At 66.7% G+C, this 55,643-nt stretch carries 54 protein-coding genes (2 of these 54 only partly in view); 26 read left to right on the top strand and 28 right to left on the bottom strand.

All coding sequences use genetic code 11. From position 1 onward, the window contains the following. From ppnN to grxD, 4 genes are all read right to left on the bottom strand, one after another. On the bottom strand, nt 1–76 hold the 5' end (the start) of the coding sequence (ppnN, locus tag ACUZUJ_RS07235) for a nucleotide 5'-monophosphate nucleosidase PpnN (RefSeq protein ID WP_014036604.1). It extends 1,313 nt beyond the left edge of the window; the window shows 76 of its 1,389 coding nt (coding positions 1–76); the start codon lies at nt 74–76; its stop codon lies beyond the left edge, outside the window. 253 nt (nt 77–329) lie between these two features. Then, nucleotides 330–3,530 (bottom strand): TonB-dependent receptor, encoded by a 3,201-nt coding sequence (locus ACUZUJ_RS07230; protein WP_049446001.1) that lies wholly within the window; start codon nt 3,528–3,530, stop codon nt 330–332. A 250-nt stretch (nt 3,531–3,780) separates the two neighbouring features. Beyond that, nucleotides 3,781–4,557, bottom strand: a complete 777-nt coding sequence (locus tag ACUZUJ_RS07225) for an SDR family NAD(P)-dependent oxidoreductase (protein WP_049445999.1) — start codon at nt 4,555–4,557, stop codon at nt 3,781–3,783. Continuing rightward, nucleotides 4,554–4,874, bottom strand: coding sequence for a Grx4 family monothiol glutaredoxin (grxD, locus tag ACUZUJ_RS07220; protein WP_005415957.1), 321 nt, complete (start codon nt 4,872–4,874; stop codon nt 4,554–4,556). The genes ACUZUJ_RS07225 and grxD overlap by 4 nt, the downstream gene beginning before the upstream one ends. A 120-nt stretch (nt 4,875–4,994) precedes the next feature. Here grxD and ACUZUJ_RS07215 point away from each other — a divergent pair, with 120 nt between their 5' ends. Further along, a complete protein-coding gene (locus ACUZUJ_RS07215; RefSeq protein WP_014036601.1) occupies nt 4,995–5,573 on the top strand; it encodes a superoxide dismutase in 579 nt (192 codons plus the stop codon). 113 nt (nt 5,574–5,686) lie between these two features. On the opposite strand, the gene ACUZUJ_RS07210 is transcribed toward ACUZUJ_RS07215, so the two are convergent. The 3 genes from ACUZUJ_RS07210 to purE form a co-directional block, all read right to left on the bottom strand. Next, complete coding sequence (locus ACUZUJ_RS07210) at nt 5,687–6,028, bottom strand: carboxymuconolactone decarboxylase family protein (protein WP_008268125.1); 342 nt, start codon at nt 6,026–6,028, stop codon at nt 5,687–5,689. 125 nt (nt 6,029–6,153) lie between these two features. After that, nucleotides 6,154–7,302 carry a 5-(carboxyamino)imidazole ribonucleotide synthase gene (locus ACUZUJ_RS07205; RefSeq protein ID WP_119007605.1) on the bottom strand — a complete coding sequence of 383 codons (1,149 nt, stop codon included), beginning with the start codon at nt 7,300–7,302 and terminating at the stop codon, nt 6,154–6,156. Then, the gene (purE, locus tag ACUZUJ_RS07200; RefSeq protein WP_005412808.1) at nt 7,299–7,802 is read right to left on the bottom strand and encodes a 5-(carboxyamino)imidazole ribonucleotide mutase; all 504 of its coding nucleotides are present in this window, start codon (nt 7,800–7,802) and stop codon (nt 7,299–7,301) included. Before purE ends, ACUZUJ_RS07205 begins: the two co-directional genes overlap by 4 nt. A gap of 58 nt (nt 7,803–7,860) precedes the next feature. Between purE and ACUZUJ_RS07195 the strand changes: the two genes are divergently transcribed. The 4 genes from ACUZUJ_RS07195 to ACUZUJ_RS07180 all read left to right on the top strand — a co-directional run bounded on the left by ACUZUJ_RS07195 (nt 7,861) and on the right by ACUZUJ_RS07180 (nt 10,513). Further along, on the top strand, nt 7,861–8,130 hold the full coding sequence (locus ACUZUJ_RS07195; RefSeq protein ID WP_005408847.1) for a Trm112 family protein: 270 nt from the start codon (nt 7,861–7,863) through the stop codon (nt 8,128–8,130). Further along, nucleotides 8,127–8,978 (top strand): carboxylating nicotinate-nucleotide diphosphorylase, encoded by an 852-nt coding sequence (nadC, locus tag ACUZUJ_RS07190; protein ID WP_119007604.1) that lies wholly within the window; start codon nt 8,127–8,129, stop codon nt 8,976–8,978. Before ACUZUJ_RS07195 ends, nadC begins: the two co-directional genes overlap by 4 nt. A 115-nt stretch (nt 8,979–9,093) precedes the next feature. Then, nucleotides 9,094–10,095: a DUF2272 domain-containing protein gene (locus ACUZUJ_RS07185; protein WP_101765226.1), complete on the top strand. Its 1,002-nt coding sequence runs from the start codon at nt 9,094–9,096 to the stop codon at nt 10,093–10,095. A gap of 67 nt (nt 10,096–10,162) precedes the next feature. Further along, the gene (locus ACUZUJ_RS07180) at nt 10,163–10,513 is read left to right on the top strand and encodes a DUF3301 domain-containing protein (RefSeq protein WP_049423257.1); all 351 of its coding nucleotides are present in this window, start codon (nt 10,163–10,165) and stop codon (nt 10,511–10,513) included. A gap of 85 nt (nt 10,514–10,598) precedes the next feature. Here ACUZUJ_RS07180 and ACUZUJ_RS07175 read toward each other — a convergent pair whose 3' ends face one another. The 7 genes from ACUZUJ_RS07175 to ACUZUJ_RS07145 all read right to left on the bottom strand — a co-directional run bounded on the left by ACUZUJ_RS07175 (nt 10,599) and on the right by ACUZUJ_RS07145 (nt 16,678). Further along, nucleotides 10,599–11,051: a ClpXP protease specificity-enhancing factor gene (locus ACUZUJ_RS07175; RefSeq protein WP_005412806.1), complete on the bottom strand. Its 453-nt coding sequence runs from the start codon at nt 11,049–11,051 to the stop codon at nt 10,599–10,601. Nucleotides 11,052–11,135: 84 nt separating this feature from the next. Then, the gene (locus ACUZUJ_RS07170) at nt 11,136–11,771 is read right to left on the bottom strand and encodes a glutathione S-transferase N-terminal domain-containing protein (protein ID WP_005408842.1); all 636 of its coding nucleotides are present in this window, start codon (nt 11,769–11,771) and stop codon (nt 11,136–11,138) included. 134 nt (nt 11,772–11,905) lie between these two features. Further along, on the bottom strand, nt 11,906–12,655 hold the full coding sequence (locus ACUZUJ_RS07165; protein ID WP_014036596.1) for a cytochrome c1: 750 nt from the start codon (nt 12,653–12,655) through the stop codon (nt 11,906–11,908). Beyond that, the gene (locus tag ACUZUJ_RS07160) at nt 12,648–13,907 is read right to left on the bottom strand and encodes a cytochrome b (RefSeq protein ID WP_005415946.1); all 1,260 of its coding nucleotides are present in this window, start codon (nt 13,905–13,907) and stop codon (nt 12,648–12,650) included. Before ACUZUJ_RS07160 ends, ACUZUJ_RS07165 begins: the two co-directional genes overlap by 8 nt. Next, nucleotides 13,907–14,527, bottom strand: a complete 621-nt coding sequence (gene petA / locus ACUZUJ_RS07155; protein ID WP_004151998.1) for a ubiquinol-cytochrome c reductase iron-sulfur subunit — start codon at nt 14,525–14,527, stop codon at nt 13,907–13,909. Before petA ends, ACUZUJ_RS07160 begins: the two co-directional genes overlap by 1 nt. A 212-nt stretch (nt 14,528–14,739) precedes the next feature. Then, complete coding sequence (locus ACUZUJ_RS07150; RefSeq protein ID WP_458220135.1) at nt 14,740–15,663, bottom strand: lytic transglycosylase domain-containing protein; 924 nt, start codon at nt 15,661–15,663, stop codon at nt 14,740–14,742. Nucleotides 15,664–15,709: 46 nt separating this feature from the next. Beyond that, complete coding sequence (locus tag ACUZUJ_RS07145; protein WP_049446105.1) at nt 15,710–16,678, bottom strand: helix-turn-helix transcriptional regulator; 969 nt, start codon at nt 16,676–16,678, stop codon at nt 15,710–15,712. 80 nt (nt 16,679–16,758) lie between these two features. On the opposite strand from ACUZUJ_RS07145, the gene ACUZUJ_RS07140 reads away from it, so the two are divergent. Next, nucleotides 16,759–17,379 (top strand): glutathione S-transferase family protein, encoded by a 621-nt coding sequence (locus ACUZUJ_RS07140; protein ID WP_458220134.1) that lies wholly within the window; start codon nt 16,759–16,761, stop codon nt 17,377–17,379. A gap of 106 nt (nt 17,380–17,485) precedes the next feature. Beyond that, nucleotides 17,486–18,904 carry a tRNA (N6-isopentenyl adenosine(37)-C2)-methylthiotransferase MiaB gene (gene miaB, locus ACUZUJ_RS07135; protein WP_049446107.1) on the top strand — a complete coding sequence of 473 codons (1,419 nt, stop codon included), beginning with the start codon at nt 17,486–17,488 and terminating at the stop codon, nt 18,902–18,904. A 42-nt stretch (nt 18,905–18,946) separates the two neighbouring features. On the opposite strand, the gene ACUZUJ_RS07130 is transcribed toward miaB, so the two are convergent. From ACUZUJ_RS07130 to ACUZUJ_RS07120, 3 genes are all read right to left on the bottom strand, one after another. Beyond that, nucleotides 18,947–20,059: an ABC transporter permease gene (locus tag ACUZUJ_RS07130; RefSeq protein ID WP_049446108.1), complete on the bottom strand. Its 1,113-nt coding sequence runs from the start codon at nt 20,057–20,059 to the stop codon at nt 18,947–18,949. After that, nucleotides 20,056–20,934: an ABC transporter ATP-binding protein gene (locus ACUZUJ_RS07125; protein WP_049446110.1), complete on the bottom strand. Its 879-nt coding sequence runs from the start codon at nt 20,932–20,934 to the stop codon at nt 20,056–20,058. The genes ACUZUJ_RS07130 and ACUZUJ_RS07125 overlap by 4 nt, the downstream gene beginning before the upstream one ends. 65 nt (nt 20,935–20,999) lie before the next feature. Beyond that, nucleotides 21,000–21,956, bottom strand: coding sequence for an HlyD family secretion protein (locus tag ACUZUJ_RS07120; protein ID WP_049446112.1), 957 nt, complete (start codon nt 21,954–21,956; stop codon nt 21,000–21,002). 483 nt (nt 21,957–22,439) lie between these two features. Between ACUZUJ_RS07120 and ACUZUJ_RS07115 the strand changes: the two genes are divergently transcribed. From ACUZUJ_RS07115 to ACUZUJ_RS07085, 7 genes are all read left to right on the top strand, one after another. After that, nucleotides 22,440–23,426, top strand: a complete 987-nt coding sequence (locus tag ACUZUJ_RS07115; RefSeq protein WP_510468076.1) for a PhoH family protein — start codon at nt 22,440–22,442, stop codon at nt 23,424–23,426. Then, nucleotides 23,423–23,908 carry an rRNA maturation RNase YbeY gene (ybeY, locus tag ACUZUJ_RS07110; protein WP_458220133.1) on the top strand — a complete coding sequence of 162 codons (486 nt, stop codon included), beginning with the start codon at nt 23,423–23,425 and terminating at the stop codon, nt 23,906–23,908. The genes ACUZUJ_RS07115 and ybeY overlap by 4 nt, the downstream gene beginning before the upstream one ends. A gap of 77 nt (nt 23,909–23,985) precedes the next feature. Then, entirely contained in the window at nt 23,986–24,561 is a 576-nt protein-coding gene (locus tag ACUZUJ_RS07105; RefSeq protein ID WP_510468075.1) for a hypothetical protein, read from the top strand. Nucleotides 24,562–24,638: 77 nt separating this feature from the next. Next, nucleotides 24,639–25,205, top strand: coding sequence for a hypothetical protein (locus ACUZUJ_RS07100; protein ID WP_119007600.1), 567 nt, complete (start codon nt 24,639–24,641; stop codon nt 25,203–25,205). A 64-nt stretch (nt 25,206–25,269) separates the two neighbouring features. Next, nucleotides 25,270–26,151: a CorC family transporter gene (locus tag ACUZUJ_RS07095; RefSeq protein ID WP_458220132.1), complete on the top strand. Its 882-nt coding sequence runs from the start codon at nt 25,270–25,272 to the stop codon at nt 26,149–26,151. Continuing rightward, on the top strand, nt 26,148–27,416 hold the full coding sequence (locus tag ACUZUJ_RS07090) for a lipoprotein N-acyltransferase Lnb domain-containing protein (RefSeq protein ID WP_458220131.1): 1,269 nt from the start codon (nt 26,148–26,150) through the stop codon (nt 27,414–27,416). Before ACUZUJ_RS07095 ends, ACUZUJ_RS07090 begins: the two co-directional genes overlap by 4 nt. 6 nt (nt 27,417–27,422) lie before the next feature. Beyond that, on the top strand, nt 27,423–28,445 hold the full coding sequence (locus ACUZUJ_RS07085) for a magnesium and cobalt transport protein CorA (protein WP_510468074.1): 1,023 nt from the start codon (nt 27,423–27,425) through the stop codon (nt 28,443–28,445). Between the two features lie 140 nt (nt 28,446–28,585). On the opposite strand, the gene ACUZUJ_RS07080 is transcribed toward ACUZUJ_RS07085, so the two are convergent. The 7 genes from ACUZUJ_RS07080 to ACUZUJ_RS07050 all read right to left on the bottom strand — a co-directional run bounded on the left by ACUZUJ_RS07080 (nt 28,586) and on the right by ACUZUJ_RS07050 (nt 36,484). Further along, complete coding sequence (locus tag ACUZUJ_RS07080) at nt 28,586–29,950, bottom strand: NAD-dependent succinate-semialdehyde dehydrogenase (RefSeq protein WP_458220130.1); 1,365 nt, start codon at nt 29,948–29,950, stop codon at nt 28,586–28,588. 83 nt (nt 29,951–30,033) lie between these two features. Next, a complete protein-coding gene (locus ACUZUJ_RS07075; RefSeq protein ID WP_005408823.1) occupies nt 30,034–30,876 on the bottom strand; it encodes an ABC transporter permease subunit in 843 nt (280 codons plus the stop codon). Next, a complete protein-coding gene (locus ACUZUJ_RS07070) occupies nt 30,873–31,805 on the bottom strand; it encodes an ABC transporter permease subunit (protein ID WP_134951114.1) in 933 nt (310 codons plus the stop codon). The genes ACUZUJ_RS07075 and ACUZUJ_RS07070 overlap by 4 nt, the downstream gene beginning before the upstream one ends. Continuing rightward, nucleotides 31,802–32,938, bottom strand: coding sequence for an ABC transporter ATP-binding protein (locus ACUZUJ_RS07065; protein ID WP_049446127.1), 1,137 nt, complete (start codon nt 32,936–32,938; stop codon nt 31,802–31,804). Before ACUZUJ_RS07065 ends, ACUZUJ_RS07070 begins: the two co-directional genes overlap by 4 nt. 189 nt (nt 32,939–33,127) lie before the next feature. Then, a complete protein-coding gene (locus tag ACUZUJ_RS07060) occupies nt 33,128–34,237 on the bottom strand; it encodes a polyamine ABC transporter substrate-binding protein (RefSeq protein WP_014036578.1) in 1,110 nt (369 codons plus the stop codon). A 91-nt stretch (nt 34,238–34,328) separates the two neighbouring features. Beyond that, nucleotides 34,329–35,726, bottom strand: coding sequence for a glutamine synthetase family protein (locus ACUZUJ_RS07055; protein WP_014036577.1), 1,398 nt, complete (start codon nt 35,724–35,726; stop codon nt 34,329–34,331). After that, nucleotides 35,723–36,484, bottom strand: a complete 762-nt coding sequence (locus tag ACUZUJ_RS07050) for a gamma-glutamyl-gamma-aminobutyrate hydrolase family protein (protein WP_049446129.1) — start codon at nt 36,482–36,484, stop codon at nt 35,723–35,725. Before ACUZUJ_RS07050 ends, ACUZUJ_RS07055 begins: the two co-directional genes overlap by 4 nt. Before the next feature lie 161 nt (nt 36,485–36,645). Here ACUZUJ_RS07050 and ACUZUJ_RS07045 point away from each other — a divergent pair, with 161 nt between their 5' ends. The 3 genes from ACUZUJ_RS07045 to ACUZUJ_RS07035 all read left to right on the top strand — a co-directional run bounded on the left by ACUZUJ_RS07045 (nt 36,646) and on the right by ACUZUJ_RS07035 (nt 41,405). Further along, nucleotides 36,646–37,923, top strand: a complete 1,278-nt coding sequence (locus ACUZUJ_RS07045) for an NAD(P)/FAD-dependent oxidoreductase (RefSeq protein WP_458220129.1) — start codon at nt 36,646–36,648, stop codon at nt 37,921–37,923. An 82-nt stretch (nt 37,924–38,005) separates the two neighbouring features. Continuing rightward, nucleotides 38,006–39,610: an MASE1 domain-containing protein gene (locus ACUZUJ_RS07040; RefSeq protein WP_458220128.1), complete on the top strand. Its 1,605-nt coding sequence runs from the start codon at nt 38,006–38,008 to the stop codon at nt 39,608–39,610. A gap of 205 nt (nt 39,611–39,815) precedes the next feature. After that, nucleotides 39,816–41,405 (top strand): MASE1 domain-containing protein, encoded by a 1,590-nt coding sequence (locus ACUZUJ_RS07035; RefSeq protein WP_053085943.1) that lies wholly within the window; start codon nt 39,816–39,818, stop codon nt 41,403–41,405. Between the two features lie 99 nt (nt 41,406–41,504). On the opposite strand, the gene ACUZUJ_RS07030 is transcribed toward ACUZUJ_RS07035, so the two are convergent. After that, nucleotides 41,505–41,984 (bottom strand): hypothetical protein, encoded by a 480-nt coding sequence (locus tag ACUZUJ_RS07030; protein ID WP_049446137.1) that lies wholly within the window; start codon nt 41,982–41,984, stop codon nt 41,505–41,507. A gap of 261 nt (nt 41,985–42,245) precedes the next feature. Here ACUZUJ_RS07030 and ACUZUJ_RS07025 point away from each other — a divergent pair, with 261 nt between their 5' ends. The 3 genes from ACUZUJ_RS07025 to ACUZUJ_RS07015 all read left to right on the top strand — a co-directional run bounded on the left by ACUZUJ_RS07025 (nt 42,246) and on the right by ACUZUJ_RS07015 (nt 45,810). Beyond that, nucleotides 42,246–43,814: an MASE1 domain-containing protein gene (locus ACUZUJ_RS07025; protein ID WP_101766388.1), complete on the top strand. Its 1,569-nt coding sequence runs from the start codon at nt 42,246–42,248 to the stop codon at nt 43,812–43,814. Between the two features lie 105 nt (nt 43,815–43,919). Further along, nucleotides 43,920–45,263, top strand: coding sequence for a diguanylate cyclase (locus ACUZUJ_RS07020; RefSeq protein ID WP_458220127.1), 1,344 nt, complete (start codon nt 43,920–43,922; stop codon nt 45,261–45,263). Nucleotides 45,264–45,348: 85 nt separating this feature from the next. Continuing rightward, nucleotides 45,349–45,810, top strand: a complete 462-nt coding sequence (locus ACUZUJ_RS07015; RefSeq protein WP_049446143.1) for a bacteriohemerythrin — start codon at nt 45,349–45,351, stop codon at nt 45,808–45,810. On the opposite strand, the gene ACUZUJ_RS07010 is transcribed toward ACUZUJ_RS07015, so the two are convergent. Both ACUZUJ_RS07010 and ACUZUJ_RS07005 read right to left on the bottom strand, forming a co-directional pair. Further along, a complete protein-coding gene (locus ACUZUJ_RS07010; RefSeq protein WP_049446145.1) occupies nt 45,791–47,092 on the bottom strand; it encodes an MFS transporter in 1,302 nt (433 codons plus the stop codon). The genes ACUZUJ_RS07015 and ACUZUJ_RS07010 overlap by 20 nt on opposite strands. Nucleotides 47,093–47,226: 134 nt before the next feature. Then, nucleotides 47,227–48,723: an aldehyde dehydrogenase gene (locus ACUZUJ_RS07005; RefSeq protein ID WP_458220126.1), complete on the bottom strand. Its 1,497-nt coding sequence runs from the start codon at nt 48,721–48,723 to the stop codon at nt 47,227–47,229. 104 nt (nt 48,724–48,827) lie between these two features. Here ACUZUJ_RS07005 and aptA point away from each other — a divergent pair, with 104 nt between their 5' ends. The 6 genes from aptA (at nt 48,828) to ACUZUJ_RS06975 (ending at nt 55,048) form a co-directional block, all read left to right on the top strand. Continuing rightward, nucleotides 48,828–50,180, top strand: coding sequence for an omega-aminotransferase AptA (aptA, locus tag ACUZUJ_RS07000; protein ID WP_101765212.1), 1,353 nt, complete (start codon nt 48,828–48,830; stop codon nt 50,178–50,180). Nucleotides 50,181–50,243: 63 nt separating this feature from the next. Next, nucleotides 50,244–51,122 (top strand): ParB N-terminal domain-containing protein, encoded by an 879-nt coding sequence (locus ACUZUJ_RS06995; RefSeq protein ID WP_458220125.1) that lies wholly within the window; start codon nt 50,244–50,246, stop codon nt 51,120–51,122. 118 nt (nt 51,123–51,240) lie between these two features. Then, nucleotides 51,241–52,527: a DUF445 domain-containing protein gene (locus ACUZUJ_RS06990; RefSeq protein ID WP_049446155.1), complete on the top strand. Its 1,287-nt coding sequence runs from the start codon at nt 51,241–51,243 to the stop codon at nt 52,525–52,527. 246 nt (nt 52,528–52,773) lie between these two features. Beyond that, nucleotides 52,774–53,088: a DUF3649 domain-containing protein gene (locus ACUZUJ_RS06985; RefSeq protein ID WP_049446157.1), complete on the top strand. Its 315-nt coding sequence runs from the start codon at nt 52,774–52,776 to the stop codon at nt 53,086–53,088. Beyond that, nucleotides 53,085–54,722 (top strand): PepSY-associated TM helix domain-containing protein, encoded by a 1,638-nt coding sequence (locus tag ACUZUJ_RS06980; RefSeq protein ID WP_101765211.1) that lies wholly within the window; start codon nt 53,085–53,087, stop codon nt 54,720–54,722. The genes ACUZUJ_RS06985 and ACUZUJ_RS06980 overlap by 4 nt, the downstream gene beginning before the upstream one ends. Then, entirely contained in the window at nt 54,719–55,048 is a 330-nt protein-coding gene (locus ACUZUJ_RS06975) for a DUF3325 domain-containing protein (RefSeq protein WP_101765210.1), read from the top strand. Before ACUZUJ_RS06980 ends, ACUZUJ_RS06975 begins: the two co-directional genes overlap by 4 nt. A gap of 61 nt (nt 55,049–55,109) precedes the next feature. Here ACUZUJ_RS06975 and rlmKL read toward each other — a convergent pair whose 3' ends face one another. Beyond that, nucleotides 55,110–55,643, bottom strand: partial view of a bifunctional 23S rRNA (guanine(2069)-N(7))-methyltransferase RlmK/23S rRNA (guanine(2445)-N(2))-methyltransferase RlmL gene (gene rlmKL / locus ACUZUJ_RS06970; RefSeq protein WP_049446164.1) — the end only. It continues 1,605 nt past the right edge of the window; 534 of the gene's 2,139 nt are visible here — the last part of the coding sequence; its start codon lies beyond the right edge, outside the window; it ends in the stop codon at nt 55,110–55,112.

Raw genomic sequence — 55,643 nt, 5'->3', positions numbered from 1 at the left:
CATCCAGCCCACCGCGCGGGTAGATCCGCGCATCCTGCACCGGCAGTGCACGGGCCGATTTTTCGTTCGTGGTCATGTCCAATTTTTCGCTTCCTTCAAGGTTTCCGACTGTACTGCCGCCCCCTTAAAAAGCAAAACGGCCGGGAAGCCCGACCGTTGGATATGTGCTTCCCGCGTTCGCCTTTCCGGGACCGCATCGGCGGCGTTGGCGCCGCGCACATTTCTGGATGCTACGCCCTTGCCTTGCACCCTGCAAGGACTTTCGCCTGAACGGGAAACGGCCGGGTTTCCCCGGCCGTTTCCGTTTACAGCACAGCTACGTCAGTGCATCAGAACTGGTAGCGGAAGCCCAGCTGCATCGACCACTGCGACACACCGACGTCGAAGCCGTCAGCATCCGAGTTGGCGACGCTCGGCAGGTCCGCGCCACGGTAGTTGTAGACGTACTTGCCGTTGTACAGGCCCTGCAGGCTGGCAACACGAGCGTTGGCGTAGAAGCCGTAGTCGTAGATGTTGCCCCACTTCTTGTTGAGCATGTTGCCGACGTTCTGGATGTCCAGCCAGATCTCCGACTTGTGGCCCTTCATGAAGCCCGGCAGCTGCTGGCTGATGCGGATGTCGAAGGTGTTGATCCAGCCGGTACGGAACTGGTTGGCCGGAGCCACCTGGCCTTCGTACTTGGCCAGCTGCGGGTTGGCCGCCAGCCAGTCGAAGAACGACTTCTCCATCGCCGCATCGGCGGTGAACTTGCCGGCGTTGGACAGGGTGCCGAACAGGACCTCGCCGCGACGCGGCACGTAGAACAGGTCGTTGCCCGAACGGCCGTCGCCGTTGGCGTCGTTCACATAGATGTAGCTGTACGGACGGCCGCTGCGGCCTTCGTACACCAGACCCACCTTGGTCTCGTAGTCGCCGAAGAACTTGTGCTTCCAGTTCAGCGAGCCCGACAGGCGGTCGCGGATCTGGTAGCGCGAGGTGTTCAGCATTTCCTCGTTGGCATTGAAGGCGTACTGGTAGCCCCAGCCCGAGCTGGCGGTGGAGCTGGTCAGGCTGCCCACTTCCTTGGCATCGGTGTAGGTGTAGCCCAGGTTCCAGGACCAGTCGCTGCTGGCGCTCCACGGCTTGCTCAGCGAGACGGTGAACTGCGAGGTACGACCCTGGTCGGTGTTGTCGATCAGGTAGACGTTGTTGAAGCCCTGTGCGGCATAACCATTGCGCGCATCGTTGGTGCCCCACGCCCTGCCGTCAGCCGAAGGCACGTAGTAGTTCACGCGACCATCGGCACCGACCTGACGGCCCTTGCCCAGGTTCAGGTGCTGGTAGTACAGGCCATCCTTGACCTTGGTCACCAGCAGCTCGGCCGAGGCGACCATGCCGTACCACGGCAGCTCGTGATCGAAGGCCAGGTTGGCCTTGTACAGCGACGGCAGCTTGAAGTCGCGACCGACGAAGTTGACGTTCTGCAGCGCACTGCCCGGGGTGGTCGGGACCGGCTGGTTGTCCTTGTCCGGATTGAACTTCTGACCGTTGTAGCGGCTGATGTTGTACGAGTCGTAGTTGAAGCCGGTGGTGGAGTAGCTGTTGCTGATCCACACCTGCGGCGCATCACCCTGGAACAGGCCGATGCCGCCGCGCAGCTGGGTCGGGCGCTCGGTGTCGAAGGTGTAGTTGAAGCCGAAGCGCGGCTGGATCAGGAACTTGCTCGGGAACACCGCACTGTTGTCATAACCGAAGACAGTCTGCGCCTTCTGGTTGTACGCCGGCGCCGGGCTCACCTTCGGACGGTCGCCGCGCAGGCCCATGGTCAGGGTCAGGTTGCTGTTGACGTACCAGGTGTCCTGCACGAACAGGGCAAGATTGCTGTACTTGTAGTCAGCCGCGATCGAGTTCGCGCTCTTTTCCTTGTTCAGCTGGTAGGTCTGCCACTGACCCTTGGCAAAATTGTCCAGGCCGTAGAAGGTGTAAGCACCCCACGAGCCAGCGCCGTAGTAGTTGTAGACATCGTTGGTGTCGTACGAACCACCGAACTTCAGGTCGTGGTTACCCAGGGTCAGCGTACCGGCGGCGTAGTAGTTCCACGCCTTGGTTTCCAGCACGTTGTTCTGCGAGTTGGTCTCGGTACCCAGGAACAGCGAGTCGCCTTCCGGCGTGGTCACATCGCCGCCGCGCGGGAAGTAGATGCGGATGCTCGGGGCATTGGTCGGCACCTGGCGGACGGCCGAGTACTCGCGGTACGAAGCCTTCAGCTCGGTCGAGAAGGTGTCGGACCAGTCGCTGAAGACCTGGGCGACGTAGCTCTCGTTGGTCTTGACGTGCTGGTACCAGTACGAGCTCAGCGACGCCTGCGAGGTCGAACCCATGCCGTTGATGCGCAGCTTGCTCTGCTCGAGCTTGCTGTAACGGATGTTGGCGCGGTGGTTCTCGTTGATGTTCCAGTCGAGCTTCAGTGCGTACTCTTCCAGATCGGTGTTGCCGTTGCTTTCGATACCGCCGGCATCGAAGCCATAGCCCTTGGCGATTTCCTGGGCACGGGTCACGTCAGCCATGCTGTAGTCAGCATTGGCCTTGCCCAGCGCAGTGCTGGACAGGTCGGCGCCCGGCGCGGACTGCTTGAACTTCTCGTAGTTGGCGAAGAAGAACAGCTTGTCCTTGACGATCGGGCCGCCCAGGGTCATGCCGTAGGTCTTTTCGTCGTTGAAACCGTTGAACTTCTTGCCTTCCGGGTTCTTGCCGAACCAGTCACCGTCACGGTAGGTGCCGTAGACCGAACCGTGGAATTCATTGGTACCGGACTTGGTCACCGCATTGACGGTGGCACCCGCAGCGCCAGCGATGCTGACGTCGTAGTTGGACAGGTTGATGTCCAGCGCTTCGATGGCTTCCATGGCGACCGGCTGGCGGCGGGTCGGCATGTTGTTGCCTTCCAGGCCGAAGGTGTCGCTGGCCGAGACGCCGTCGATGTTGATCGAGTTGTAGCGCGGGTTCTGGCCACCGGCCGAGATCGAGCCCGATGCGCGGTCGATGAAGGTCACGCGCGGGTCCAGGCGCATCAGATCCTGGATGTTGCCGCCGATGGACGGCGCAATCTCGATCTGCTCCTGGCTGATGTTGGTGCCCGAGCCCATCTTGGTGGCGCTGAACACTTCCGAGCCGCCGCCGACGGCGGTGACCTGCACGGTGTCCAGGTTGGTGGCCTTGGCCATGTCGCCGGTCAGGATGGCATTGATGGTGCCGGTCTGGTTCACGCCCAGGTAGACGCCATCTTCGGTCTTGGTGCCTTCACCCGGCTTGGTGATGGTGATGGTGTACGGACCACCCACGCGCAGGCCGCGCGCGTTGTAGCGACCCGCCGCGTCGGTCGTGGCGCGCGACACGGTGCCCGACTCGGTGTGGGTGATGGTGACTTCAGCACCGGCGACGGGCTGGCCGCCGCTGGTCACGACCTGGCCGCCGACACCGGCAGTGGTGGTCTGGGCGAAGGCGGGAGCGGCAGCAAGTGCAGCCACGAGACCAAGGGTAAGCTTGGACATCCGGAGTGGGTGGGTCATTTTTCGGTAGCCTCGATGCGAGTTGGCGATGGCGGAAAAAAAGCGCATCCAATCAGCCCTGCGGGTGGCTGGTCGGAGAGTTATCTGGGGTTCCCTACCGCTTGGCTGAAGGCAGCCATAACGGTTAACACTAGATTAACACGCTACGCCATCAATGTGACGGTTGTGCGACAAACGGCACCGGATCGCAACGCAATCGTGACGGGATCTTCATTCCGCCTTACGGTCGTCTTCACGCGTCGCCAGAGGCTCCGCTGGCATCGAGGATGCGGCCCCGCCAGGCGCTGCCGGCCGGGGAAAGCAGGGTCACCGCCGCGGCCGCCGCGGCTTCCGGAGCACGGGCAGCCGGGTCCTGATCGACGGAATAGGCGCGGGCCCGCAGCGCCGTGCGCAGCGGCCCCGGGTACAGACCGCTGACCCGCACCGGGCTGCGGCCCAACTCATCGTGCAGGCTGCCGATCAGGCCGCGCAGGCCATGCTGGGCCACGCCATAACCACCCCAATAGGCCTGCCCTACCCGCTCGGGCGCATCCACTGCGAATACCAGGGCGGCATCCTCGCGCTGCCGCAGCAGCGGCAGGCAAGCCTGGGCCAGCCAGGCCGGGGCGGTCAGGGTGACATGGACCGCGCGGGCGAAACTGGCCGGGTCGGCCAGCTCGAACGGGGTCAGGCCGGGGAAATGCGCGGCGCAGGCCAGCAGGCCATCCAGCCGCCCCAGCTCGCGCTGCAGGGCCTGGGCCAGTTCGGCATAGTCATCGGGGCCGGCGCCTTCCAGGTCCAGCGGGTACAGCAAGGGTTCCGGGCCGACCGCCTGGACCTGGGCATAGACCCGATCCAGCCGGCGCGGCTTGCGCCCCAGCAGGACCACGGTAGCCCCGGCCGCTGCAGCGGCAACCGCCGCGGCACTGCCCAGCCCGCCGCCGGCACCGGCAACCAGCACCACGCGGTCCTGCAACGGGCGGCCATCGAGCGCCCCGTCAGTCGGTGACGTCGACGGCCAGGCACTCATCCCTGGGTCGCCTCTTCGACGATGCGCTTGAGCTCGCCGGATTCAAACAGTTCCATGACGATGTCGCAGCCGCCGATCAACTCGCCGTTGATGAACAGCTGCGGGAAGGTCGGCAGGTTGGAGAAGCGCGGCAGGTTGGCGCGGATCTCCGGTTCTTCGAGCACGTTGACGGTGCGCAGGGTGACGGCGCCGGCGGCCATCAACGCCTGTACGGCGCGGCTGGAAAAGCCGCACATCGGGTACTGCGGGGTGCCCTTCATGAACAGCACGAGCGGGTAACGATCGACCTCGGCCTGGATTTGCTGCATTACCGCCACAACCACACTCCTTGCTTCGCCGGACAAACCGACCGTGATGGTCGGCTAGACTGCCCACGGTAGCCGCCATTGTAAGCGGATGGAACAGGCTGCCGCCGTCCCCTGGCCACGAACCTGTCCATGCCCGTCGAATTGCCCGCCCTGCCCTACCTCTCCGGCTCCCTGCAGCCCCATCTGTCCGCGCAGACCGTGGAGCTGCATCACGGTCGCCACCACCGCGCCTATGTCGACGCGGTCAACGCCGGCACCCTCGGCACCGAGTGGGAGGACGCGTCACTGGAAGAGATCGTGCGCCATGCCCAGGGCTCGCTGTTCGATGCAGCCGCCCAGGCCTGGAACCACGGTTTCTACTGGCAGTGCCTGCGCCCGCGCGGCGGCGGCGAACCGCAGGGCCGGCTGGGCGAGCTGGTGAAGCGCCAGTTCGGTGACGCGCAGCGCCTGCGCGAGGAGTTCAACCGCACCGCGCTGGGCCTGTTCGGCTCGGGCTGGGTGTGGCTGGTGCAGCACCCAGGTGGCCAGCTGGGCATCCAGGCCACCCGCAACGCGGGCACGCCCCTGACCGGTGACAGCACCCCGCTACTGTGCTGCGACGTATGGGAGCACGCTTACTACACCGACTACCAGAATGATCGCGCACGCTACCTGGACGCGTTCTGGCAGATGGTCAACTGGGAATTCGCCGAGAGCCAGCTGCGCTGAAGCGGCGACTCGACCACGGGTAGTGCCGGCCGCTGGCCGGCATCCCCATACGCGCACGGACATACCCGATCTGCCGGCCAGCGGCCGGCACTACCGGGAAACAGAACAGAGCTTCACGCGCTCTCGTGTGCGGCCACGGCGTCCATCACCCGTGCCGAATACACCAGCGCGGCGCCGGCATTGAGCGACACCGCCACACCGAGCGCCTCGGCGATTTCCTCGCGGCTGGCGCCATGCTTCAGCGCCGCGTCCACGTGCACGGTGATGCAACCGTCACAGCGGGTGGTCACCGCCACCGCCAGCGCGATCAGCTCACGGGTCTTGGCGTCAAGGTGGTTGGTCTGGGCACCGGCATTGGACAGGGTGGCGTAGCCCTTGACCGTGTCGGGCGAGAGCTTGCCGATCTCGCCGATGCGGCCCTTCAGTTCCTTGCGGTAGGCATTCCAGTCGAGCATGGTCGTGACTCCTGTGAAAGGAGCTCCACGCTACCACCGGCAATGTTGCGCCGATGGCTGCACCGATGCGTCACACCGTTGCAGCCATACAGGGGTGTGCCGGCCGCACGCCGGCACGCCCGCGTTCAGCGGTTGCGCAGCGCGTGCACCGCCGGTGCCACCTGGGCCTGGCGGTCCAGTTCCAGGCCCACCTGGTCCAACGCGTCGGCCAGTGCTGCGGCATCGTCATCGCGCAATGTGGCATGGCCGACCTTGCGGCCTTCGCGCGACTCCTTGCCATAGTCATGCCAGTGGCCACTGGCCTGGGCCAGCACCGGCAACGGGTCGGGCATCCGGCCCAGCCAGTTCAGCATGCAGGCATGGCCGAGCATGCGGGTGCTGCCCAGAGGCAGGCCCAGCACGGCGCGCAGGTGGTTCTCGAACTGCGAGGTCTCGCTGCCTTCGATGGTCCAGTGGCCGGAGTTGTGCACGCGCGGCGCCATCTCGTTGGCCAGCAGCTCACCATCACGGCAGAACAGTTCCAGCGCGAACACGCCGACGTACTGCAGGTGTTCGGCGACGCGACGGGCATAGCCGATCGCTGCCTGCCGCTCGGCGTCGGACAGCACGGCCGGGGCCACACTGGCCGACAGCACACCGTCGACATGCCAGTTGCCGGTGACCGGCCACGCCTCGAAGCTGCCATCGCGGCCGCGCACGGCGACCACGCTGACCTCGCGCTGGAAGGCCACGAAGCCTTCCAGGATCAGGCCGGTGCGCTCGACCTGCGCACCCAGCGCGTCCCACGCAGCATCGATGTCGGTTTCGCTGCGCAGGCGGAACTGCCCCTTGCCGTCGTAGCCCAGGCGGCGGGTCTTGAGGATGCACGGCAGGCCGAATTCGGCGGCCTTCGCCGCCAGCTCGTCACGGCTGCGGATGTCAGCGAAGGCCGGCAGCGGAATGCCCAGCTGCTGGAACAGGGTTTTCTCACTCAAGCGGTCCTGGGCCACGGCCAGTGCGGCCGGCGGCGGATAGACCGGCACGCGGTCGGCCAGGAACTGTGCACTGTCGGCAGGCACGTTCTCGAAATCGAAGGTGACCACATCGACCTTGGCGGCGAAGTCCGCCAGCGCCTGGCGGTCATCGAAGGCACCGACGGTGAGCGGCGCCAGCGGGCCGCTGCAGGCGTCGGCGGCCGGGTCGTACAGCTCGAAGCGCAGTCCCAGCGGCGCACCGGCCAGGACCATCATGCGGGCGAGCTGGCCGCCGCCCAGGATGCCGACGGTCAGGCTCATTGGCGCGGATCGTCGTGGGCCATCACGTCTTCGGTCTGGCGTGCGCGGAACGCGTCGAGCGCCTGGCCGATCGCCGGCTGGTCACTGGCCAGCATCGCGGCGGCGAACAGCGCAGCGTTGGAGGCGCCGGCATTGCCGATGGCGAAGGTGGCGACCGGAATGCCGGCCGGCATCTGCACGATCGACAGCAGCGAATCCATGCCGTTGAGGGCCTTGGACTGCACCGGCACACCCAATACCGGCACGGCGGTCTTGGCGGCGATCATGCCCGGCAGGTGGGCGGCCCCGCCGGCACCGGCGATGATCGCGCGCAGGCCTCGCGGGCCCGCCTGCTCGGCGTAACTGAACAACACATCCGGCGTCCGATGCGCGGACACCACCTTCACTTCGAACGGAACACCCAGGGCTTCAAGCTTCTGGGCGGCGTGCTGCATGGTTTCCCAGTCGGAACGGGAACCCATGACGATGCCGACAAGCGGCGCGATCGGGTTGGGGGTCATTGGCCGTCACCTGCCTTAAAGACGTATTCTAGCCGTCTTCCACGCAAGACGAAGAACCATGGATCGCAAGCTGCTCGACCTGCTGGTGTCGCCGGACACCCGCCAGCCCCTGTCCCTGCTGGATGGCAAGGGCCTGGAAGCCCTCAACAAGGCCATTTCCGCCGGCGCGGTGAACAAGGCCGATGGCAACCCGCTGGCGCAGCCGCTGCGCGAAGCGCTGGTCACCCGCGACCGCAAGCAGGTATTCCGCGTCGACGACGGCATCCCGGTGCTGCTGGCCGAAGAAGCCATCCCGACCGCCCAGATCGCCGACTTCCCGGCCGCATGAGCATGCTGCCGACGCCGGATGCGGCCGTTGTCGCCGCCGATGTCGCGCGTGCACTGGCCGAGGACCTGGGCAGCGGTGATGTCACCGCCGCCCTGCTGCCCGACCAGGCCGACAGCGCTTACCTGCTGTGCAAGCAGGACGGAGTGATTGCCGGCCGCCCCTGGTTCGACGCCACCCACCGCGCGCTCGACCCGGACGTGCGCATCGACTGGCAGGTTGCCGAAGGCGACGCGGTCACCGCAGGCACCGTGCTGGCCCTGCTGCACGGGCGCAGCCGCAGCCTGGTCAGCGCCGAGCGCACTTCGCTGAACTTCCTGCAGACGCTGTCCGGCACCGCCACGACCACCGCACGCTACGTGGCGGCCGTGGCCGGCACTGGCACGCGCATCCTCGACACCCGCAAGACCCTGCCCGGCCTGCGCCTGGCGCAGAAGTACGCGGTGCGCTGCGGCGGTGGCGAGAACCATCGTTTCGGCCTGTACGACACGGTGATGCTGAAGGAAAACCACATCCGCGCAGCCGGTTCGCTGGCCGCCGCCGTGGCGGGCGCACGCCGGCAGTGGCCCGCGCTGCCGCTGGTGGTCGAAGTGGAGGACCTGGCGCAGCTGCGCCAGGCGCTCGAAGCCGGTTGCGAACGCATCCTGCTGGACGACTTCAGCCCCGACCTGCGCCGCGAGGCAGTGCGCATCACGGCCGGCCGCATTCCGCTGGAAGTGTCCGGCAGCGTCGGCCTGGGCGGTCTGCGCTCGATCGCCGAGGATGGCGTCGACTGCATTTCCATCGGTGGCCTGACCAAGCACGTGCAGGCCATCGATCTGTCGTTGAAGCTCGGCCCGCCGCCGGGCTGAGGCCTGGCCCGGGGTCAGATCCCTTCTCAATGGGAAAAGGGATCTGACCCCGTTCTCACACCCGGCGTTCACGACAGCGCTGCGACGCTGCAGGCATCCCCCACAGGAGCCGCGCATGCGCCGGATGCTCTTGCCTGCCTGTCTGCTGCTGGCTGCGGCACCGCTGTCCGCAGCGGCCGCCGAAGCCTGCGATGTGCCGCCCCGCTTCGGCCTGAGCCCGTTGGCGGTGGCCATCCGCAATACCGCCTGCAATGAACACCGGCTCTGGTTCCGGCCCTTCATCGATCGCGATGGCCGCGCCGCCAGTCTCAGCGTCACCGAAGCCGAAAGCGATCACTTGGCCGACAACGGGCTGATCGCCTGGCAGCGCGTGGCCGGCTACTGGCGCAACAGCGGCACGCTCAACGCAATGGGCAGCATCGCCGGCGCCAGCAGCTGTCTGGCACCGCTGGGCACGCGCTACACCGACAGCGACTGCCGCGCCTTCCTGATCGACAACCCGTGGTCGGCCGCGTTCATTTCCTGGGTGATGGTGCAGTCCGGCGTTCCCGGCTTCAACACGTCGCCACGCCACATCGACTACATCCGCGCCGCGTACCAGGGCGGACCCTCGGGCGTGCCGTACCGGCTGGTCGACCCGGCCACGGCCAAACCCGCGCCTGGCGATCTGCTGTGCTTCCTGCGTGACCGCAGCAGCACGCTCAGTTACAGCGGACTTGTGCAGGCGCTGGGCAATGGCTCGGTTGGCCACTGGAAATCGCATTGCGAAGTGGTGGTGGCCGCCAACCTCGGCGGCGACCAGACCCTGTACCTGGTCGGTGGCAACGTGATGAACACCGTGGCGATGCGGCTGCTGCCGCTGGAGCGCACCGGACTGATCAAGCTGCCGCCGGCGCGCGAACGCAACAGCACCGGCATCGACCCCAGCTGCACGCCGGGCCGCGAGGACGAATGCAGTTTCAACCGCCAGGACTGGGCAGCGCTGCTGCAGCTGACTGCCACATCGCCCGTAGTGATGCCCTCGCCCACTGCCACACCGGCACAGACCGCTCCGGCGCCGCAACCGGTCGTCGTGCCCGCGCAGCCGGTGTCTGGCGAACCACAACCGCAGCGGTGAATGCAGCGCTTGATCCAGCGCGCGTTCGCCGCCATCTTTGCGGGATCGACCTCTGACGGCTGACGCCATGCCCACCCTGCTGCTGTTGCTGATTGCCGGCGGAATCATCTACTTCTTCTGGAACGCCGCACGCTCGGCCGCCGAGCGCGCGGTCGAGCTGGGCCGCAATGCCTGCCGCGCCGCCGATGTGCAGTGGCTGGACCAGGCGGTGCACGCCACCGGCCTGCGACTGTCGCGTGGCGAGGATGGACGGCTCGGTTTCGAGCGCACCTTCAAGTTCGAATATTCCTACGATGGCATCGATCGCCACGTGGGCCGCATGGTGCTGCGCGGCGACCAGCTGATCTCGTTCACCGGCCCCGGTGCCGCGCGGATCAGCCAGATCCGGCCGGATGCGGAGGATGCCGAGGACGTATAAGGGCTTTGAGTGCCGACCAACGGTCGGCACCCACCGGTAAATCCTGCAAAGAAAAACGCCGCCCATCGGGGCGGCGTCGGAATGGTTACTTGACCACGCGCAGGTTCGGGCGGCCCTTCGGCGGCGGACTGGCCGGCGGCGTATCGTCCGGCGGCGTGCCTTCCTCGTGCAGCAGCTCATCGCTGGTCGGTGCGGTTTCGTTGCCCGGAATGTCATCCGGCAGCGCCATGCCCTGCCCGGTCTCGCGGGCATAGACCGCCAGCACGGCACTGATCGGCACCTGCACCGGGTAGCTGGTGCCGGAGAAGCGGGCCGAGAAGCTCACCATTTCGTTGTCGATCATCAACCGCACGACGGCACGTTCGGCGATGTTGAGCACGACCCGGCCATCCTTGACCGCCGAAGGCGGGACCTGCACGCCGGGGACGCCGGCGTCGACCAGGATGTGCGGGGTCAGCTGGTTGTCGTTGATCCATTCCACCAGCGCCCGCAGCAGGTACGGGCGGTGGCTGGTCATGTGGAAGAAGTCTTCGGTCATGCGTGAAGTGTACGCGCCCGGCGCCCCGCCGGGGCGGATCGCCTGCACGCCGGTCGGCGTGCAGACGGGTTACGCAAGGTCGGATCAGACCGGCAGATCGCGCAGCTTCTTTTCCTGGTCGGTCAGGCTGCGGACGAAACCCGGGTGGCGGAAGATGCGGTTGCCATAGTCCTCGATCGCCTTGCCATCCTTCGGCAGCGGCACGTCCAGCGACTGCAGTCGCCAGATGATCGGCGCCATCGCGCAGTCGGCCAGGCTCATTTCCGGATTGAGGAAGAACTTGCTGGCCTTGAACAGCGGCAGCGAGGCGGTCAGCAGTTCCTTCAGGCGCTTGCGGCCGGCCTCGGCCTGGGTCTTGTTGCCCAGCTGGATGGCCTGCACCTGCGGTACCCAGTCGTGCTCGATGCGCAGCATGGCCAGGCGGATGCGCGCACGCGAGAGCGGATCGACCGGCATCAGCGGCGGATGCGGGTAGCGTTCGTCCAGGTATTCGCTGACTACCGACGCGGCGTACAGCACCAGCTCGCGCTCGACCAGGGTCGGAACCGAGTGGTAAGGATTGAGGTCGATCAGGTCTTCAGGCGGGTTCTGCGGATCGACCGGAACGAAGTCGAAGGTGACCCCCTTGGCCGCCAGCACCAGGCGTACCCGGTGGCACAGTACGTCGTCGTTCGAGGAAAACAGCGTCAGTGTATTGCGCATGCGTACGCTCGCCGCCATCAAAGGCTCTCCCACGACAGGAGACCGCCTGCCGCATCGGCGCCGCCGGCACCGTGCCAGCGGTCGACTCCTCCCCGAGTGTGCAACCGACCATCACAAAAGCCAATAGGCCCGTGCGATGGCCGGCGGCAGAATCAGTGAACGTCCTTCCAGTATTCCTTCTTCAACAGGTACAGCAGGAAGGTCAACAGGGCCAGGAACAGGATCACCCAGACGCCCAGCTGCTGGCGCTTGAGTGCGGACGGTTCGCCGGCGTATTCGAGGAAGTTGGTGATGTCCCGCACGGCCTGGTCGTACTGGCCGGCATCCACCGAACCGGGCGTTTCGATGCGCAGGCCGGTCACCGGCGGGTCCATGCCGGGGGCCTCGGGCTTGCCATGCACGGCATGCTGCAGGCCCTGCATCTCCCACAACGGGTTGGGCATGGAGGCATTGGCGAACAGCGCGTTGTTCCAGCCCAGGGGCCGGCTGCTGTCCAGGTAGAACGACTTGAGATAGGTGTAGACCCAGTCGCTGCCGCGTACCCGCGCGATCAGGCTGAGGTCCGGCGGCATCTTGCCGAACCACTTCTCGGCGTTCTCCTTGGGCATCGCCACCGGGATCGGGTCGCCGATCGCCGAGCCGGTGAAGTTGAGGTTGTTCATCACCTCTTCTTCGGTCAGGCCCAGGTCCTGCGCCATCCGCGAATAGCGCAGGTACTTCAGCGCATGGCAGCCGGAGCAATAGTTCATGTACAGCTGCGCGCCGCGCTGCAGCGAGGCGCGGTCACCGAGGTCGTTGCCGGCCTGCAGCAGCTTGGTGCCGCCCTCGGCGGCGGAGGCCAGGAAACTGCCCAGCATCAGGGTGGCCGCCAGGGCCAGCCGGACCATCCAGCGCTCAGTCATGCGTGGTCACCCTCTCCGGTACCGGCTTGGTCTTGTCCAACCTTGTCCATAGCGGCATGGTGATGAAGAACGCGAAGTACAGGAAGGTCAGCACCCGCCCGATGTAGGTCTCGTGCACGTCGGTGCCCGGGCCGGAACCGATCACGCCCAGCCACACGAAGCACACCGCCAGCACGCCCAGCATCACCTTCGAGATCCAGCCGCGGTAGCGCACCGACTTCACCCGCGCCTTGTCCAGCCACGGCACCAGGAACAGGATCGCGATGGCCGAGAACATCACCAGCACGCCGCCCAGCTTGTTCGGCACCACGCGCAACATCGCGTAGTAAGGCGTGTAATACCAGACCGGCTTGATGTGCTCCGGCGTCACCAGGCGGTTGGCCTCGGTGAAGTTGTCATGCTCCAGGAACAGGCCGCCGAAACCGGGCGCGAAGAAGATGATGAAGGCGGCGATGATCAGCAGGAAGCCGGCGCCGACGCCATCCTTGAGCGTGTAGTACGGGTGGAACGGAATGCCGTCGGCCGGTGCGTTCGGCGACCAGCGGTTGCCCTTCGGCCCCTTCTTGATCTCCACGCCATCCGGGTTGTTCGACCCCACTTCGTGCAGCGCGCCCAGGTGCAGCACCACCAGCAACAGCAGCACCAGCGGCAGTGCGATGACGTGCAGCGCGAAGAAGCGGTTGAGCGTGGCGTCACTGGGCAGGTAGTCGCCCATGATCCATTCGGTCAGGCCGTTGCCGATCACGGGTATCGCGCCGAACAGCGAGATGATCACCTTGGCGCCCCAGAACGACATCTGGCCCCACGGCAGCACGTAGCCCATGAAGGCTTCGGCCATCAGCACCAGGTAGATCAGCATGCCCAGGATCCACACCAGCTCGCGCGGCTTCTGGTAGCTGCCGTACAGCAGGCCGCGGAACATGTGCAGGTAGACCACGATGAAGAACAGCGAGGCACCGGTGGAGTGCATGTAGCGGATCAGCCAGCCCCACTCCACATCACGCATGATGTATTCGATGGAGCCGAACGCCTCGGCGGCGTTGGTCTTGTAGTGCATCGTCAGGAAGATGCCGGTGACGATCTGGTTGACCAGCACCAGCAGCGCCAGCGAACCGAAGTAGTACCAGATGTTGAAGTTCTTCGGCGCGTAGTACTCGGTGACGTGCTTGCGGTAGACCGGCATCAGGCCCGGCGCGCGGGCGTTGACCCAGTCGGCCACGCCGCTGGCGGTACGAGCGAGGATATTGGCCATCAGGCTGCCCCCTGCGGATCGACACCGATGATGATGGTGTTGTCGTCCTGGTAGTGGTGCGCGGGCACCTTCAGGTTGATCGGCGCCGGCACGTCCTTGAAGACGCGGCCGGACATGTCGAAGCGCGACTTGTGGCAGGGGCAGAAGTAGCCGCCCTTCCACTGCGGGTCATAGGGTTCGGGCCGGATCTCGGCGACCATTTCCGGCGAGCAGCCCAGGTGCGTGCACAGGCCGACCAGCACCGAGATGTCCGGTTTGATCGAGCGCAGCTCGGGGTTCTGCTTCAGCACGTAGTCCGGCTGCTGGTCCTTCTCTCCGGACTCGGGGTCCTTGAGGCGGCCATCCAGCCCGTGCAGCGCATCGAGGATCGCCTTGGACCGCTTGACGATCCAGATCGGCTGGCCACGCCACTCCACGATCAGGCGTTGGCCTTCCTGCAGGGCGCTGATGTCGGCCACCACCGGTGCGCCGGCAAGCTTGGCACGGGCACTGGGGTTCCAGGATTTGATGAAAGGAACTGCGGTGAATCCGACGCCGACGGCGCCCACCACGGCTGTGGTGGCAGAAAGAAAACGCCGACGTCCGGTGTTGACTGGATCGTGTACCCCATCGTTGGCCATCCGGCACTCCGATATTGATTAGGTAGCTTTAAGGCTGCCAGCGGATCCGGTGGGGGCCAGAGCCGCATTGAATCATGGGCGAGTGTAGCGGAACCGTCGCGCGCCACACAACGCATTGCAACAACTTTAGATTGCGGGGTTGCCGGCCAGCGGCCGGCACTACCTTTCAAATGAGTGCCGACCAACGGTCGGCACCCACCCGTTAGCGGCACCTACTGGTGACTCAGGGCGGTGCGGTAACGCTCGGCCAGCTGCCCGACCCGGCGCACGTAGTACTGGGTCTCGCTGTAGGGCGGCACGCCACCGTGGCGGTCGACCGCGCCTTCGCCGGCGTTGTAGCCGGCGGCAGCCAGGGTCAGGTCGCCATTGAAGCGTTTCAGCAACCACGCAAGATACTGCACGCCACCGCGGATGTTCTGCCCGGCATCGTAGGAGTCGCTGACCCCGAAACGGGCCGCGGTCGGCGGCATCAGCTGCATCAGCCCCTGCGCGCCGGCGCGGCTGAGCGCGGTCGGGTTGTACGCCGACTCGGCGTGGATGATGGCGCGCACCACGGCTTCGTCGACGCCGAACTCGCGCGCGGCCGAGGAGATCTCGGTCTGGAACGCGGCGGTGTTCAAGCGCACCGAACCAAAGTCCACGCGCGGGTTGACGCCACAGGCGTAGCAGCGCTCCATGAAACTGTAGCGGATGGTGCGCACCGGGCCGAGGTTGGCCACCTGGGTCGGCCGCGCACTGGTGTAGTGGCGCACGCCATCCTTCATGAAGGAATAGACCTGGCCGCTGACCATGCGCCCGCTGCGCGAGGCGACCGGGGTCGCGGGTACGGCGGCTGGCGCAGCCGTCGGCGGGGGCACAGCCGCCGGTGCCGCAGCGCTGGCTGCCACCGCCACCGGGTTGCGCTCGATGCTGGCCACGGTGGTCGGCGCCGGCTTCGGCGCGGCCACCACCGGGCGCGGTGCCGGGCGGAGGTCGCGGCTGTAGCTGATGGCGCTGCAGCGGGCCCCGGCCACGCGCTTGCTGACGTAGCTGGTGACGCCGTCGGCGCCCTGGCACTTGAACAGGGTGCCCGCGCTGGCCGGCGCAGCGGTCAGCGCAGCGATGATGATCGCCGTTGTCCCCAGTATCCCCTTCATGCCGGCGAGTGTCCCAGCTTCGCCGGGGCTTGCCAAGCGACGCGGCTCAGCCTGTGACCGGCGGCACAGCCAGCACCTGCCCCAATCCGGCCAGGCGCTGTGCCAGTTCATCGCGCAGGCCCGGCGGCGTGGTCCACAACGCCACCGGCACCCGGTCCAGGCTGAGGATCTGCGCCAGCATCATGCCGCGGCTCTCGGCGCCCATGCGCAGCAGGCAATGGTCGGGCCCATCGGCCTCCAGCACACCACACCAGGGCGGGATGCGGCCTTCCAGTTCGGCACGGCTGCCGGCCAGGCGGACGATGGCCTGCAGCGCGAACGGGGCCTGGCTGACCGCCTGTCGCACCATCACATCCGGCGGTGCGGGCGTACGGCGGTGCATGCCCGGCTCGGCGCATTCGCGCACCGCGCCCATCCGGTCCACGCGCAGGGTGCGCCAGTCCTGCCGGCCCAGATCCCAGGCCAGCAGGTACCAGCGCCGCCCGTAATTGACCAGATGCTGCGCCTCGACCTCGCGCTGGGTCACCGCTTCCTGGGCACTGCGGTATTCGAAGGCCAGCCGTGACGCCTGCCGGCAGTGCTGGGCCAGCCGTCCGAGCAGGCGTGCGTCGGTGGACGGAAGGTCGGACAGGGTGGCCGTCGCCGCGTGCACCTCGCCGGCCTGCTGGCGGCGACGGGTCGGCACCAGCGGGTCGAGCTTGGACAACAGGCCGCGTGCGGTGTCGTCGATGCCGGCGACGGTCGCCGAGGCCGCGCGCAGGGCAATGGCCAGGGTGGTCGCCTCCTCCTCGTCCAGCAGCATCGGCAACACCGGCGCCCCTGCCCCCAGCTGGTAGCCGCCGCCAACCCCGGACGAGGCCTGGACCGGATAGCCCAGTTCGCGCAGGCGCTCGATATCACGGCGGATGCTGCGCCGGTCCACGCCCATGCGCTCGGCGAGCTCGGCCCCGGACCACTGGCGGCGGGCCTGCAGCAGGGCGATCAGGCGCAGCAGTCGATGAGCGGTATGGCGCATGAAGAATCGAGGACAGAAGTCGTCCGCAATAGTGCCTCAGGATGGCTTCCAGTTCACCACCCACCGCAAGGAGCAATGCCATGACCTCACGCCAGATCACCCTGTACCACGCCGCCCGTTCGCGCTCGAGCGGCGCCGTGGCCCTGCTCGAGGCGCTGGGTGCGGACTACCGCATGCAGGTGCTGGACCTGAAGGCCGGCGCCAACCTGGCCCCGGCCTATCTGGCCATCAACCCGATGGGCAAGGTGCCGGCCATCGTCCACAACGGTGCGCTGGTGACCGAACAGGTGGCGATCTACCTATACCTGGCCGACCTGTATCCAGAGGCCGGTCTGGCACCGCCGATCGGCGATGCCCTGCGCGGCCCCTACCTGCGCTGGATGGCCTTCTACGGCGCCTGTTTCGAGCCGGCGATGATCGACAAGGCGATGCACCGCGAGCCGCCGCCGCGCCTGATGTCGCCGTACAACGACGCCGAGACCGTGCTGCAGGTGATCGAGGCCCAGCTGGCGCAGGGCCCCTACCTGCTCGGCGAAACGATGAGCGCCGCCGACGTGCTGTGGGGCAATGCGCTGGCCTGGACAACGGCCTTCGACCTGGTGCAGCCTGCGCCGGCCACGGCTGATTACATTGCACGGATGAGCGCGATGACCGCCTTCGACCGTTCGCGGCAGATCGATGCGGAGCTGGCGGCGGCGTAATCGCGTCGCGCCACCGCCGGGGCCGACCAACCACCGGCGGACGGCGGAAGGGCCGGGATGCGGGTAGAATTGCCCGCTTTCCCGCCACCCGAATGGATTAAGCGCCATGACCGGGACGCCAGACGTCTTTCCGCCCGCCACGCCGGGCGGTACCCCGCTCGTTGCCCTGCCCGCCGGTCCGCGCAAGCCCGACCAGGTGAAAGGCAAGCTGTACATCAAGACCCACGGTTGCCAGATGAACGAGTACGACTCGGCCAAGATGGCCGACGTGCTTGCCGCCAGCGATGGCCTGGAACTGACCGACAGCCCGGACGACGCCGACGTCATCCTGGTCAATACCTGCTCCATCCGCGAGAAGGCGCAGGAGAAGGTGTTCAGCCAGCTGGGCGTGTGGAAGGGCCTGAAGAACAAGGGCCGCGAGGTCATCATCGGCGTCGGCGGCTGCGTTGCCTCGCAGGAAGGTGAAGCGATCATCAAGCGCGCGCCGTTCGTGGACCTGGTATTCGGCCCGCAGACCCTGCACCGCCTGCCGGAGCTGATCCGTGCACGCCGCGAGCAGAAGCGCCCGCAGGTGGACATCAGCTTCCCCGAGATCGAGAAGTTCGACCGCCTGCCCGAGCCGCGTGCCGAAGGCGCTTCGGCGTTCGTGTCGATCATGGAAGGCTGTTCCAAGTACTGCTCGTTCTGCGTGGTGCCCTACACCCGCGGCACCGAAGTCAGCCGCCCGTTCGAGGACGTGGTGGTGGAAGTGGCGCAGCTGGCCGCGCAGGGCGTGCGCGAGATCAACCTGCTCGGCCAGAACGTCAACGCCTATCGCGGGCCATATGGTGACGGCGAGTTTGCCGACCTCGGCCTGCTGATCCGCACCATCGCCGAGATCGATGGCGTCGGCCGCATCCGCTTCACCACCTCGCATCCGCTGGAGTTCAGCGATTCGCTGATCGACGCGTTCCGCGACGTGCCGCAGCTGGCCAACTTCCTGCACCTGCCGGTACAGGCTGGCAGCGACCGCGTGCTGTCGGCGATGAAGCGCGGCTACACCGCGCTGGAATTCAAGTCGAAGATCCGCAAGCTGCGCGCGGTGCGACCGGACATTTCGATCAGCTCGGACTTCATCGTCGGCTTCCCCGGCGAGACCGATGCCGATTTCGAGAAGACCATGAAGCTGATCGAGGACATCGGCTTCGACCACAGCTTCTCCTTCATCTATTCGCGTCGCCCGGGTACGCCGGCTGCGGACCTGGAGGACACGATCAGCGATGCGGAGAAGCACGCGCGCCTGTCGCGCCTGCAGGAGCGCATCAATGCATTCGCCGCCGGCATTTCCGAGAAGATGGTCGGCACCGTGCAGACCGTGCTGGTGGAAGGCCCCTCGCGGAAGAACCCGAACGAGCTGACCGGCAAGACCGAGAACATGCGTTCGGTGAACTTCCCGGCGCCGGCGCGGTTGATCGGCCAGTTCGTGGATGTGGTGATCACCGAAGCGCTGACCAATTCGCTGCGCGCACGGGTGGTGGCGGAATAAATCTTCGGGTCGGAGCCCCTGCGGGGATCCGACCCCCTGCCTTCAATCCAGCCGCTTGCGGAAGCGCAGGATCGCCAGGGTCATCATCACCACGATGAAGGCCAGCAGCGCCAGCGCGTCGTGCCACAGCTCCCACAGTGAGGCGCCGCGCAGCATGATGCCGCGCACCAGGCGCAGGAAATGGGTCAGCGGCAGCACCTCGGCCAGCCACTGCACCGGCCGCGGCATGCCGGCGAACGGGAACATGAAGCCCGACAGCAGGATCGACGGCAGGAACAGGAACAGCGTCATCTGCATCGCCTGGAACTGCGAGCGCGCGCGCGTGGAGATCAGCAGGCCCAGCGCCAGGTTGGCCAGCACCAGCAGCACCGCGGCCAGGTAGATGTCCAGCAGGCTGCCGCGAATGGGTACCTGGAACAGCCAGGTGCCCAGCACCAGTACCAGCGTGGTCTGCAGCAGACCGATGGCCGCATAGGGCAGCACCTTGCCGACCATCAGTTCGCTGCGCGAGACCGGCGTGGCGATCAGCAGCTCCATGTTGCCGCGCTCGCGTTCGCGCACCACCGCTACCGCCGTGAACATCACCAGGGTCATGGTCAGGATCACCCCGATCAGGCCCGGCACGATGTTCACCGCCGAGCGCCGTTGCGGGTTGTAGAAGCTGATCACGCTGACCGGACCACTGGCGATGCTGCCTTCGCGCAGCGGACGCGTGTTGCTGGTCGGACGCGTATCCAGCGGCACCTGTGCCAGCTGGATCGCCGCGCTCTGCACCACGGTGTCGCTGCCATCGACCAGCACCTGCACCGCTTCGCGACCGTCGAAGCGGCGACGCTCGAAGTCGGCCGGCACCACGATGCCGACACTGATCTCGCCACGACGCAGCGCCTGCATCAGCTGGTCCGGCGTGTAGGCTTCGCTGCGCGGCGTGATCACGCCGGTGGCCACCATGTCCTGCACCAGCGCACGTGACGCCGCACTGTTGGCCTGGTCGGCGACACCGGCGTCGAGATGGCGCAGGTTGAGATTGATCGCGTAGCCGAACAGCAGCAGTTGCATCACCGGAATGCCGACGATCATCGCCAGCGTGATGCGGTCGCGGCGCAGCTGCCGCAGCTCCTTGAGCATGATCGCCCACAGCCGGCGCAGGTTCATGCCGCCGGCTCCCGGCCACGGCCACGGGTGGCGGCCACGAATACGTCTTCCAGGTTCGGTGCGACGGCGTCGATCCTGGCCTGCGGATCGGCACTGGCCAGCGCTTGCCGCAATGCGGGCGTGTCGGCAGCCCCCTCGCTGCACAGCACGCGCAGCTGGGTGCCGATCTGCGCCACGCTCAGCACCCCGGGCAGTTCGGCCAGCGCGCGGCTGGCCTGGCGCGGCTGCGAGGATGTCACCTGCAGCGTGCGCCCCTGCAACCGCGCGCACAGCTCGGCCGGCGTGCCATCGGCCACCAGCGCGCCACGATCGAGGATCGCCAACCGGTGGCAGCGCTCGGCTTCGTCCATGTAGTGGGTCGATACCAGCACCGTGGTTCCGGCGTCGGCCAGCTCGAACAGGGCCTCCCAGAAATCGCGGCGCGATTCGGGATCGACCGCGCTGGTCGGCTCGTCCAGGAACAGCAGTTCGGGCGAATGCACCACGGCACCAGCCAGGGCCAGGCGCTGCTTCTGCCCACCACTGAGCGTACCGGCCAGCTGCGGCTGCCGGTCCTGCAGCCGGTACTGCTGCAGCAATGCGTCCACCCGTTGCCCGGCCTGCGCACGCGGCAGGTCCTGGATGGCGGCGAGAAACTCCAGGTTTTCGCGCACCGACAGGTCTTCATACAAGGAGAAACGCTGGGTCATGTAGCCGATGCGCCGGCGCAATGCCTCTGCCTGCTCGGGCACGGCCAGGCCCAGCACCTCGATCTGCCCCGCGCTGGGCTCCAGCAGGCCGCACAGCATGCGGATGGTGGTCGACTTGCCGGACCCGTTCGGGCCGAGGAAGCCGTACACCTGCCCGCGCGGCACGGTCAGGTCGACGTTGTCCACGGCCAGAAGATCGCCGAAGCGACGCGTCAGCCCGCGTGCGTGGACCGCGATGTCCTCGCCGGTATTCAGAAGCGCACCTGCACCGGCAGCCCGGCCGGAAGCCTCTGCATGTCGGCGGCCGCGTCCACTTCGATCTCGGCCAGATAGCTCAGCCGTTCGACGTCATCCCCGGTCAGTGCGTAGTACGGGGTGAACGAGGGCTCGCTGCGGATCGAGCGCACGCGCCCCTTCAGCACGGTGCTGCCGCCTTCCAGCTGTATCTGCGCGGCCTGCCCGACCTTGACCTGCAGGCGCAGCGGCTGCGGCAGGTAGACACGCGCGTAGGGGCGTTCGCCGACCAGCATCACTGCCAGCGGCGCCCCGATCGGTGCCTGGTCACCCTGCCGGTAGGGCAAGGCATCGACCACGCCATCGCGCGGTGCGCGCAGCTGCAGCTTCTGCAGGTTGACGCCCTGCACTACCTGCTGCGCCTGTGCAGCGTCGGCGGCTGCCTGGCCCTGGGCGATGTCCTGCACGCGGCTGCCGTGCACCAGTTCCAGCCAGGCCTGCTCGGCGGCACGCACGCTGGCCTCGGCATTGCCGGCAGCCGCCCGTGCACGGTCCAGCTCGGCGGCGGCGATCAGGCGCTGGCGTGCCAGCGGCTGCACCCTGCGGTAGTAGGCACTGGCTTCGGCAGACTGCGCGCGCAACGCGGCCAGCTGCGCCTGGGCCTGCGCAATCTGTTCCTGGCGCGGGCCGATCTTCAGTTCTTCCAGCTGGGCCTGCGCGCGTACCGTGTCGGCCTGCGCTGCGGCGAACTGAGCGTCGCCGCGGGCAGGGTCGAGCTGCATCAGCACCGCCCCGGCCTTGACCTGCTGGCCCTCGCGCACGTCCACGGTGGCGATCACTTCGGCCGCCGGTGCCGGCACCGTGATCCGATCCCACTCCAGCGTGCCGAGTGCTGCAGGCGGTGCCTGCCCACACCCTGCCAGCAAGCCGATGCCCGCCAGTCCGATTCCACGCATCCCGTTGCCGATGCCCATGCCATCCCCTCCTGCCACGGCGCCACGGTGCCATGCGCCCCGTGCACCCTCAATGATTCCGATCAGCCCTGACGGTTTTTTCACCATCCGTTGGCAAGCCTTTTGTTGCAAGGCTCCGCACCACCTATCCACAGGTTGGTTCGGCATCATTCCACAACCGCTGTGGAAATCCGGCAGGACGTGGCGCTGTTGCCCGCACGGCAATGACACCTGCACTGCCATCACGATGAACGTCCCCCTGCAGGCCCCCCTGTGACAGTGCAGCTGCGGCGACAGGCAACCATGACGCTTTTTTCACCAGGACCTCATGAGCCTTGTGGCACAAGCATTGCCAAGGTCTATCCACAGGTTTCCGCGTACCCCGTCCACATCGGGTGTGGAAAACGCTGTATCGACCGTCTGCTGGCCGTGTGCGCCACGCGCGCGCTACCCTTATCCTCCCTGAATACACTGCGGTGGAAGGCTTCCGCCCCACCCCAAGCAATGAAAAGCATCGAGCATCGAGACTTCACCCTGTCGCCGGAAGACAACGAGCGGCTGGCCAACCTGTGCGGCCCCTTCGACGGCCACCTGCGCCAGATCGAGCTGAAGCTCGGTGTGGAGATCGCCAACCGTGGCTTCGTGTTCCGCATCAGCGGACCCAACGAAGCCATCATCGAGGCGCAGAAACTGGTTGAAGCGCTGTACGCCGAAGCCGGCGAGACCGTCTTCGACAACCATGCCATCCACCTGCGCCTGGCGCAGGCCAATGTCGAGCAGATCGCCGAGCGCTCCTACGAAGCGCAGGACGTGGCGATCAAGGTCAAGCGCGGCACGGTACGTGGCCGCGGCGCCAACCAGGGCCGCTACCTGCACCAGATCGCCACCCATGACATCAACTTCGGCATCGGCCCGGCCGGTACCGGCAAGACCTTCCTGGCCGTGGCCAGCGCGGTCGAAGCCCTGAACGAATCACGGGTGCAACGCCTGATCCTGGTGCGCCCGGCAGTGGAGGCCGGCGAGAAGCTGGGCTTCCTGCCCGGTGACCTGAGCCAGAAGGTCGACCCCTACCTGCGACCGCTGTACGACGCCCTTTACGAGATGATGGGCGTGGAGAAGGTGGTCAAGCTGCTGGAAAAGAACGTCATCGAAATCGCACCGCTGGCCTACATGCGTGGCCGCACGCTCAACGATGCCTTCGTGATCCTGGACGAAGCACAGAACACCACCATCGAGCAGATGAAGATGTTCCTGACCCGCCTCGGCTACGGCTCCACCGCCGTGGTCACCGGTGACCTGACCCAGACCGACCTGCCCAAGCACGTGAAGTCCGGCCTGCGCGATGCCATCGACGTGCTGCGCGAGGTCGAGGGCGTCAGCTTCACCTTCTTCGAATCCCGCGACGTGGTCCGTCATCCGCTGGTGGCGCGCATCGTCAGCGCCTACAACCGCCGCGACCTGCATCAGATCCAACCTGGAGCAACTCCATGACCCGTGGTCCCGTGCGACTGGACGTCGCCGTCAGTTATGCCTTGCCGCGCACCGGCCTGCCGGCGGCGGTGAGTTTCCGCAAGTGGGTGGCCGCTGCGCTGAAAGGCCGCATCCGCGAGGCCGACCTGGCCATCCGCGTGGTCGATGTCAAGGAAGGGCAGTCGCTGAACCGCCATTACCGCGGCAAGGACTACGCCACCAACGTGCTCAGCTTCCCGGCCGAAGTGCCCGAAGGCCTGCCCAAGGGCGTGAAGTTCCCGCTGCTGGGCGACCTGGTGATCTGCGCACCGGTGGTGGCCCGTGAGGCCGATGAACAGGGCAAGGCGCTCAACGCCCACTACGCGCACCTGACCGTGCACGGCGTGCTGCACCTGCTCGGCTGGGACCACGAGGACGACAAGGAAGCCGACGCGATGGAACAGCTGGAGCGCGAGATCCTGGCCGAGCTCGGCATCGCCGATCCCTACGCCGGCGAGCGCTGAGGCCCACGCACACCGGGTTCTTCACGGAGGACGACCCCATCGCGCTACTGCCCGCACTCATCGCCGCTCTCCTGCAGGTGACCACTGCCCCGGGCATCGACCCCGACCGGGAACAACCGTCGCCGTTCCCGGCCAGCGACAGCGCCGCCGACATTGCCGCCAAGGTCGCGGAGATGCAGGCCTTCTTTGATGTCAGCCAACAGACGGCGCGCCAAGCGGTCGCCGGGGCGCAGCAGTACGCATTGATGGAACGTTTGAAAGCGCGCCACGCGGCACGCCTCGCCGGAATCTGGGTGGACAACGCGGCAGGTTGGAATGTCGTCGTTCGACTGACTGGCCCAGCACCCGCGGCCGATGAGACACATCCAGGGGCGGATGGCCCGCAACGCGTGCGCTACATCACCGGCGCTGCGCTGACGGAGGCCGAAATGCAGCACCGCCTTCATGCACAGCAAGGCTGGTTCGTGCCACAGCTGCCCGAGCTGATCGGCTATGGCCTGGACGTCATGACCGGTGAACTGGAGCTGGAACTCCGGGATACCGCAGGCGCACGCGCAACAGTGGCGGCCGTGCGCGACCACCTGCAGGCGCAACTGGGCTACCCGGTCAGGCTGCGCTGGCACCCAGCGGCATCGCACCTGCAATCCCGCTGACTGCATGGAGGCGCTCGCGATGGCTGACCGGGACCGGTACGATCACGGGCCTGCCTTCCGTTGCGGATCCCGTGCCCGTGCTGCGTATTGCCCTGCCCCTGCTGTTCGCCGCGTCCGCCCCGGCCGCTGCCCTGGACCTGCCGGCCCTGATTGAATGCCGTCAGGGCGTAGCCGATCACGCTGCGCTGGCGCCGCTGCTGGCTGATCCGTTGAAGGCCGTCGCCCAGGGCCTGCAGCCCCTGCCGCAGGGCAACCAGTTCATGAGCGAGTACCGGCTGGCCCAGCCGATCAGTGTGTTCGGCACCCGCACCGAACGGGTCGCCGTGGCCGGGTCCAGCGTCATGGCGATCCTCGACCAGGCCGATCCACGGCCGCTGGCCAAGCAGCTGGGGCTGGAGACCGGCTACGACCAGGATGGCAAGTTCATGGCCGGCCGCGAGCTGGTCAGCCGCGACGTGACCGACCCGAAGAGCGGCGAGGCCCAGATCGAGTCAATCATCCTCAGCGTCTCCACCGTGGCCTCCCATCCCGGCAAGACCCTGGCCGGCTGCACCTACAGCCTGGACCTGCCCGAGGAAGAAGCGCCCGCCCGGCCTGAACTGGCCCCGCCGCCGATCACCGGACCGGGCAGCGACGGTCACTGACAGGCCGCCACATCCTGCTAGACTGGGGCCAACGCCCGGCCTGCCGGGTGCCTTTTTTCCAGAGATGTCAGAAGACGACAGTAGTAGCTCCGCACAGGAGCCCAGTGAAAAGAAGCGCGGCTGGCTTGAACGCCTGACCTCCGCCTTCTCCGGCGAACCCCATACCCGCGACGAGCTGGTCGCTGTCCTGCACACCGCGCAGGAAGAGGGCCTGATCGCCGCCGATACCCTGAAGATGATGGAAGGCGCCATTTCGGTGGCCGAGCTGACCGTGGGCGACGTGATGATCTCGCGCTCGCAGATGGTCTCGCTGCCGGTCGAAGCGCCCTTCCTGGAACTGATGAAGCAGGTGGTCGAATCCGGCCATTCGCGCTTCCCGGTGCACGGCGAGAACAAGGACGACATCCTTGGCATCCTGCTGGCCAAGGACCTGCTGCGCGGCGTGGTCGCCGACAACGGCCCGGCCAACGTGCGCGAGCTGCTGCGCCCGGCGGTGCTGATCCCGGAGGCGAAGAAGCTCAACGTGCTGCTGAAGGAATTCCGCCTGTCGCGCAACCACATGGCCATCGTGGTCGACGAGTACGGCGGTGTCGCCGGCCTGGTCACCATCGAGGACGTGCTGGAACAGATCGTCGGCGAGATCGACGACGAGCATGACGAGGCCGAGGACCCGTCGGCGCAGATCGCCATCCAGTCCGACGGCCAGTACGTGGTCGACGCGCTGACCCCGATCGGCGACTTCAACGAACGCTTCGGCGCGACGTTCTCCGACGAGGACTACGACACCATCGGTGGCCTGGTCACCGAGGCCGTGGGCCACCTGCCGGAAGTCGGTGACGAGCTGGCGCTGGACCGCTTCATGTTCCGCGTGGCCCGCGCCGATGCGCGCCGGGTGAAGGCCTTCCACGTGACCGTGCTGCCGCCGGACGCGCAGGACGACGCTTGAAGCGCGGTGGCCCCCTCCTGGCACTGCGCCTGACGCTGTGGCTGGCACTGTGCGTGCTGGCCACGGCCCTGCCGCTGGCCGCCTTCGCGCAGCCGGCGACAGCCACACCCACGCCCGCTGCACCCGCCGCCAGCGCCGAGGTCCCCGCCCCGCGCATCGGGGTGGTGACCATGCAGCCGGGCACGGTGTTCTTCGAGCGCTTCGGCCACGACGCCATCGTCGTGATCGATCCGGTCAGCGGCGAAGCGACGTCGTACAACTTCGGCTACTTCGACCCGTCCGAGGACGATTTCATCAGCCGCTTCGTGCGCGGCGACATGATGTATTACCTGGTGGCGCTGCCGCTGCAGCAGGACCTGTCGTACTACGACGAGACCGGCCGTGGCGCCAGCGTGCAGTGGCTGGACCTGCGCCCGGACCAGGCACGTGCACTGGCCGCCGACCTGGCCGAGCGGGCCAAGCCGGAAAACGCGCGCTACCACTACGACTACTACACCGCCAACTGCGCCACGATGGTGCGCGACACGGTTAACAAGGCGCTGGATGGCGGCCTGCAGTCGCAGCTGTCAGGGCGCTCGCGCGGCAATACCTACCGCAGTGAATCGGTGCGCCTGGCCTCGCCGGCACCGTGGATGTGGCTGGGCTTCGATGTCGGCCTCGGGCCGTTCGCCGACCAGCCGCTGTCGCGCTGGCAGGAAGCCTTCGTGCCGATGCGCCTGGCCGACGCACTGCGCCAGGCGCGTAACAGCGATGGCCGGCCGCTGGTGCAGTCCGAACAGGAACTGCTGCCACACCGCATCGACCCGGAGCCGAAGGAGTTCGCGCGCCGCTGGTGGCCGTGGCTGCTGTGTGGCCTGGTGATCGCCGCCGGCATACTGGCGCTGCGCAGCCGCCCGCGCCTGCTGGCCGGGCTGGCCCTGCCGTTCTGGCTGCTGTGTGCCATCGCCGGCAGCCTGCTGGTGTTCCTGTGGGGCTTCAGCACCCATTACGCCGCCTGGGCCAACCGCAACCTGCTGCTGCTTTCGCCGCTGGCCGTATTGCTGCTGCCGGGTGCGATAAGCCTGCTGCGCCGGCGCGTGCCGGGCCGCATGTTCAGGGTCGTGCTGTGGCTGCTGGCGGTACAGGCCGTGGCGGCGCTGGTGCTGCACTGGCTGAGCCTGCAGGCACAGTACAACGTGCAGTGGATCGTGCTGCTGCTGCCCGTGCACGTAGCCCTGGCGTGGGTACTGGGGCGCCATCCTCACTTGTCCGAAACACGGCACTGACGCACGATGGCGGGCATGTCATTGCCCGCCTCCGCTTCCGCCCCTGCTTCGGCCAACCCCGCCTGCGTCATCAACTGCGTCCACTACGATGACGAGGGCAAACGCCACGACATCAGCCTGGATGCCATCAGCGATGTCATTGCCAGTGGCAACGGCTTCGTCTGGGTGGGCCTGTACAACCCCAACGACGATGTGCTGCTGAAACTGCAGGAAGAATTCTGCCTGCACGACCTGGCCATCGAGGACGCGCGCAACGCACACCAGCGTCCCAAGGTCGAGACCTACGGCAACTCGCTGTTCGTGGTGGTGACCACCGCACAGATGGTCGACGAACGCATCCAGTACGGCGAAACCCACGCCTTCCTCGGCCCGCGTTTCCTGGTGACAGTGCGTCATGGCGCCTCGCTGTCCTATGCCCCGGTGCGGGCACGGGTGGAACGCGAGCCGCAGCTGCTGAAGATGGGCCCGTCGTACTGCCTGTACGCGGTGACCGACTTCGTGGTCGACAACTACCTGCCGATCGTGCACCGCTTCCGCGACACTCTGGACCTGCTGGAAAAGGACATCTTCGCCGACAACTACAAGCGCAGCACGGTGGTGCGGCTGTACGAGCTCAAGCGCGAACTGAACAAGATGCGGATGGCGGTGGCGCCACTGCAGGATGTGCTGGCGCAGTTGCGCCGCTACCAGGGCGACCTGATCCCCGATGAAGTGAAACTCTACGTGCGCGACGTGCACGACCATGCGGTACGCATCAGCGATGTGATCGACACCCTGCGCGAGATGCTGGGCACCGCACTGAGCGTGAACCTGTCGCTGGTGACGCTGGCGCAGGGCGAGACGGTCAAGCGCCTGGGTGCGTGGGCCGCACTGCTGGCGGCGCCGACGCTGATCACCAGCTGGTACGGCATGAACTTCAGCCACATGCCGGAGCTGAGCGAGCCGTGGTCCTACCCGCTGATGATCATCGGCGTGGGCGGTGTGTGCGTGGGGCTGTACCGGTTGTTCAAGCGCGCGAAATGGTTGTGAGGGGTATCGACCAACGGACGATACCCACCGGACCGGTAGGCCACGACCGTTGGTCGTGGCACATGACCTGCCCTTGGTAGTGCCGGCCGCTGGCCGGCAACCAGGCAATGCTGGCCAGCGGCCGGCACTACCGTTGGGAATCAAGCCACGTAGACGGTCTTGATGTTCATGAACTCATGGATGCCGTGGTCGGCCAGCTCCCGACCGAAACCGGACTGCTTGCTGCCGCCAAACGGCAGCCGCGCGTCGCTCTTGACGATGGCGTTGACGAACGCGGCGCCGCATTCCATGCGCTGTGCGAAGGCCTCGCCTCGCACTGGATCACGCGTCCACACGCTGCCGCCCAGGCCGAAGCGGGTGTCGTTGGCCACGCGCAATGCTTCAGCCTCGTCCTTGACCCTGATCACCGCAGCCACCGGCCCGAACAGTTCCTCGTCGTAGGCCGGCATGCCCGGACCGACCTGATCGAGCACGGTCGCCGGATAGCCGGCGTGGGTGCCGGCTATGGGCTCACCGCCGACCAGAATGCGCGCACCTTTTGCCACGCTGGCCTGCACCTGCTTGTGCAGTTCATCGCGCAGGTCGGCGCGCGCCATCGGCGCCAGCGTGGTGCCACGCTCATTGGGATCGCCATACTGGCGCTGGCCCGCCGCTTCAACGAAGCGTCGGGTGAAGTCATCGGCCACCGCATCGACCACGATGAAGCGCTTGGCCGCGATGCAGGTCTGCCCACTGTTGTCGAAACGCGACTTCACCGCCGCCGCCACGGTCTTGTCGAGGTCGGCATCATCGAGCACCACGAAGGCATCGCTGCCACCCAGCTCCATCACCGACTTCTTCAGCTGGCTGCCGGCATTGGAGGCGATCGAGCGCCCTGCCCGCTCGCTGCCGGTCAGTGTCACCGCCTTCACCCGTGTGTCGCGCAGCACCTCGGCGGCCTGGTCATTGTCGATGTGCAGCACGTCGAACACGCCGTCCGGCAGGCCTCCGTCCCGGCACACCGCCAGGATCAGGTCGGCACATTGCGGCACGTTGCTGGCGTGCTTGAGCAGGGCCACGTTGCCGGCCATGAACGCCGGCGCGAGGAAACGGAACACCTGCCAGATCGGGAAATTCCACGGCATCACCGCGAACACGCAGCCGATCGGCTCGTAGCGCACGTAACTGCGCTGGGCTTCGGTGTCGATCAGCTGCGGCTTGAGGTAGTCGGCCGCGTGGTCGGCGTAGTACTCACAGGCCGCGGCGCACTTGTCGACCTCGGCCAGCGCTTCGGCCTTGAGCTTGCCCATCTCGTGGGTCATCGCCTGCTGCAGATCGTCACGGCGCGCGCGCAGCTGCGCGGCGATCCGGCGCAGGATGGCACCGCGATCCTGCAACGAGCGATCGGCCCAGCCGGGGAAGGCATCGGCAGCGGCCTGCAGGCGCTGCTCGATGTCGGCAGCACCCATCAGTTCATGGCGGTAGGTCACCAGGCCGGTGGCCGGATCGACAATCTCGACGGTCATGGGGGATCTCCATCTGGAAGATCCCCATTGTGCGCGGTTGCCCGTGAGCCGGATGTTGCCGGATCAGCCGGCAGGCCGCCGGCTCAGCCGTTGTCCTGCCGTGCCAGCTGCAGGTCGCGCTGGCGCCGTTTCTCGGCGCGGGCATTGATGTACCAGCCGATCACCGCGGCGATCGACACCGCCGACACCAGCAGCGTGGCCAATGCGTTGATCTTCGGGCTGATGCCCATGCGCACCGATGCGAACACCTTCATCGGCAGCGTGGTCGAGCCCGGCGTGGCCACGAAGCTGGCCACCACCACGTCATCCAGCGACAGGGTGAACGCCAGCAGCCAGCCCGCCACCAGCGCCGGTGCGATGATCGGCAGGGTGATGCGGCCGAACACGGTCAGCCGGCTGGCGCCCAGGTCCATCGCCGCTTCTTCCAGCGACAGGTCCATTTCCTGCAACCGCGAGGACACCACCACGGTGACGAAGCACAGGGTGAAGGTGACGTGGGCGATCCAGATGGTGGCCAGGCCACGCGCCGGGAAGCCGGGAATCGCGCCCATCGAGGCCAGCAGCGCCATCAGCGAGAAGCCCAGGATCACGTCCGGCATCACCAGCGGCGCGGTGACCAGCGCACCGAACAGCGGCTTGCCGCGGAAGCGCTTGAAACGGGTCATCACCATCGCCGCCAGCGTGCCCAGCACGGTGGCGGTACAGGCGGTCCAGAACGCCACCACCAGGCTGGTCCACATCGCATCCATCAGCGCGCGGTCGGCGAACAGGTCGCTGTAGGCACGGGTGGAGAACCCGGCCCAGACCATCGCCAGCCGCGAGCTGTTGAACGAATAGAACATCAACAGCAGGATCGGCAGGTACAGGAAGGCGAAGCCGAGCAGCAGCACGCCCAGCCCCAGGCCCTTGGCGGAACGCGGGCTCATGCCTGCTTCCCTTCCAGCAGGCGCTGCTGGGAACGGTTGAACAACAGGATCGGCACCAGCAGCAGCAGGATCATCGCCACCGCCATCGCCGAGGCGCCCGGCCAGTTGCGGTTGTTGAAGAACTCGTTCCACAGCTGGCGGCCGACCATCAGCGTCTCCGAGCCACCCAGCATTTCCGGGATCACGAATTCACCCACCGCCGGAATCATCACCAGCATGCAGCCGGCGATGATGCCCGCCTTCGACAGCGGCAAGGTGATGCGCAGGAACGCCTGCCATGGCTTGGCGCCGAGGTCGTAGGCCGCCTCCAGCAGGCGGTGGTCATGCTTGACCAGGTTGGCGTACAGCGGCAGCACCATGAACGGCAGGTAGCAGTAGACGATGCCGATGTAGGCGGCGGTCGGGGTGTCGATCAACTGCAGTTTCGGCAGGCCCATCGACGTCATCAGCGACTGCAGGCCGGTGAACTGCAGGAACTGGTCGAGCAGGCCGTTGCGGTCCAGGATCGCCTTCCACGCATACACGCGGATCAGGAACGAGGTCCATGACGGCAGCACCACCAGCATCATCGCCACGTTGCGTGCGGCCGGCGACAGGCGCGCGATCGCATAGGCCATCGGATAGCCGATCAGCAGGGTGAGGAAGGTGGAGATCGCCGCGATCTTGATCGAGCTGAGGAACGCCTGCGCATAGATCGAATCACGGAACAGCGCGAGGTAGTTCTCCAGGTTAAGCTTCAGCGAGAAGCCGCCGTCCGCGTACTGCAGCAGCCAGGTATACGGCGGCGAGCCGACCCGGCTGAGCGAGAAGCTGATCATCAGCACGATCAGGAACGGCACTGCGAAGAACAGCAGCAGCCACAGGTACGGAATGCCGATCACCGTGGCACGCAGCCCCGGCAGCCAGCGCTTCAGGCCGGCGACGCTCATGAGGTCAGCACCACGCCGTCGTTGTCGCGCCAGTGCACCCATACGCTGTCGCCCCAGGTCAGGCCATCGCTGGCCCAGCGCTGCGAGTTGGCGAAGTTGGCCAGCACCTTGGCGCCGCTGGGCAGGCGCACGTGGTAGACCGAGTGGCTGCCGAAGTAGGCAATGTCCTCGATCACGCCCTGCGCCTTGTTGGTATGCCCTTCCGGCTCGTCCTTGCCGATCATCACCTTCTCCGGGCGCAGCGCGAACGCGACCGGCTGCCCTTCATAGCCGGTGATGCCGTGGGCGATGTAGATCGGCGCCGGGAACAGCGGCGAACGCACGGTCACGTACTCGGGCAGGTCCTCGTCGATCACCCCGTCGAACAGGTTGACCGAACCGATGAACTCGGCAACGAAACGGTTGGCCGGCTGCTCGTAGACCTCGTCCGGCTTGCCGACCTGCTGGATCCAGCCGGCATCCATCACCGCGATGCGGGTGGCCATGGTCATCGCTTCTTCCTGGTCGTGGGTGACCATCACGCAGGTCACGCCCGACGATTCGATGATGCTGACCAGCTCCAGCTGCATCTGCGAGCGCAGCTTCTTGTCCAGCGCGCCCATCGGCTCGTCCAGCAGCAGCAGCTTCGGCCCCTTGGCCAGCGACCGCGCCAGCGCCACGCGCTGCTGCTGGCCACCGGACAACTGGTGCGGCTTGCGCTTGCCCAGGTGGCCCATCTGCACCAGCTCCAGCATCTCGCCGACGCGCTTGCTGATCGCCTCCTTGCCCAGGCCGTCCTGCTTCAGCCCGAAGGCGATGTTCTGCTCGACCGTCATGTGCGGGAACAGGGCGTAGGACTGGAACATCATGTTGACCGGCCGCTGGTACGGCGGCAGTGCGTCCAGGCGCTGGCCATCGAGGGTGATGCTGCCCTTGGTGGGCGTCTCGAAGCCACCCAGGCAGCGCAGCAGGGTCGACTTGCCACTGCCGGAGCCACCGAGCAGGGCAAAGATCTCGCCCTTGCGCACGTCCAGGTTGACGTCGTCGACGGCGACGAAACCGTCGAATTCCTTGCGCAGGTCACGAATGGAGAGATAGCCGGGCGCACCGGTCGTGTCGACGACGGTGGCTACCGGCTGGGCTTCAACGGGCATGGGGGCTCCGGGAGCGGGCGGTGGACAGCGGCCGCCATTCTACCGGCCGGGGGCCGATGGGGATATGACGGCAACGGGTGGCACCCACCGGGCCAGGGGGATCTGCAGATCTGGTGGGGGCCGACCGTTGGTCGGCCCTGCCGGAAAAGCATGCCGACCAACGGTCGGCACCCACCTGCCAGCCAGCCCTTAGCGCCCGGTCTTCACCTCGGTCCACAGCCGGGTGTAGAGCTTGTCGGTCTCCGGCGTGTTGATCGAATAGGTGAACATCTTCTCGGCCACGTCGGCCGGCGGGTAGATGGTCGGGTCGGTACGGATCGCCTCATCCACCAGCGGGGTCGCGGTCGGCACCGGGTTGGCGTAATGGATGAAGTTGGTGTTGGCTGCGGCAACCTTCGGCTGCAGCAGGTAGTTGATGAAGGCGTAGGCCGCCTCCGGATGCTTGGCATCCTTCGGGATCGCCAGCATGTCGAACCACTGCGGTGCGCCTTCCTTCGGAATCGAATAGGCCACGTGCACGCCATTGCTGGCTTCCTCGGCGCGGTCGCGGGCCTGGATGATGTCACCCGACCAGCCGACCACCAGGCAGGTACCGCCGTTGGCCAGCGAACCCACGTACTGCGAGGAGTGGAAGTTCTGCACGTACGGGCGGATCGACTTCAGCAGGTCGGCGGCCTTCTGCAGCTCGGCCGGGTCGCCACTGTGCGGGTCCAGACCCAGGTAATGCAGTGCGATCGGGATCATGTCCGCCGGCGTGTCCAGGATGGTCACGCCGCAGTCCTTCATCTTGCTGATGTTCTCCGGCTTGAACACCAGGTCCCAGCTGTTGGCGATGTCGGCGCTGCCGCCGAAGCGCTGCTTCAGCATGTCCACGTTGTAGCCGATGCCGGTGGTGCCGATCATGTACGGCACGCCGTACTGGTTGCCCGGGTCCTGGGTGGCGATGCGCTTCATCACCGCCGGATCGAGGTTGGCCAGGTTCGGGATCTTGCTCTTGTCCAGCGGCAGGAACACGCCGGCCTGGATCTGGCGGCCGAAGAAGTTCAGGGTCGGCACCACCACGTCATAGCCGCTGTTGCCGGCCAGCAGCTTGGTCTCGACCATCTCATCGCTGTCGAACACATCGTAGGTCACCTTGATCCCGCTCTCCTTCTCGAAGGTCGGAATGGTGTCCTCGGCGATGTAATCGCTGTAGTTGTAGACGTTCAGGACCTGGCTGTCCTGCGCGCCGCCGTTGCCACCGCTGCAGGCGGCGAGCATGGCGGAGGCCAGGCCGAGCGTGAGGATACGCAGCTTCATCGGGTGCTCCAGAATGCGGGAAGGGGGGCCGGCGGGGCCGGCGACGGGTGCCAGCCTACCCCCCGGCGGCGGATTTTTCTATTCCGGATGCTCAGACGTTCAGCAGCAGGAACTCGCGCTCCCACGAGCTGATGACGCGGAAAAAGGTCTCGTATTCCTTGCGCTTGACCGAGATGTAGGCCCGGCAGAAGCGCTCACCCAGCAGGGCCTGCAGCTCGCTGCACTGCTCCAGCCCGTCCAGCGCCTCGCCCAGCGAGCGCGGCAGGTTGTACCCCAGTTCCTTGGCACTGCCGGTCACCGGCGCATCCGGCGCCAGCCGCTCACGGATGCCGAGCAGGCCGCAGGCCAGGGTCGCGGCCATCGCCAGGTAGGGATTGGCATCGGACCCGGCGAAACGGCTCTCCACGCGCATGTTCTCCGGCGTATCCAGCGGCACGCGCAGGCCGCAAGTGCGGTTGTCGAAGCCCCAGTGGACGTTGCTCGGCGAGACTTCGCCGAACACCAGCCGGCGGTAGGAGTTCACGTTCGGCGCGAAGAACGCCATCGCCTGCGGTGCGTACTTCTGCAGGCCGCCCAGGTAGTGGCCGAACACCGGGCTGAACTCGCCCTCGGCATCGGTCTCGCCGGCGAACACGTTGCTGCCATCGCTCACCCGCACCAGGCTCTGGTGGATGTGCATGGCACTGCCCGGTTCGTTCTCCATCGGCTTGGCCAGGAACGTGGCATAGACACCGTGGCGCATCGCCGCCTCGCGCATGGTGCGCTTGAACAGGAACACCTGGTCGGCCAGGTCCATCGCATCGGCGTGGGTGAAGTTGACTTCCAGCTGGGCCGCGCCGGATTCGTGGATCAGGGTGTCCACGTCCAGCTTCATCGCATCGGCATAGTCGTACATCAGGTCGAGGATCGGGTCGAACTCGTTGACCGCATCGATGGAGTACGACTGCCGCGCGGTTTCCGGGCGCCCGGAGCGGCCGGCCGGTGGCAGCAGCGGGAAGTCCGGGTCGGTGTTCTTCTGCACCAGGAAGAACTCCAGCTCCGGCGCCACCACCGGACGCAGGCCCAGTTCGGCATAGGCCGCCAGCACGCGGCGCAGCACGTTGCGCGGTGCCAGCTCATGCGGCTCGCCGTTCTTGGTGTAGCAATCGTGGATGACCTGCGCGGTGGCGTCGGCCGCCCACGGCACCATCCGCACCGTATCCGGATCGGGGCGCAGCATCATGTCCGAGTCCGACGGCGAGGTCAGCTCGTAGTAGTCATCGGGAAACTCGCCGGTGACGGTGGTGGCGAAGATGCCTTCGGGCAGCCGCGTACCGTAGTCATGCGAGAACTTGTCGGCGGGAATGATCTTGCCGCGCGCGTTGCCGGTGATGTCCGGCACCAGGCATTCCACCTCGGTGATGCGCCGCTCCTTCAGCCAGCGCAGCAGCGTGCTTTCCTGCGGTGCGGGGGGCGTGGCCGTCTTGCGCGGGCGCGTTCGGGAACTCATCGGGAATCCAGTCGGTTCTGTTGGTGCTGCCGGCAAGCTTGGCCGAACGCACGGAAAATAGCGTGATAGAACGGCGCCTGCATGACACGCCACTCCGGGTGCCACTGTACGCCGAGCACGAAACCATGGTGCAGGCTGCGTGCCGCTTCGACCAGCCCATCGTCGGCCACGGCTTCCACCCGCAGCCCCTGCGCCAGGCGGGCGATACCCTGCCCGTGCACCGAATTGACCTGCGCGCGGCCACTGCCGTGCCACTGCGCCAGCCAGCCATCGGCGGCCAGGGTCACCGCATGGGCCGGCCCATACTGCACTTCCACCGGCGCCTGCGGGTCTTCGCGATGGTCGGCCAGGCCGGGCACCGCATGCACCTGCGGATGCAGGCTGCCACCCAGCGCGACGTTCAATTCCTGGAAACCGCGGCAGATCGCCAGCACCGGCAGATCCAGTGCCAGTGCCTCGTGCAGCAACGCAAAGGCATTGGCATCCCGGGCCGGGTCATGTGGATTGCCTGGCCAGCTGCGGCCACCCTCGTAGTGCTGCGGTTCGATATTGCTGACCGCGCCGGTCAGCAGCAGGCCATCCAGCCCCTGCAGCCAGTTGCCGGCCGGCAGCGGTGGCTGCAGGCTGGGCAACACCACCGGGGTCACCTCGGCCGCCTCGGCCAGCGCGCGAACGTACTTCTCGCCGGCCATCGCGAAACGGTGATGGCCGAGCACGGTGCTGTCGGTGGGCAGGCCCACCCAGGGCAGGCGGCGCATGGGAAAACTCCTTGGCGTGCCGCCACGTTACCCGTCGTCCGGCGAAGGCGGCAAGTCGGTGCCGTCACACCACAGCCGTCACGCATCGGCGAAACTAGCCAGGTGAACGCTGATCGACCTGCCCCGCTCCGTCCTCCTGCACTGCACCCGCGAGGCCTGCAGTGAGCGCCGCCTTCCCGCCCAGCTGGTACGCCGCCAGCCTCCCCGAGCCGGCCGCGCTGCCCCCTTTGCAGGGAGATGTGCAGGCCGATGTGGCGGTGCTCGGCGCCGGCTACACCGGCCTGACCGCCGCGCTGGAACTGGCCGCCCGTGGCCAGCGCGTGGTGCTGCTGGAAGCGCAGCGGATCGGCTGGGGCGCATCCGGCCGCAACGGCGGGCAGGCGCTGGTCGGCTATGGCTGCGAGGTGGACGAGCTGGAGCGCCAGCTCGGCCGTGATGATGCGCGCCACCTGTTCGACTGGTCGCGCGACGCGGTGCAGGCCATGCGTACGCGCATCGACCGCCATGGCATCGACTGCCATTGGGTGGAAGGCCATGCCAGCGTTGCCATCCGCGAACGCCATGAGCGCGACCTGCGTGCCAACTGCGAGCACCTGCAGCGCCACTACGACTACCCCATGCAGTGGTGGGACCGCGATGCACTGCGCGCGCAGCTGGACAGCCCGCGCTACCGCGCCGCGATGTTCGACCCACTCAGCGCGCACCTGCATCCACTGGCCTACGCGCGTGGGCTGGCCGATGCGGCGCGCGCGGCCGGCGTGGTGATCCACGAGCATTCGGCGGTAACCCGCGTGCAGCGTGGACCGCAGCCCACCCTGCACACCGCGCAGGGCAGCGTGCGCGCCGCACACCTGGTGGTCGCCGGCAATGCGTGGCTGCAGGGCCTGCTGCCCGAGCTGGAGCGGTGCATCATGCCGGTCGGCACCTATATCGGCGCCAGCGAGCCGCTTGGCGCCGAGCGCGCCCGTGCCCTGATCGGCAACAACATGGCCGTGGCCGACACCGCCTGGGCACTGGACTACTTCCGCCTCAGCCACGACCACCGGCTGCTGTTCGGCGGCCGCGCCAGCTATTCGGCACTGCCGCCGTCCGGTCTGCGCGGGGTGATGCAGCGGCGCATGCATGAGGTGTTTCCGCAGTTGGCTGACGTGGCGCTGGACCAGGTCTGGGGCGGCTATGTGGACATTACCCGCAACCGCGCCCCGCACTGGGGCCGGCTGGACCGCAACCTGTACTTCGCGCAGGGCTTCTCCGGCCATGGGGTGGCCGCCGCCGGGCTGGCCGGCGAGGTGATTGCCGCCGCCATCGCCGGGCAGAGCGAGCGCCTGGACGTGTTCCAGCGCCTGCGCCATGCGCCCTTCCCCGGCGGCCGGCTGCTGCGCACGCCGCTGCTGGTGGCGGCGATGTCCTGGTACAAGTTGCGGGATGCGTTGTGGTAGCCGAAGCCTTCCCGCCCCCATGACTTGATCCATGGCCGCTCTTTGTTTGCATAATCGGCTCAGGAGCTGGGGGAGCACGTGGATGCAGTGGTGGAAGGACGGCCTGCTGGTGAGGATACGGGTCAGCCCCGAGGGGCTGGCACTGGCGCTGGTCTATGCCCTCGCCTGCTGGGCTGCGCGCAAGCTGTCGCTGGACCAGTTCTTCCTACCTGCTGGCGTGCGGGTGGCCGCCCTGCTGCTGTGTCCGCCCCGTCTTTGGCCCTACCTGCTGATCGGTGAATACGCCTACTTCGCGCATCTGCGCATCCCCCTGATCAGCAAATACAACCTGACCTGGGTGATCCTCGCCTCGGTGTTCCTGATGCCTGCCGTAATGCTGATCGTGCGCCTGCACCGCAAGCTGCTGGCGCGCACCACGATCGTCGGCGTGATTTCCATTGCGATATGCGCCGCGCTGGTCATCAGCCTGCTCAACCTGGGAATTTCCTACCTGCTCTGGGAACCGTTGCGTGAAGCGTCATTCATCACCAACGTGTTGCGTTATGCACTGGGCGACTTCACCGGCATCCTCATCCTGGCGCCACTCGCACTGCTCTGGATCCGTCGCGCCGAGGAACAATGGATGCCCCGGTCCGTTACTGCCGTGGCAGGAGCACTCGGAGCCATGCTGGTCATTGGCCTGCAGGCGACGCCGGTACCTGCGTCGATCACGGCCCCGGGCTCCCTGCAGCTGTTGTTGATCCTGCCTATTCCCGCGATCGCCCTGACCTGCCTCCTGGGATGGCGTGGAGCGGCCATCGGCGTCGCTGCCATGAACATGATCCTTGGCTTGAGTACCCCTTCGGACCACCCCGCGTCATTCGATCAGGCGACCTTCGCCACACAACAGGCCATGACCATCGCCAGCATCGCCCTGCTGCTGCTGGGCGCACGCATCACCCACTTCCAAAACCAGCATCGGTTGCGCGAGGAAGATGGCCGGGCAGCCCTGCAGCTTGCGCGGAATTCACACCTGGCCAGCGAGATGGACCTGCGTGAACGGGCGGCGCACCTGCGCCAGCTGGGCGATGGCATGGACCTGTCACTGAACGAGATGGTGAACTGGTTGCATGCGCAGGGGCATCACGCCGTGGCCGATAGCCTGCGACATACGTCGGAGGTGCATTCGCGCCTGTTCAGGGCCCAGGCCAGCATGATCTATCCCGCTGCGCTGGAACGACTGGGCCTGTACGTGGCACTGCAGGCAGGTGGGGTGCGCGAGGCGTGGGGCAATACCCACCGAGTCAATCAACCCTGGTTGATGGGCGATCCCTGCGCCCTCAGTCCCGGCTTGCAGTTGGCGGCCTACCGCTCGATCGTCGAGGCGATATCCATCCTGCTTGGCAACGAATCCGGCCAGCTCACTGTGCGGGCGCGCTGCGGCCGCCTTGGCACACAGCAAGGCATCTTGCTCGTTGCGGCCACGCTCAATCCACGCCAACGTCTTTCGCAGGCGACAATGGCCATGGTCACAGATCAGTTGACCGGCCGCGTGCTCGCATACCGCGGCACGATTCAATGCCGGAGCAATCGCGCCCGGATACACCTCATCGAGACGGTAGGCACTCCCCATACCGAGTCCCGCCCCGTTCGTGAAGCCCACCGGGACAGTTCGCTCGGCCCGATTGTCCCTCCCTCACGGACCTGACCCCCGGAGCAGAAAACTGAGATGGACTTCACAGCCGCTTGGTGACTTCCAACGGAGGCGTCTTCACAGCTGATGAGCGTGCGCCTGGCGTCCCCCAACATGCAAGATTGCACCCATCGGCATCAACAGATACTGTCGAGGCTGAAGGACGCATTCGGTGTCGCCGGGACTGCGATGGCGCGGGACGAGCAAGGGAGGCTTGAGTTTGAGTTGGTTGAAGAGTGGATTTGAACTGAGCTTCCGTATCCGACCGGTCGGCCTCGCTCTTGCTGTGCTGTATGCCGTCGCCTGCTGGGGGGCGCGTCACTTCTCCGTCGATCAGTTCTTTCTGCCTGCCGGCATCCGTGTGGCCGCTCTGCTGCTGTGTCCGCCACGGCTGTGGCCATACCTTATCCTGGGTGAGTACGCGTACTTCGCACAGTTGCGCTATCCCATGATCGATGAGTACGGGATGAGCTGGGTGATCCTCGGCTCGGCATGCCTGATGCCGGCTGTCGCTTTGATCGTCCATCTCCACCGCAAGGCGATGGGATCCACCAGCGAGAGCTGGCTGCTCTCCGTCGCGGCGTCGGCTGCACTGATCGCCAGCGCCCTCAAGCTCGGCCTTTCCCACGCGCTTTGGCCGGTCCCGCCGTCCATGCCGTTCTACACCAATGCAGCACTCTTTGTGCTGGGTGACTACATCGCCATCTTGACCGTGGCACCCCTTGCCTTGCTGTGGATCCGTCGTCATGCCGGCTACGACTGGTCAGCCTGGCGGATGCGGCCCACGATAGTGGCGCTCTGCGCATTGTGTGCGCTCAGCATCCTCATCGCCACGGTCGGCGCGCGCGATGACTCTGCACGGGCAATCCTGCAGTTGCTGATGACATTGCCCGTGATTGCACTGACATGCCTTCATGGCTGGCGCGGTGCGGCTGTAGGCGTACCACTGATGAACATGATTCTCAGCGTGACCATGCCCAGCACCGGCCTGCCGGGGTCGTTCGACCAGACGACCTTCTTCACGCAACAGATCATCGCGATCACGGGCACTACCCTGCTGGCCCTAGGTTCCCGTATCACCCATCAGTACCATCAGTTCACACCAGCCCAGGTGCAGGAGCCGCAGACGACCATGCTCTCGCGTTCGGCTCATCTTGCCAGTGAAATGGACCTGCGCGAGCGGGCCCTCGGCCTGCGCAGGGTTGCCGACGAGATTGAAGCAGCCCTCGACGAAACGCTGAAGCTGCTCAGGACTCACGGCCAGGAAGGGCCGGCAATCGACCTGCTGCGGACATTTTCCTCACGCTCGCGCAAGTTCCGCGAGCTGACCAGCATGGTCTATCCCACCGAGCTCGAACACGCGGGGCTCTATGTTGCCCTTCGGGCAGGAGGCTTGAGCGAAGCCTGGGAAGACAGCCATCGCGTGGTCCGCCCGGTACTTCAGGGCGACCCCTGCCAGCTGGGCATAGGACTGCAACTTGCGGCCTATCGTGTCCTGGCCGAATCCGTGTCTCTGCTGCTCAAGGAAGAACGGGGCCAGATCCAGCTCCGAGCCCGCTGCGGACGCTCGGGACGACACAAGGGGATCCTGATCACGGTGGCGATGCTCGACCGCAGGAGCACATTGGCGTCCGCAACCGTCAGTCTGGCAATTGACCGTCTATCTGCACGTACACAGGCCTACTCAGGCTCAGTCGACTGCCTGGGCAACCGGATCCGGATAGTCATGCGGGATGCTCCCCGGGAGATGCTGGGCGACAGCGTGCAGCCACAGGCAGTTGCGCCGATTGATATGCCGGCCAAGTACTGATTCGCAGCACCGCCAGTACACATCATCGAGGCGGTAGGAAACGGTAACCTGCGACGGCTCCAGGCCGCCGCAGGCATCCTGTCTGCCAACCCGGGTCTTTCACTTTCCGCTGGCGGCAGGCTCTACGGACCAGATTGCCCCCTGACCTTCCCCATGGACGGCCAACGAGAAGTCCGATGCCTGGAATACCAGACGCCTGCGCGCCGTCGCCGGCACCGCCAACCGCTGCGACGGCAACGAGACGCGGACCGCCGCATTTCCTGCAGGCAGGGTCCAGAACGTGGAATCGATATTGCCGATGATCAGGACCACCTGGCCCACGGAATCATTGACCTGGTAGTACGTCACACCATCGCGCTGGAAGGCATAGACGAACCAGGCCGGATCCAAACTCGAATTGACAGCAACAGGCTGGCTTTCGCCCAGGCCGGCGTTTGCCGTCTGAACACCATTGCCTCCGGTCGTGCAGCAGGAGGCTGAAGCCAGCATAGGCAGGGACAACAGGACTGCAGTAGTCGCCGCAACGGAAAATCGGGAAAATCTCACAGGCATCTCCATGGTTGGATTGAAGTACTGCATCCAGGCGCTCCGCGTTGACCTCGGTCGAAGGGCGAAACACCACTTCCTGACCGGATGGAATCGTCCACAGAAACAGTCAAAGCCCAGATATCCGCAGCATACCGGTGCTCCCATGGGGGTGCCATCGCAGGCGTCGTGGCCAGTGTTCCCGAGGGAAGTGCCCACCGGGCCGTTGCACCGCTTGACATCTGCCGATACCTTCGCGCTGGTCAAGTCATGCAGCGGCGGGACGATGAGTCTCAACTGAGCCGGGGGTCAACAGTGAGCTGGTGGAAGGATGGAATCCAGATAGACGTCCGCCTGCGTCCCACAGGCTTCTTCATAGCCGTCGTTTATGCCGTTGCCTGCCTTGTCACCCGGCAGATGTCGCTTGACCAGTTCTACCTGCCTGCAGGCGTGCGGATTGCCGCACTTCTGCTGACGCCCCCGCGCCTGTGGCCGTATCTACTACTAGGCGAATATGCCTACTTCGCGCAGATTCGCGTGCCGATGGCGACAACTCATGGGCTGGCCTGGGTCATTCTGGGCTCGATTGGCCTGATGCCCGTGGCAATGCTGATCGTGCATTTCCATCGCAGGCATATCCCTACCGCGGGCGGACTATGGCTGCTCTCCCTGTCGTTCTCCGCAGGCATTGCAGTCAGTCTGCTGAACATGGGACTTGCGCGTCTGCTGTGGCCAGGCCCAGACCCGGAAATGATGCTCGAGCGGGTGGGACGTACTCTGCTAGGCCAAACCACCGGCATCCTTACGCTTGCCCCACTGGCACTGCTCTGGCTGCGACGTCACTCCGAACCAGCATGGAGCACCCGCTTCGTTGCTTTCACCGCCACAGCCATCGCACTGATCATGGCGCTTGGATTGGCAATGAAGCTGACACCGGCTGCGGCCAACACCACCCGCGAGCAACTCGTCCTGATGGCTTCGCTCCCGGCAATCTCACTTGCCTTCCTGCATGGTTGGCGCGGCGCGGCAATCGCAGTGCCGCTACTGAATCTGATCGTGCTCGCATCTACACCAAGCACTGGACTACCCGCTTCGTTTGATCTGGGAGCCTTCTCCACGCAGCAGAGCCTTTGCGTAATAAGCGTCGCGCTGCTCGCGTTGGGATCTGGTATCAGCCACTACCAACGCAAGTACCAGGAGCATGAAGATAGTGGCCGGAACACGGTAGAACTGGCGCGCGCCTCACACCTGGCCGGTGAGCAGGCGCTGCGTTCACGGGCACTGGAGCTGAAATCAATCGGCGACGGCATGGATATGTCGGTGCAAGGTGTCGTTGACTGGCTCAAGACGCATGGTCACCACGATATCGCCGCAGATCTGGTTCAGACATCTGCAACGCATTCATGGCAATTCCGCCAACAGGCCAGCATGGTCTACCCAACTGCAATTGAGCAGATCGGGCTTTACCTCAGCTTGCAAGCCAGCGGCGTACGGGACGGTTGGGACTCCACCGGCCGCATGAGTCGACCACAATTCTCCGGCGACCCCTGCCAGTTGAGCGTGGGCCTGCAACTATCAGCCTTTCGCCTGCTGATCGATGCAGTGCCGGTGATGCTGAGTCATGAGCCGGGGCAGATGCACCTCCAGGCGCGTTGCGGCAGGCTCGGCCAGCGTCGCGGCATCATGTTGAACATCGCACTGTTGGATCGCGGCCGTCCATTGGCGTCGGCCACCGAAGCTGCACTGATTGATCGGCTCAGCGGTCGCCTGATTGCCTACGACGGCGTGCTGCAATGTCGTCGCCATCGAATCACGGTCATACTCAGCGAATCCCTGCCGTCCCTGCCCGTGGGTGACAGCGCGCGACGCTCCGAGTTCGCCTAGCTCCAACCTCCCCGGCGTGGCGTGCGCCGTTCGGTGCATTGGCCTAAAGTTGCGCCCGAAACCGCCGCTATCCGTGCCGAGCCCTCCCTCGTGAGCCACCGCATCATGCCCGTCCTGCCGCAGGCCGCCGTCGATGGCGACCTGGCCGATCCGCTGCCGCAGCGGATCCTGCTGGTCGAAAACTCCCGTGCCTTCACCGGCATGCTGCGCGAGGCCATCGAGCAGCGCCTGGAACTGCCGGTGGTGATCGCCTCCACCCTGGCCGAGGCCGATCGCCTGCTGAGCGAGGATGGGGGCTGGTTCCTGGTACTGACCGGGCTGGTGCTGGCCGATGGCGACCGCGATGCGGTGGTTGAGTTCTTCCTCAAGCGCGGCCTGCCCACCGTGGTGGTCAGCAGCGTCTACGACGAGGACCTGCGCAAGCGCGTGCTGCAGCAGCAGATCATCGACTACGTGCTGAAGAATACCCCGGGCAGCATCGACTACCTGGTGTGGCTGGTGCAGCGGCTGGAACGCAACCGCCGCATCGCTGCGCTGGTGGTGGACGACTCGCCGTCCGCGCGCGGCTATGCCGCGGCCCTGCTGCGCATGTACGGCCACGAGGTGCACGAGGCCGCTGACGGCAACGAGGGCCTGGCCGCGATCGAGGCGCATCCTGCGATCCGCCTGGCGGTGGTCGACCAGGAAATGCCCGGCATGCAGGGCGTGGAGTTCACCCGACGCCTGCGCACCCTGCGCTCGCGCGACAAGGTGGCGGTGATCGGCATTTCCGGCAACACCGACGCCTCGCTGATCCCACGCTTCCTGAAGAACGGCGCCAACGACTTCCTGCGCAAGCCATTCTCGCGCGAGGAGTTCTTCTGCCGCGTCTCGCAGAACGTCGACCAGCTGGAACTGATCGGCACCCTGCAGGACCTGGCCACCCGCGATTTCCTCACCGGCCTGCCCAACCGTCGCTGCTTCCTGGAACAGAGCCAGCGCCAGCTGCCGCAGCTGCAGCTGCACGGCCAATGCGTAGCGGTGGCGATGATCGACATCGACCACTTCAAGCACATCAATGATACCTACGGCCACGAGGCCGGCGACGACGCGCTGCGTGCGGTCGCCGGTGCGGTGGCCGCGCACGCCCGCAGCCAGGACCTGATCGCACGCTTCGGTGGCGAGGAGTTCTGCCTGCTGGTGCCGGACATGGAACAGGACGAGGCACTGCAGTACTTCGAGGAACTGCGCCAGCGCATCGCCGCGCTGGAAGTGGACATCGGCACTGCCACCCTGCGCATGACGGTCAGCATCGGCCTGTGCTGCCTGCGCCCGCAGCGCGATGCACTGCACCGGCTGATCTCCGAGGCCGACCGCCAGCTGTACCTGGCCAAGGCCGGCGGCCGCAACCGGGTCAGCTACACCACGGTGGCCAGCCCGCTGCGTCCACGCGAGCCTGCGCTGACCTGACCGGCTCGCTTTGATCCAGATCAACGCCGTCCGCGCACGGCAGCCCTACAGTCGACCCCGACATACGCATGAAGGGGAGCCGGGGATGGCACTACTGGTCTGGCAGGACGATCTGAACATCGGCATCGATGTGATCGATCAGCAACACCGCCGCATCATCGAGATGCTCAACCACCTGCACGTGGCCCAGGCCAGCATGCAGCGTACGGCGGTCGGCGAAGTGATCGATGAAGTGGTCGACTACACCATGTCGCACTTCGCGTTCGAGGAAGAGCTGATGGAAGAAGCCGGCTATCCGTTCTGTGCCGCGCACAAGCGCGTGCATGAGGTCTTCATCAAGCGGGTATCGGAGTACCGCATGCGCTTCCAGGCCGGCGAGGACATCAGCGACGAGCTGCGCACCATGCTCTCGCGCTGGCTGTTCAACCACATCCGCGGCGATGACCAGGCCTACGCCGAACAGGTCAAGGCGCACCTGAACCAGTTCGCCCGCGAACACCAGGGCGGCGGCTGGCTGGGGCGCACGCTCAAGCGCTTCTTTGGCTGAGCCGCAGCGCGCGCCGGTGCAATGCCACCAGCGCGCACAGGGTCGCTGCCGCAGTCAAGCACAGGTAGTAGCCGACCGCGACCAGGCCGAAGCGTTCGGCCAGCCAGGTGGCCAGGTAAGGCGCCGGTGCCGCCCCCAGGATGCCGGCCAGGTTGAATGACAGCGAGGCGCCGGTGTAGCGCACTTCCACCGGGTAGATCTCGGCCAGGAAGGTGCCGCAGGGGCCGTAGGTCAGCCCCATCAGGAACAGGCCCAGGCACAGGAACGCCGTGACCAGCCAGGGGCTGTGCGGCTGGAACAGCGGTGCGAACAGCACGCCGAAACCAATGATCAGCACGCTGGCCACGATCATCGTGCGACGCGTGCCCCAGCGGTCGCCATAGCGCGCCGACAACGGGATGCCCAGCGCGAAGAACAGCATGCCGGCCATCTGCATCAGCAGGAACTGCTCGCGGCTGTAGCCCAGCACGGCGGTGCCATGGCCGAGGCTGAACACGGTCATCAGGTAGAACAGCACGAAGGTGGCGAACGCACCCAGCGTGCCCAGCAGCATCGGCACCGGGTGGTCACGCAGCACCGTCAGCATCGGCAACCGCACCGGCGCCTTGCGTTCCAGCGCCTTCTTGAAGTCGGGGGTCTCGTGGATGTTCAGCCGCACCCACAGGCCGAGGCCGACCAGCAGCGCGCTGGCCACGAACGGGATGCGCCAGCCCCACTGCAGGAAATCAGCCTGGCTCAGGCAGCGGCCCAGCACCAGGAAGATGCCGGCTGACAGCAGGAAGCCGAGCGGCGCACCCAGCTGCGGGAACATGCCGTACCAGGCGCGCTTGCCCGGCGGTGCATTCTCGGTGGCCAGCAGCACCGCCCCGCCCCACTCACCGCCCAGCCCCAGGCCCTGGCCGAAACGGCACAGCGCCAGCAGCGCGGGGGCCCACAGGCCAATCTGCGCGTGAGTCGGCAGCAAACCGATCAGCACCGTGGACAGGCCCATGGTCAGCAACGCGGCGACCAGGGTGGCCTTGCGGCCGATGCGGTCACCGAAGTGGCCGAACACCGCCGAGCCGACCGGGCGTGCGATGAACGCCACCGCGAAGGTCGCCAGTGACTGCAGCAGGGCCGCCTGTTCGCTGCTGTCCGGGAAGAACAGGTGCGGGAACACCAGCACCGCGGCCGTGGCGTAGATGTAGAAATCGAAGAATTCGATGGTGGTGCCGATCAGGCTGGCCAGCAGGACACGGCGGGGAGAATTCACGGGCGGTGCGGCAGCGGTGATCGTCGACATCGGCAACACGGGTAACGGCGGATCGCCCGATTCTGCCACGGGCCGGTGGCCGCACGGGACGATGGTTTCAGCCGACACCGATGCCAACGAGGGAGGCAGGCGCCATTCTTCTGTAGCGTCGAGCAGCCGCGTCGTTACAACTGGATCCAGGTGGCCTTGATCTCGCTGTACTTGTCGAACGCATGCAGTGACTTGTCCCGCCCGTTGCCGGACTGCTTGTAACCACCGAACGGTGCAGTCATGTCGCCGCCATCCCAGCCGTTCACCCATACGCTACCCGCGCGCAGTTGGCGTGCGACGCGATGGGCACGGCTCAGATCGCGCGTCCAAAGACCGGCGGCCAGTCCGTAGCGGCTGTCGTTGGCCAGGCGCACCGCTTCGGCTTCGTCGTCGAAGCCCAGCACCGCCAGCACCGGCCCGAACACTTCCTCGCGCGCCAGTGCCTGGTCGGGGCTCACCTGATCGAACACGGTGGGCTGCACATAGCAACCGCCTGCCTCGACGTCGGCACGATGACCGCCCAGCAGCAAGCGGGCGCCCTCGCTTTCGGCGCGCGCGATATCCCCCATTACCTTGTGCAGATGGGCGGCATCCACCAGCGCACCCATCGGTGCGTCGGCGTCAAGCGGGTGGTGTGGCTGCATGTGCTGGCCGTAGGCAACCACCTGGTGCACGAAATCTTCGCGGATCGAGCGCTGTACCAGCAACCGCGAACCGGCGGTACAGACTTCGCCCTGGTTGAAGAAAATGCCCTGCGCCACGCCCTTGGCCGCCGCATCGAGGTCGGGGGCGTCGGCGAACACCACGTGCGGGCTCTTGCCGCCACACTCCAGCCAGACCCGCTTGAGGTTGGACCGGCCGGAATACTCCAGCAGCCTGGCGCCGGTGGCCGTGGAGCCGGTGAACGCCAGCACATCCACGTCCATGTGCAGGGCCAGTGGTTCACCGACGCGCGCACCGTGGCCCGGCAGCACGTTCAGCACGCCCTCCGGCAACCCGGCCTCGGCGGCCAGCGCCGCCAGCCGCAGCGCACTCAGGGGCGAGCGCTCGGAAGGCTTGAGCACCACCGAGTTGCCCATCGCCAGCGCCGGCGCGATCTTCCAGCAGGCCATCAGCAGCGGGAAATTCCACGGCACGATGGCCGCCACCACGCCCGCCGCCTCGCGGGTGACCAGTCCCAGTTCGTGCGGACCGGTGGGCGCGACCTCGCCATACAGCTTGTCCACGGCCTCGGCCGTCCAGCGCAGGCAGCGCACCACGCCCGGCAGGTCGATGCGGCGCGCGTCACGCACCGGCTTGCCCATGTCCAGGGTTTCCAACAAGGCCAGTTCATCGGCGTGCGTTTCCACCAGTGTGGCCAGCGCCAGCAGTACGCGCTTGCGGTGGGCCGGACTGGCCTGTGACCAGTGCCCCGCCTCGAAGCTGCGCCGCGCGGCCAGTACCGCACGCTCCACGTCCTGCGCGTCGCAGTCGGCAACCGTCCCCAGCACACGTCCGTCGATCGGGCTGATGCAGTCGAAACGGGCGCCGCTGGCGGCGTCGGCGTAACGGCCGTCGATGAAGGCCTGGCCGGGTATCGACAGCTGGAGGGCCAGCGCCTGCCAGTGGCTGCGGTCGGGGAAATTGGCCATGGGAAGCTCCAACATTCAACAAGCCTTGGTTATACCGGGGACGCCGCGACTCCGCCGTGACGCGGCTGCGCTACATTCGTCGCATCGGACCCGATGGAGCTGGCATGAAGCGTCCCGAAAGCGACCTGCACGAGCTGGCCACCCAGCGCCCTGAGTCACTGGACGCGTACTGGATGCCGTTCACCGCCAACCGCCAGTACAAGGCCGCCCCGCGCATGCTGGTACGCGCCGAAGGCATGCATTACGAAGATGTCGACGGCCGCCAGATCCTCGATGGCACCGCCGGCCTGTGGTGCTGCAACGCCGGCCACGCGCGACCGCGCATCGTCGAGGCCATCGTCGAGCAGGCACGCACCCTCGACTACTCGCCGGCCTTCCAGATGGGCTCGCCGCCGGCCTTCGCGCTGGCGCAGCGGCTGGCCGCGCTGGCACCTGCCCCGCTCAACCATGTGTTCTTCACCAGCTCCGGGTCCGAGGCGGTGGATACCGCGATGAAGATCGCGCTGGCCTATCACCGCCAGCGTGGCGAGGGCCAGCGCACCCGCTTCATCAGCCGCGAAAAGGCCTACCACGGGGTCGGTTTCGGCGGCATGGCGCTGGGCGGACTGCCCAACAACCGCAAAGCGTTCGGCCTGCAGCTGGGCGGCGTCGACTACCTGCGGCATACCCTGGACCTGCAGCGCAATGCGTTCAGCAGGGGCCTGCCACGCCAGGGCGCGGAGCTGGCCGACGACCTGGAACGGCTGATCGCGCTGCACGATGCCTCGACGATCGCCGCCGTGTTCGTTGAACCCATCGCCGGTTCGGCCGGAGTGATCCTGCCCGCGCCGGGCTACCTGCAGCGCCTGCGCGAACTCTGCGACCACCACGGCATCCTGCTGGTGTTCGACGAGGTCATCACCGGCTTCGGCCGGGTCGGCATGCCCTTCGCCGCGCAGCGCTTCGGGGTCACTCCGGACCTGCTAACCTTCGCCAAGGCGGTCAGCAACGGCGCGGTACCGCTGGGTGGCGTGCTGGCCAGCGACGCCGTGCATGCACCCCTGATGCAGGCACCGCCACAGGCCATCGAGCTGTTCCATGGCTATACCTATTCGGGGCACCCGCTGGCCTGTGCAGCGGCGCTGGCCACACTGGAGGTCTATGCCGAGGAGCGCCTGTTCGAACGTGCCATCGAACTGGGTGAGTACTGGCAGGAACGGCTGCATGCGCTGCAGGGCCTGCCCAACGTGATCGACATCCGCAACTTCGGGCTGGTCGGCGCGGTCGAGCTGGCGCCGCGCCGCGATACCCCCGGCAGCCGTGGCTATGAGGTGTTCCGGCGCTGCTTCCAGGACGGCCGGCTGCTGGTGCGCTGTACCGGCGACATCATTGCGTTGTCGCCGCCACTGATCGTGGACAAGGCGCAGATCGACCAGATCACCGGCACCCTGGGCGAGATGATCCGGGCCACCGCCTGAGCCCGGGCCGGGGGTGGCGAGCGGGTACAATGGGCGGTTCCGCTCCTGCTCGCTGCCGTGCCCATGGATATCGTCGTCAAAGAAGAACTCAAGGCCTACATCGACCCGCTGACCGCGGACGAACATGACGCGCTGGAGCGCAGCATCCTGGCCGAAGGCTGCCGCGATGCGCTGGTGCTGTGGGGCGATGTGCTGGTCGACGGCCACAACCGCTTCGGCATCTGCCAGAAGCATGGCCTGCCCTTCAACACCGTGCAGAACACCCGCTTCCAGAGCATGGAAGACGTGCACCTGTGGATGATCGAACAGCACCTGGGCCGCCGCAGCGTGTCCGACTTCCAGCGCGGCGTGCTGGCGCTGCGCAAGCGCGACATCCTGGCCGCCCGCAAGCAGGTCGAGCAGTCGCAACTGCAGCGCGAGAGCGACGGCACCGCCGAGGCCGTCGAGGACGCGGGTGAGGACAGCCCGCCGTGGGAACCGGCACCGAAGATCAGCCGCGCCGAGCTGGCCCGCGAGGCCAAGCTGAGCACCAGCCAGGTCGGCATGATCGAACGCATCCACGCCCAGGCCGCGGCCGAGGTGGTGGAAGCAGTGAAGGCCGGCATGATCTCGATCAGCGCCGCCGCCGCCGTGGCCGACCTGCCGGAAGACGAACAGCGCGCCGCTGCCGCCGGCGGCAAGGACGAGCTGAAGCAGGCCGCCAAGCGCGTGCGCGAATCCAAGCGCAAGCCGCGCGCACCGAAGCCTGAACCGGCCGAGATGGATTTCGAGGAGGCGGATGAGGACGAGATCGCCAGCCGCGATGCCGAAGTGCTGTCCGCACTGGAACAGCTGGGCGAGGATGCACCGGCCCTGCGCCGTCGCGTGGTCGCCCTGACCCGCGAGAACGACACCCTGCGCGCGCAGCTGGCTGCGTTGCGCAAGCAGCTCGAAGCGCTCTGAACCCGCGGGTAGTGCCGGCCGCTGGCCGGCAACCCCATGAACGTTCCGGGTGCGTTGCGGATGCCGGCCAGCGGCCGGCACTACCGGATGCTCATGCCGTGCCGGTTAGACTTCCGGCATGACGCCTGCCAACGATCCGCGCCGCGCTCAGCTGCGGCGCCTGAAAGCCCTCGCGCTGGGCCTGCTGCTGTTGATGCTGGCCGGTTTCGCGGTCAGCCACTGGCAGGGCGAACGCGGTATCTGGGCCTGGGTCTCGGCGTTCTGCGAGGCGGCTGCGGTCGGTGCACTGGCCGACTGGTTCGCGGTCGTCGCCCTGTTCCGGCGGCCGATGGGCCTGCCGATTCCGCACACCGCCATCATCCCGCGCAGCAAGGAACGCATCGGCGACAGCCTCGCCTTGTTCGTGCGCGACCAGTTCCTGGAACCGGGTGTGCTGCTGGCCAAGCTGCAGGTGTTCGATCCGGCCAGCCGCCTCGGCAGCTGGCTGGCCGACCCGGCGCGCTCGCGGATGCTGGCCGACATGGCCCGTGGCTGGGCCCTGCAGGCGCTGGACTTCTTCGATGAAACCGCGGTGCGCCGGCAGCTGCATGCCTTCGTGGTGCAGCAGCTGCGGCAGTGGAATGCCGCCGCCACCGCCGGTGAACTGCTGGCCCTGCTGACCGCCGATGGGCGCCACCAGCGCGTGCTGGACGAGGGCCTGCAGCGGCTCGGCCGCTGGCTGGAACAGCCAGAGGTCAAGGAACGCGCCTCGCAGCTGATCGTGCGTTACATCCAGCGCGAATGGCCGACGCTGTCGAGCACGGTGAACTGGGTGAAGCCGATCGATGAGATCGGTGACAGCCTGGCCGAGCGCCTGGCGCGGGCGGTGCTGGAAGAACTGCAGCAGGTACTGGCCGAGCCGCAGCATCCACTGCGCCAGGACTACGAGACCTGGCTGCAGAACTACGTGCAGCGCCTGCGCGAGGATCCGGCCCTGGCCGAGCGCATCGAACAGCTCAAGCAGGAAATGATCGACCACCCCGCCCTGCAGGAGTACGTGCAGGGGCTGTGGGCGCGCATCCATGCCAGCCTGCGCGCCGACCTGCAGCGCGAGGACTCGGCGCTGGTCGGCCACCTGCAGCGCAGCCTCGCCTCGCTGGGCAGCAGCCTGCAGGCCGACCCGGCCCTGCGCGATGCCCTCAACCAGCACCTGCTGGAAGGCGCGCAGCGCCTGACCGGCCGCCTGCGCGAAGGCGTGACCACGCATATCGCGCAGACCGTGAAGAGCTGGGACGAGCGGCACCTGGTCGAACAGCTGGAACTGAGCGTGGGCCGCGACCTGCAGTTCATCCGCTTCAACGGCACGCTGGTCGGCGGGCTGATCGGCCTGTTGCTGCATGCGGCGACGGTGGTGTTCAGGTTCTAGGCCTCAGCGCGCCCTCCGGGTCATCACGCTTGATTCATAAAATGCGAATGCCTATCATTTACTGATCGGTTGTACGCTTAGCCAATCGGGTGCGGAAGACGCGCCCATCGCCCGTGTACATCCCCGACCTCTGGATTGCCCGTCTGCGCGGGCAGTGCTTCGTCGATGGGACACGCTTGGCGACATGCGCAGGGCGCAAGGGGGCCGCGGACGCGTTCCATCCCCTCTCCTACCTGCAGGAACGCCGTGGACCGCTCGCCCGCAACCGCCAGCCCCCGCACCTTCTTCTCCAATCCGCGCTGGGGCGTGCTGTCACGCTCGCTGGCCGCGATCTTCGGCGGCTACGCGCTGGCCTCGGTGACCAGCGTGTTCTGCGCGGTGGCGCTGCCCGGCGCACGTGGCCAGACCGTGCTGACCGGCATGCTGCTGGCCATCCTGGTGGCCGCCTGCGCAGCGCTGTGGGCGTTCGCCACCCGCAGCGCGCTGCGTGCGTGGGTTGGCATCCTCGCGCCCGCGCTGCTGATGGCCGCCATGGCGCGCCTGCTGGGGGCCTGGGCATGAAGAACGGATTCCGACAGTCGATGGCCTGGCTGCACACCTGGACCGGCCTGCTGGTCGGCTGGTTGCTGCTGCTGATCTTCATGGCCGGTACGGCCAGCTACTACCGCGAAGAAATCAGCCGCTGGATGCGACCGGAACTGCCGTCCAGCAAGGTCAGCATCGATGTCGCCGCGCAGCGCGCGGTGGACTACCTGCAGGCCAACGCCACGCAGGCCGAGAACTGGTTCGTCACCCTGCCGCAGCCGCGCAACCCGGCGATGCAGATGTTCTGGCGGCTGCCACCGGAGCTGGCCGATCCCAGTCGTGGCCGCCGCGGTGGTTTTGGTGATGCCACGCTGGACCCGAACACCGGCCAGGCACTGAAGGCGCGCGAAACCCGGGGCGGTGACTTCTTCTACCGCCTGCATTTCGACCTGCACTACATCCCGGTGCTGTGGGCGCGCTACCTGGTCGGCTTCTGCGCGATGTTCATGCTGGTGGCGATCATCACCGGCGTCATCACCCACAAGAAAATCTTCAAGGACTTCTTCACCTTCCGCAAGGACAAGGGCCTGCGTTCCTGGCTCGATTTCCACAACGTCAGTGCGGTGATGGCGCTGCCGTACCACGCGATGATCACCTACACCGGCATCGTCACCCTGATGATCATGTACCTGCCGTGGGGGGTGAAAGTCGCCTACCCGCAGGACGAGGACAAGTTCTTCAGCGAAGCCTTCGGCGGCATGCCGGAGGTGACCGCGCCCGCCGAAGGCCGCGCCACGCCGCTGCCGATCGCGCAGCTGCTGGACAGCGCACGCGCGCATTGGCACGGCGTGGAAGTAGCCGGCTTCACCGTGTCCAACCCGGGCGCGGCCAATGCCGTGATCGACATCCGCCAGCGCGACGGCAAGCGCCTGTCCACCGACACCCCGGCGCTGCGCTACGACATGGTCAATGGCACGTTGCTGGAGGAAACGCCCCCTTCCGGCGGCGCCACCGCCACCCGTGGCGTGCTGTATGGCCTGCACCTGGCGCGCTTCGCCGACTGGGGCCTGCGCGCACTGTTCTTCCTGTCCGGCCTGGTCGGCTGCCTGATGGTGGCCAGCGGCGTGGTGCTGTGGGCAGTGAAGGAACGGCCCAAGCACGCCAAGAGCGGCCGTACCGGCTTCGGCCTGCGCCTGGTCGATGCACTGAACATCGGCACCGTGGCCGGGCTGCCGATCGCCTTCGCCGCCTACTTCTGGGGCAACCGCCTGCTGCCGCTGGACATCGCCGAACGCTCCAGCGCCGAGGCCAATGTGTTCTTCTACGCGTGGGGCGGTGCGCTGCTGGCCGCCTTCATCTGGCCGAAGCGGATGATGTGGGCCTGGCAGCTGTACCTGGGCGCGGCCGCATTCGCGCTGGTGCCGGTGGTCAACGCGCTGACCACGCACGCCCACCTTGGCGTCACCCTGCGCAATGGTGACTGGGTACTGGCCGGCGTCGATCTGTCGATGATCGCGTTCGGTGCGATGCTGGCGCTGTGCGGCTGGCGCATGCAGCGCTGGACGCCACCGCTGTCTGCAGCCGAGAAGAAGAAGCGTGCCGCCGCCGCGGCGGCACCCAAGGCCCCGGTGGACGCTGCGGACACCGCCGAAGCGGAGGCCAGCGCATGATGCTGCTGGCGTTGACCCTGTCGTTCTCTGCGTTCACCGCGTTGTCGCTGGCGATGGAAAAGCACCAGCACGACCTGCACGGCAAGGCTGCCGCCTCGCCGGCACGGCGCACGCAATGGCGGGTGCTGGGCTGGGCCCTGCTGACGGTGGCGTTCGCGCTGTGCGTGGTCGACCATGGCTGGGCGATGGGCCCGGTGCTGTGGCTGGGCACGATGACACTGGGCGGCGTGGCGCTGTCGTTCGGGCTGTACCCGTACCGGCCGAAGTGGATCGCCGCGCTGGCGATCGCACTGCCGGTGATGGGGCTGCTGGTGGCAGTGCTGTAGCAGAGCCACCGGGGTCGGATCCCTTTCGCGCAGCGCAAGGGATCCGACCCCGGGCGTCGCGTTACCCCAACCGCTTCAGTTCCCACGCGCGGTGGATGCGCGCGTTGCGTTCGAAGTCCGGGCCGATGGTGCGCGCGGTGATCTCGCGGCACTGGGCGAATTCGGCGATGGCGTTCTCTTCCAGCTTGAAGCGGCGGAAGTTGTTGGAGAAGTACAGCACGCCGCCCGGCGCCAGTCGCGCCACCGCCGCGCGCAGCAGCTTCAGCTGTTCGCGTTGCACGTCGAAGTCGTCGGCGCGCGCGGAGTTGGAGAAGGTCGGCGGATCGCAGAAGATCACGTCGTACTGGCCACGGTCGCCTTCCAGCCACGCCATCGCATCGGCCTGCACCAGCAGGTGCTGGTTGCCGCCCTGCCCGTTCAACGCCAGGTTGTCGTAGCACCACTGCAGGTAGGTCGCCGACAGGTCGACACTGGTGGTGCTGGCCGCACCGGCAACTGCCGCCTGCACACTGGCCACGCCGGTGTAGCAGAACAGGTTGAGGAAGCGCTTGCCACGCACCTGCTCGGCCATCATCCGGCGCAGCGGGCGGTGGTC

Source organism: Stenotrophomonas sp. S4 (assembly GCF_054187805.2).
This window is presented reverse-complemented; position numbering and strand designations above follow the sequence as displayed.

Excerpts from the sequence above, each read along its gene's own strand:
- ACUZUJ_RS07230 (WP_049446001.1), bottom strand. The coding sequence starts at position 3,530 with ATGTCCAAGCTTACCCTTGGTCTCGTGGCTGCACTTGCTGCCGCTCCC.
- ACUZUJ_RS07225 (WP_049445999.1), bottom strand. The coding sequence starts at position 4,557 with ATGAGTGCCTGGCCGTCGACGTCACCGACTGACGGGGCGCTCGATGGC.
- ACUZUJ_RS07215 (WP_014036601.1), top strand. The coding sequence starts at position 4,995 with ATGCCCGTCGAATTGCCCGCCCTGCCCTACCTCTCCGGCTCCCTGCAG.
- ACUZUJ_RS07210 (WP_008268125.1), bottom strand. The coding sequence starts at position 6,028 with ATGCTCGACTGGAATGCCTACCGCAAGGAACTGAAGGGCCGCATCGGC.
- ACUZUJ_RS07205 (WP_119007605.1), bottom strand. The coding sequence starts at position 7,302 with ATGAGCCTGACCGTCGGCATCCTGGGCGGCGGCCAGCTCGCCCGCATG.
- purE (WP_005412808.1), bottom strand. The coding sequence starts at position 7,802 with ATGACCCCCAACCCGATCGCGCCGCTTGTCGGCATCGTCATGGGTTCC.
- ACUZUJ_RS07195 (WP_005408847.1), top strand. The coding sequence starts at position 7,861 with ATGGATCGCAAGCTGCTCGACCTGCTGGTGTCGCCGGACACCCGCCAG.
- nadC (WP_119007604.1), top strand. The coding sequence starts at position 8,127 with ATGAGCATGCTGCCGACGCCGGATGCGGCCGTTGTCGCCGCCGATGTC.
- ACUZUJ_RS07185 (WP_101765226.1), top strand. The coding sequence starts at position 9,094 with ATGCGCCGGATGCTCTTGCCTGCCTGTCTGCTGCTGGCTGCGGCACCG.
- ACUZUJ_RS07180 (WP_049423257.1), top strand. The coding sequence starts at position 10,163 with ATGCCCACCCTGCTGCTGTTGCTGATTGCCGGCGGAATCATCTACTTC.
- ACUZUJ_RS07175 (WP_005412806.1), bottom strand. The coding sequence starts at position 11,051 with ATGACCGAAGACTTCTTCCACATGACCAGCCACCGCCCGTACCTGCTG.
- ACUZUJ_RS07170 (WP_005408842.1), bottom strand. The coding sequence starts at position 11,771 with ATGGCGGCGAGCGTACGCATGCGCAATACACTGACGCTGTTTTCCTCG.
- ACUZUJ_RS07165 (WP_014036596.1), bottom strand. The coding sequence starts at position 12,655 with ATGACTGAGCGCTGGATGGTCCGGCTGGCCCTGGCGGCCACCCTGATG.
- ACUZUJ_RS07160 (WP_005415946.1), bottom strand. The coding sequence starts at position 13,907 with ATGGCCAATATCCTCGCTCGTACCGCCAGCGGCGTGGCCGACTGGGTC.
- petA (WP_004151998.1), bottom strand. The coding sequence starts at position 14,527 with ATGGCCAACGATGGGGTACACGATCCAGTCAACACCGGACGTCGGCGT.
- ACUZUJ_RS07150 (WP_458220135.1), bottom strand. The coding sequence starts at position 15,663 with ATGAAGGGGATACTGGGGACAACGGCGATCATCATCGCTGCGCTGACC.
- ACUZUJ_RS07145 (WP_049446105.1), bottom strand. The coding sequence starts at position 16,678 with ATGCGCCATACCGCTCATCGACTGCTGCGCCTGATCGCCCTGCTGCAG.
- ACUZUJ_RS07140 (WP_458220134.1), top strand. The coding sequence starts at position 16,759 with ATGACCTCACGCCAGATCACCCTGTACCACGCCGCCCGTTCGCGCTCG.
- miaB (WP_049446107.1), top strand. The coding sequence starts at position 17,486 with ATGACCGGGACGCCAGACGTCTTTCCGCCCGCCACGCCGGGCGGTACC.
- ACUZUJ_RS07130 (WP_049446108.1), bottom strand. The coding sequence starts at position 20,059 with ATGAACCTGCGCCGGCTGTGGGCGATCATGCTCAAGGAGCTGCGGCAG.
- ACUZUJ_RS07120 (WP_049446112.1), bottom strand. The coding sequence starts at position 21,956 with ATGGGCATCGGCAACGGGATGCGTGGAATCGGACTGGCGGGCATCGGC.
- ACUZUJ_RS07115 (WP_510468076.1), top strand. The coding sequence starts at position 22,440 with ATGAAAAGCATCGAGCATCGAGACTTCACCCTGTCGCCGGAAGACAAC.
- ybeY (WP_458220133.1), top strand. The coding sequence starts at position 23,423 with ATGACCCGTGGTCCCGTGCGACTGGACGTCGCCGTCAGTTATGCCTTG.
- ACUZUJ_RS07095 (WP_458220132.1), top strand. The coding sequence starts at position 25,270 with ATGTCAGAAGACGACAGTAGTAGCTCCGCACAGGAGCCCAGTGAAAAG.
- ACUZUJ_RS07085 (WP_510468074.1), top strand. The coding sequence starts at position 27,423 with ATGGCGGGCATGTCATTGCCCGCCTCCGCTTCCGCCCCTGCTTCGGCC.
- ACUZUJ_RS07080 (WP_458220130.1), bottom strand. The coding sequence starts at position 29,950 with ATGACCGTCGAGATTGTCGATCCGGCCACCGGCCTGGTGACCTACCGC.
- ACUZUJ_RS07075 (WP_005408823.1), bottom strand. The coding sequence starts at position 30,876 with ATGAGCCCGCGTTCCGCCAAGGGCCTGGGGCTGGGCGTGCTGCTGCTC.
- ACUZUJ_RS07070 (WP_134951114.1), bottom strand. The coding sequence starts at position 31,805 with ATGAGCGTCGCCGGCCTGAAGCGCTGGCTGCCGGGGCTGCGTGCCACG.
- ACUZUJ_RS07065 (WP_049446127.1), bottom strand. The coding sequence starts at position 32,938 with ATGCCCGTTGAAGCCCAGCCGGTAGCCACCGTCGTCGACACGACCGGT.
- ACUZUJ_RS07060 (WP_014036578.1), bottom strand. The coding sequence starts at position 34,237 with ATGAAGCTGCGTATCCTCACGCTCGGCCTGGCCTCCGCCATGCTCGCC.
- ACUZUJ_RS07055 (WP_014036577.1), bottom strand. The coding sequence starts at position 35,726 with ATGAGTTCCCGAACGCGCCCGCGCAAGACGGCCACGCCCCCCGCACCG.
- ACUZUJ_RS07050 (WP_049446129.1), bottom strand. The coding sequence starts at position 36,484 with ATGCGCCGCCTGCCCTGGGTGGGCCTGCCCACCGACAGCACCGTGCTC.
- ACUZUJ_RS07040 (WP_458220128.1), top strand. The coding sequence starts at position 38,006 with ATGCAGTGGTGGAAGGACGGCCTGCTGGTGAGGATACGGGTCAGCCCC.
- ACUZUJ_RS07030 (WP_049446137.1), bottom strand. The coding sequence starts at position 41,984 with ATGCAGTACTTCAATCCAACCATGGAGATGCCTGTGAGATTTTCCCGA.
- ACUZUJ_RS07020 (WP_458220127.1), top strand. The coding sequence starts at position 43,920 with ATGCCCGTCCTGCCGCAGGCCGCCGTCGATGGCGACCTGGCCGATCCG.
- ACUZUJ_RS07015 (WP_049446143.1), top strand. The coding sequence starts at position 45,349 with ATGGCACTACTGGTCTGGCAGGACGATCTGAACATCGGCATCGATGTG.
- ACUZUJ_RS07010 (WP_049446145.1), bottom strand. The coding sequence starts at position 47,092 with ATGTCGACGATCACCGCTGCCGCACCGCCCGTGAATTCTCCCCGCCGT.
- ACUZUJ_RS07005 (WP_458220126.1), bottom strand. The coding sequence starts at position 48,723 with ATGGCCAATTTCCCCGACCGCAGCCACTGGCAGGCGCTGGCCCTCCAG.
- aptA (WP_101765212.1), top strand. The coding sequence starts at position 48,828 with ATGAAGCGTCCCGAAAGCGACCTGCACGAGCTGGCCACCCAGCGCCCT.
- ACUZUJ_RS06995 (WP_458220125.1), top strand. The coding sequence starts at position 50,244 with ATGGATATCGTCGTCAAAGAAGAACTCAAGGCCTACATCGACCCGCTG.
- ACUZUJ_RS06990 (WP_049446155.1), top strand. The coding sequence starts at position 51,241 with ATGACGCCTGCCAACGATCCGCGCCGCGCTCAGCTGCGGCGCCTGAAA.
- ACUZUJ_RS06980 (WP_101765211.1), top strand. The coding sequence starts at position 53,085 with ATGAAGAACGGATTCCGACAGTCGATGGCCTGGCTGCACACCTGGACC.
- ACUZUJ_RS06975 (WP_101765210.1), top strand. The coding sequence starts at position 54,719 with ATGATGCTGCTGGCGTTGACCCTGTCGTTCTCTGCGTTCACCGCGTTG.